The organism is Actinoplanes rectilineatus (genome assembly GCF_000962825.1).
Taxonomy (GTDB): domain Bacteria; phylum Actinomycetota; class Actinomycetes; order Mycobacteriales; family Micromonosporaceae; genus Actinoplanes; species Actinoplanes rectilineatus.
In genome coordinates, this window is record NZ_JZKF01000023.1 from 57,672 (window position 1) to 115,342 (window position 57,671).

General features: G+C 68.0%; 45 protein-coding genes, 1 other RNA gene and 4 pseudogenes (2 of these 50 cut by a window edge). 15 read left to right on the forward strand and 35 right to left on the reverse strand.

The features are described 5' to 3' along the window. From WH85_RS48815 to WH85_RS48820, 3 genes and pseudogenes are all read left to right on the forward strand, one after another. Positions 1–797, forward strand: partial view of a type IV toxin-antitoxin system AbiEi family antitoxin gene (locus WH85_RS48815; protein ID WP_245674001.1) — the 3' portion only. 253 nt of this gene lie to the left of the window's left edge; the window shows 797 of its 1,050 coding nt (coding positions 254–1,050); the start codon falls outside the window, past its left edge; its stop codon occupies positions 795–797. Beyond that, positions 785–1,618, forward strand: coding sequence for a hypothetical protein (locus WH85_RS50505; RefSeq protein ID WP_157411085.1), 834 nt, complete (start codon positions 785–787; stop codon positions 1,616–1,618). The genes WH85_RS48815 and WH85_RS50505 overlap by 13 nt, the downstream gene beginning before the upstream one ends. 363 nt (positions 1,619–1,981) lie before the next feature. Next, positions 1,982–2,136: pseudogene (locus WH85_RS48820) on the forward strand (type II toxin-antitoxin system Phd/YefM family antitoxin); the annotation flags it as partial. A gap of 180 nt (positions 2,137–2,316) precedes the next feature. On the opposite strand, the gene WH85_RS47075 reads toward WH85_RS48820, so the two are convergent. From WH85_RS47075 to WH85_RS54130, 5 genes and pseudogenes are all read right to left on the reverse strand, one after another. Further along, positions 2,317–7,458 carry an FtsK/SpoIIIE domain-containing protein gene (locus tag WH85_RS47075; RefSeq protein ID WP_083449096.1) on the reverse strand — a complete coding sequence of 1,714 codons (5,142 nt, stop codon included), beginning with the start codon at positions 7,456–7,458 and terminating at the stop codon, positions 2,317–2,319. 7 nt (positions 7,459–7,465) lie between these two features. Then, the gene (dptG, locus tag WH85_RS50510) at positions 7,466–9,163 is read right to left on the reverse strand and encodes a DNA phosphorothioation-dependent restriction protein DptG (protein WP_157411086.1); all 1,698 of its coding nucleotides are present in this window, start codon (positions 9,161–9,163) and stop codon (positions 7,466–7,468) included. Next, positions 9,160–11,022, reverse strand: a complete 1,863-nt coding sequence (locus tag WH85_RS50515) for a hypothetical protein (protein ID WP_157411087.1) — start codon at positions 11,020–11,022, stop codon at positions 9,160–9,162. Before WH85_RS50515 ends, dptG begins: the two co-directional genes overlap by 4 nt. Beyond that, on the reverse strand, positions 11,019–11,399 hold the full coding sequence (locus WH85_RS52995; protein ID WP_245674002.1) for a hypothetical protein: 381 nt from the start codon (positions 11,397–11,399) through the stop codon (positions 11,019–11,021). Before WH85_RS52995 ends, WH85_RS50515 begins: the two co-directional genes overlap by 4 nt. A 318-nt stretch (positions 11,400–11,717) precedes the next feature. Further along, positions 11,718–11,885, reverse strand: a pseudogene (locus WH85_RS54130) (helix-turn-helix domain-containing protein); the annotation flags it as partial. A 411-nt stretch (positions 11,886–12,296) separates the two neighbouring features. Between WH85_RS54130 and WH85_RS53000 the strand changes: the two are divergent. Continuing rightward, positions 12,297–12,948, forward strand: a pseudogene (locus WH85_RS53000) (IS3 family transposase); the annotation flags it as partial. A gap of 506 nt (positions 12,949–13,454) precedes the next feature. Here the strand turns inward: WH85_RS53000 and WH85_RS50525 are convergent. The 10 genes from WH85_RS50525 to WH85_RS19185 form a co-directional block, all read right to left on the reverse strand. Then, positions 13,455–15,272, reverse strand: coding sequence for a coiled-coil domain-containing protein (locus tag WH85_RS50525; protein WP_157411090.1), 1,818 nt, complete (start codon positions 15,270–15,272; stop codon positions 13,455–13,457). 853 nt (positions 15,273–16,125) lie between these two features. Further along, complete coding sequence (locus tag WH85_RS19150) at positions 16,126–16,662, reverse strand: hypothetical protein (protein WP_157411091.1); 537 nt, start codon at positions 16,660–16,662, stop codon at positions 16,126–16,128. A 176-nt stretch (positions 16,663–16,838) separates the two neighbouring features. After that, positions 16,839–17,216: a transfer-messenger RNA gene (ssrA, locus tag WH85_RS48190) on the reverse strand. A 27-nt stretch (positions 17,217–17,243) separates the two neighbouring features. Further along, positions 17,244–17,942 carry a cellulose binding domain-containing protein gene (locus WH85_RS50530; RefSeq protein ID WP_045743272.1) on the reverse strand — a complete coding sequence of 233 codons (699 nt, stop codon included), beginning with the start codon at positions 17,940–17,942 and terminating at the stop codon, positions 17,244–17,246. A 121-nt stretch (positions 17,943–18,063) separates the two neighbouring features. Then, positions 18,064–18,540 carry an SsrA-binding protein SmpB gene (smpB, locus tag WH85_RS19160; RefSeq protein WP_045743273.1) on the reverse strand — a complete coding sequence of 159 codons (477 nt, stop codon included), beginning with the start codon at positions 18,538–18,540 and terminating at the stop codon, positions 18,064–18,066. A gap of 69 nt (positions 18,541–18,609) precedes the next feature. Continuing rightward, entirely contained in the window at positions 18,610–19,806 is a 1,197-nt protein-coding gene (locus tag WH85_RS53735) for a M23 family metallopeptidase (protein WP_281179067.1), read from the reverse strand. A gap of 176 nt (positions 19,807–19,982) precedes the next feature. Continuing rightward, the gene (gene ftsX, locus WH85_RS19170) at positions 19,983–20,858 is read right to left on the reverse strand and encodes a permease-like cell division protein FtsX (protein ID WP_045743274.1); all 876 of its coding nucleotides are present in this window, start codon (positions 20,856–20,858) and stop codon (positions 19,983–19,985) included. Between the two features lie 63 nt (positions 20,859–20,921). Continuing rightward, positions 20,922–21,602: a cell division ATP-binding protein FtsE gene (gene ftsE, locus WH85_RS19175; protein ID WP_045743275.1), complete on the reverse strand. Its 681-nt coding sequence runs from the start codon at positions 21,600–21,602 to the stop codon at positions 20,922–20,924. A 140-nt stretch (positions 21,603–21,742) separates the two neighbouring features. Further along, entirely contained in the window at positions 21,743–22,855 is a 1,113-nt protein-coding gene (prfB, locus tag WH85_RS19180; protein ID WP_045743318.1) for a peptide chain release factor 2, read from the reverse strand. Between the two features lie 63 nt (positions 22,856–22,918). After that, entirely contained in the window at positions 22,919–23,434 is a 516-nt protein-coding gene (locus WH85_RS19185) for a PadR family transcriptional regulator (protein ID WP_045743276.1), read from the reverse strand. Between the two features lie 375 nt (positions 23,435–23,809). Here WH85_RS19185 and WH85_RS19190 point away from each other — a divergent pair, with 375 nt between their 5' ends. Continuing rightward, a complete protein-coding gene (locus WH85_RS19190; protein ID WP_045743277.1) occupies positions 23,810–24,790 on the forward strand; it encodes a hypothetical protein in 981 nt (326 codons plus the stop codon). Here WH85_RS19190 and WH85_RS19195 read toward each other — a convergent pair. Continuing rightward, on the reverse strand, positions 24,742–25,203 hold the full coding sequence (locus WH85_RS19195) for a DUF6912 family protein (protein WP_045743319.1): 462 nt from the start codon (positions 25,201–25,203) through the stop codon (positions 24,742–24,744). The genes WH85_RS19190 and WH85_RS19195 overlap by 49 nt on opposite strands. 222 nt (positions 25,204–25,425) lie before the next feature. On the opposite strand from WH85_RS19195, the gene WH85_RS19200 reads away from it, so the two are divergent. Further along, positions 25,426–25,656 carry a helix-turn-helix transcriptional regulator gene (locus WH85_RS19200; protein ID WP_045743278.1) on the forward strand — a complete coding sequence of 77 codons (231 nt, stop codon included), beginning with the start codon at positions 25,426–25,428 and terminating at the stop codon, positions 25,654–25,656. Positions 25,657–26,367: 711 nt separating this feature from the next. Further along, entirely contained in the window at positions 26,368–26,742 is a 375-nt protein-coding gene (locus tag WH85_RS19205) for an Rv3235 family protein (RefSeq protein ID WP_211275396.1), read from the forward strand. Positions 26,743–27,188: 446 nt separating this feature from the next. On the opposite strand, the gene WH85_RS50535 is transcribed toward WH85_RS19205, so the two are convergent. Then, positions 27,189–27,380 carry a hypothetical protein gene (locus WH85_RS50535; RefSeq protein WP_157411092.1) on the reverse strand — a complete coding sequence of 64 codons (192 nt, stop codon included), beginning with the start codon at positions 27,378–27,380 and terminating at the stop codon, positions 27,189–27,191. Between the two features lie 164 nt (positions 27,381–27,544). Then, entirely contained in the window at positions 27,545–30,541 is a 2,997-nt protein-coding gene (secA, locus tag WH85_RS19210) for a preprotein translocase subunit SecA (RefSeq protein WP_045743279.1), read from the reverse strand. A 184-nt stretch (positions 30,542–30,725) separates the two neighbouring features. Between secA and WH85_RS19215 the strand changes: the two genes are divergently transcribed. Further along, entirely contained in the window at positions 30,726–31,751 is a 1,026-nt protein-coding gene (locus tag WH85_RS19215) for a GNAT family N-acetyltransferase (protein ID WP_052720541.1), read from the forward strand. Positions 31,752–31,754: 3 nt separating this feature from the next. On the opposite strand, the gene hpf is transcribed toward WH85_RS19215, so the two are convergent. The 13 genes from hpf to nfi all read right to left on the reverse strand — a co-directional run bounded on the left by hpf (position 31,755) and on the right by nfi (position 45,233). Further along, entirely contained in the window at positions 31,755–32,369 is a 615-nt protein-coding gene (gene hpf / locus WH85_RS19220; RefSeq protein ID WP_045743280.1) for a ribosome hibernation-promoting factor, HPF/YfiA family, read from the reverse strand. A gap of 289 nt (positions 32,370–32,658) precedes the next feature. Next, positions 32,659–33,378, reverse strand: a complete 720-nt coding sequence (locus tag WH85_RS19225) for a ComF family protein (protein WP_045743281.1) — start codon at positions 33,376–33,378, stop codon at positions 32,659–32,661. A gap of 45 nt (positions 33,379–33,423) precedes the next feature. Then, complete coding sequence (locus WH85_RS19230; protein ID WP_045743282.1) at positions 33,424–35,244, reverse strand: LpqB family beta-propeller domain-containing protein; 1,821 nt, start codon at positions 35,242–35,244, stop codon at positions 33,424–33,426. Continuing rightward, positions 35,244–36,839: an MtrAB system histidine kinase MtrB gene (mtrB, locus tag WH85_RS19235; protein WP_045743322.1), complete on the reverse strand. Its 1,596-nt coding sequence runs from the start codon at positions 36,837–36,839 to the stop codon at positions 35,244–35,246. The genes WH85_RS19230 and mtrB overlap by 1 nt, the downstream gene beginning before the upstream one ends. Positions 36,840–36,935: 96 nt before the next feature. Then, a complete protein-coding gene (mtrA, locus tag WH85_RS19240) occupies positions 36,936–37,625 on the reverse strand; it encodes an MtrAB system response regulator MtrA (RefSeq protein WP_045743283.1) in 690 nt (229 codons plus the stop codon). Positions 37,626–37,818: 193 nt separating this feature from the next. Continuing rightward, positions 37,819–38,022: a DUF397 domain-containing protein gene (locus WH85_RS19245; protein ID WP_045743284.1), complete on the reverse strand. Its 204-nt coding sequence runs from the start codon at positions 38,020–38,022 to the stop codon at positions 37,819–37,821. 50 nt (positions 38,023–38,072) lie between these two features. Continuing rightward, positions 38,073–38,921 (reverse strand): helix-turn-helix domain-containing protein, encoded by an 849-nt coding sequence (locus WH85_RS19250; protein WP_045743285.1) that lies wholly within the window; start codon positions 38,919–38,921, stop codon positions 38,073–38,075. A 632-nt stretch (positions 38,922–39,553) separates the two neighbouring features. Beyond that, positions 39,554–40,723, reverse strand: a complete 1,170-nt coding sequence (manA, locus tag WH85_RS19255; RefSeq protein ID WP_045743286.1) for a mannose-6-phosphate isomerase, class I — start codon at positions 40,721–40,723, stop codon at positions 39,554–39,556. A 20-nt stretch (positions 40,724–40,743) separates the two neighbouring features. After that, positions 40,744–41,682 (reverse strand): cation diffusion facilitator family transporter, encoded by a 939-nt coding sequence (locus WH85_RS19260; protein ID WP_045743287.1) that lies wholly within the window; start codon positions 41,680–41,682, stop codon positions 40,744–40,746. Next, positions 41,679–42,905, reverse strand: a complete 1,227-nt coding sequence (locus tag WH85_RS19265) for an SIS domain-containing protein (protein ID WP_045743288.1) — start codon at positions 42,903–42,905, stop codon at positions 41,679–41,681. Before WH85_RS19265 ends, WH85_RS19260 begins: the two co-directional genes overlap by 4 nt. Next, complete coding sequence (locus WH85_RS19270) at positions 42,905–43,090, reverse strand: Trm112 family protein (RefSeq protein WP_045743289.1); 186 nt, start codon at positions 43,088–43,090, stop codon at positions 42,905–42,907. The genes WH85_RS19265 and WH85_RS19270 overlap by 1 nt, the downstream gene beginning before the upstream one ends. Before the next feature lie 42 nt (positions 43,091–43,132). Further along, positions 43,133–44,512: a phosphomannomutase/phosphoglucomutase gene (locus tag WH85_RS19275; protein WP_045743290.1), complete on the reverse strand. Its 1,380-nt coding sequence runs from the start codon at positions 44,510–44,512 to the stop codon at positions 43,133–43,135. Between the two features lie 73 nt (positions 44,513–44,585). Then, positions 44,586–45,233: a deoxyribonuclease V gene (nfi, locus tag WH85_RS50540; RefSeq protein ID WP_045743323.1), complete on the reverse strand. Its 648-nt coding sequence runs from the start codon at positions 45,231–45,233 to the stop codon at positions 44,586–44,588. Between the two features lie 54 nt (positions 45,234–45,287). Here nfi and WH85_RS50545 point away from each other — a divergent pair, with 54 nt between their 5' ends. The 4 genes from WH85_RS50545 to WH85_RS53740 all read left to right on the forward strand — a co-directional run bounded on the left by WH85_RS50545 (position 45,288) and on the right by WH85_RS53740 (position 49,807). Continuing rightward, positions 45,288–46,535, forward strand: a complete 1,248-nt coding sequence (locus WH85_RS50545; protein ID WP_045743291.1) for a helix-turn-helix domain-containing protein — start codon at positions 45,288–45,290, stop codon at positions 46,533–46,535. Positions 46,536–46,571: 36 nt separating this feature from the next. Then, positions 46,572–48,074: an acetaldehyde dehydrogenase ExaC gene (gene exaC / locus WH85_RS19290; RefSeq protein WP_045743292.1), complete on the forward strand. Its 1,503-nt coding sequence runs from the start codon at positions 46,572–46,574 to the stop codon at positions 48,072–48,074. Between the two features lie 3 nt (positions 48,075–48,077). Next, the gene (locus WH85_RS19295; protein WP_045743293.1) at positions 48,078–48,464 is read left to right on the forward strand and encodes a DUF779 domain-containing protein; all 387 of its coding nucleotides are present in this window, start codon (positions 48,078–48,080) and stop codon (positions 48,462–48,464) included. Positions 48,465–48,832: 368 nt separating this feature from the next. Continuing rightward, entirely contained in the window at positions 48,833–49,807 is a 975-nt protein-coding gene (locus WH85_RS53740; RefSeq protein ID WP_281179069.1) for a polysaccharide deacetylase family protein, read from the forward strand. A gap of 995 nt (positions 49,808–50,802) precedes the next feature. Here WH85_RS53740 and WH85_RS48855 read toward each other — a convergent pair. Further along, complete coding sequence (locus WH85_RS48855) at positions 50,803–51,162, reverse strand: DUF3499 domain-containing protein (protein ID WP_083449103.1); 360 nt, start codon at positions 51,160–51,162, stop codon at positions 50,803–50,805. Positions 51,163–51,348: 186 nt separating this feature from the next. Here WH85_RS48855 and WH85_RS19305 point away from each other — a divergent pair, with 186 nt between their 5' ends. Beyond that, a complete protein-coding gene (locus WH85_RS19305) occupies positions 51,349–51,828 on the forward strand; it encodes a metallopeptidase family protein (protein WP_063775526.1) in 480 nt (159 codons plus the stop codon). An 83-nt stretch (positions 51,829–51,911) separates the two neighbouring features. Here the strand turns inward: WH85_RS19305 and WH85_RS19310 are convergent, their stop codons facing one another. From WH85_RS19310 to WH85_RS47080, 3 genes and pseudogenes are all read right to left on the reverse strand, one after another. Further along, a complete protein-coding gene (locus WH85_RS19310; protein ID WP_045743295.1) occupies positions 51,912–52,169 on the reverse strand; it encodes a WhiB family transcriptional regulator in 258 nt (85 codons plus the stop codon). A gap of 561 nt (positions 52,170–52,730) precedes the next feature. Next, positions 52,731–53,975 (reverse strand): annotated as a pseudogene (gene cofG, locus WH85_RS19315) (7,8-didemethyl-8-hydroxy-5-deazariboflavin synthase CofG); the annotation flags it as partial. Positions 53,976–54,387: 412 nt separating this feature from the next. After that, positions 54,388–55,653, reverse strand: a complete 1,266-nt coding sequence (locus tag WH85_RS47080) for a hypothetical protein (protein WP_052720543.1) — start codon at positions 55,651–55,653, stop codon at positions 54,388–54,390. A gap of 89 nt (positions 55,654–55,742) precedes the next feature. Between WH85_RS47080 and cofD the strand changes: the two genes are divergently transcribed. Both cofD and WH85_RS19330 read left to right on the forward strand, forming a co-directional pair. Then, positions 55,743–56,699, forward strand: coding sequence for a 2-phospho-L-lactate transferase (cofD, locus tag WH85_RS19325; RefSeq protein ID WP_045743296.1), 957 nt, complete (start codon positions 55,743–55,745; stop codon positions 56,697–56,699). Next, positions 56,696–57,671, forward strand: partial view of a coenzyme F420-0:L-glutamate ligase gene (locus tag WH85_RS19330; RefSeq protein WP_045743297.1) — the 5' portion only. 50 nt of this gene lie beyond the right edge of the window; the window shows 976 of its 1,026 coding nt (coding positions 1–976); it begins with the start codon at positions 56,696–56,698; the stop codon falls past the right edge of the window. Before cofD ends, WH85_RS19330 begins: the two co-directional genes overlap by 4 nt.

The window sequence follows — 57,671 nt, forward strand, 5'->3', positions numbered from 1 at the left end:
GGCTGATCGTCGGCGATCACATCAGCCGACGGAGTGCCGCAGCTTATCGAGGTGCAGGCATCCAGTTCGTTGATGCTCGAGGCAACGCGTTCATAACGTTCGGCAGCGTGCTCGTCGACGTGCAAGGCCGAACGGAATCGGTCGATTCGAGCGCAAAGGCCATTGCTCGCGACAGGACCTCGCCCCAGCCGACCAATCTCTTCAGCCCTGGCCGGGCGCAGGTCATACTCGCGCTCCTCGCCTGGCCGGAACTCGCCGGCGGGAGGATCCGAGAGATCGCCCACGCTGCCGGGCTGTCCGTCGGACAGACACACGATGCCTTGGGACGACTGGAACAGGCCGGGTTTCTCATTCCGACGTCAAGGACGTTGACGCGGAAGGGAGAGCTGCTGGATTACTGGACGGCGGCCTATCCGGCCGGGCTCGGCCGACGACTTGAGATCGCCCAATATCACGGAGACCTCGCCAGGGAAGTGCAGAGCGGCAGTCCCATCTATTTGAGCGGCGAGTCCGCCGAGGGAGTCGACATAGCGCGCCCAGCGACCTTGACGGTGTACCTCGACGGGGCGGATTCGGGGTTACCGATCCGGAACAGATGGAGCAGAAGCCCCGACCGCAAGCCGAACATCTTCGTACGCCGCAAGTTCTGGACCTCACCACATCCTCATGACGAAGATTCCTCCACAAAGGTACATAACGCCCCCTGGCCACTCGTCTACGCCGACCTCTCCGCCACGGGTGATGCCCGCCTGGGCGAAGTAGCCAGAACCTGGAGAAACACGCAGTGCTCGACCTGACTGGAACCGACCCGGCGCTCCAATACCTCGTGGATGACGTCGTGGCCGAACTCCTCGCGAAGTCAACGTTGTTGAGCGCCGACGATGTGATGGTCGTCGGGGCACGTTGCCGTGACATCTTTCAAAGCGCTCTGGGTCATGACTTCGCTCTGCGAACCACAACAGACGTCGACCTCGGGCTGGCGGTCAGAAATTGGGCCGCCTACGACGAACTGACAGATGCCCTCCCACGAGTAGGCGACACCGGCATCCGGTACCGGGTAGCGAACACGTCTGCCGATCTCATGCCGTTCGGCCCCGTCGAACATCCGCCAGGCACAGTAACTCCTACGGCACGCAGAGAACCTATGAGCGTCTGGGGCTTCGCCGAGGCTTTCGAATCCGCTCTCCCTCTACGGCTACGAAAGGCCGGCACCGTCCGCATCCCCACTCTTGCCGGCTACACCGTGCTGAAGCTGGTTGCATGGCTTGACCGCAGCGTCAACGGTGAGTACAAGGATGCATCCGACATTGCCACGGTCCTCTACTGGTACACACGATCACCGCAGATCGAGATGTTCGCCTACGAAACCGACCATGGCCAGAACCTCCTGGTCCTGGAGGAAATGGACTTCGCCGCAGTGGCCTCCCGCTTGCTCGGCGAAGAGCTCGGCAACATCATGGGCCGAAAACGCGTGCTCGAATTCGCCGAACGTTGGTCACAAACATCAAAGGACCTGCTTTACCACCACATGACCGTCACTAACGCACCTGATTGGACCGACTCAGAGGAACGCCGGCGCGGGCTAGTCCAGGCCATGGAACGAGGTCTCGGAATCTGAGCCATCGAGGCTTCGCTGTGGTAGATCCGCGAGGACATAGCAACCGCGCTAAGCCACCGCTGGGTCGGGCCGAGCACGCCCGGTTCTCCGAGATCCTCGGGCCGCGTTCGGCTCGGCCAAATATGCGGCACGCAACGCTCGTCGCGATGGCATCACCACTGGTCACACAGCCAAACAACTGCGGCACCGCCAACGAGGACGGTGCCGCAGTGGGTTCGAGGTACGAACCCTTCGGTGGAGGTGCTGACCGCTTACTTGAACCTCGGCGAGCGGGCTCAACCGCTGCGGACGACGCTCGGCTAGTAACCGACTGCATCTCGCCCAGCACTCCCGCCGAGCTAACCTCTTAGCTAAGAGGTCGCCATGTCGGAAGCAGCCGTGCCGTTCAACATCCACGATGCGAAACGAGCCTTTCGCGGATCATCGACCGCGTCGAGCACGGCGAAGAGATCATCATCAGCCGGGTCGGCACGCCCGTAGCCAAGGTGATCCCACTCAACCGTAGGTGTCATCGCAGTCCCGACTGAATCAACTGGACCAGCCAAAGATCGTGTGTAAGTCCGCTGTCGTTGGCCGGAGCGCTCGAGGCAGCCTCGTAGCAGTTACTATCGCTTCCGCTGGTGGGAGCTGTACTTGATGAAGTCTTAGCCGGAGCGGCGTGCAAGTGCACGCCGCTCCGGCGGTGTGGTGAGCGCGATCTATGACAGGAGAGTTCGCACATCGGCTCCGGTAGTGTTCGGGGCCTGGAGCCGTTCGACGCGGCCGTTGCGGTAGAAGAGCATGTCTCCGTCTCCTAGGAGATCTTCGGCTCCGCCGCGATCCAGGACCGTTCTGGAGTCGGTAGCGCTGGGCAGAGAGAAAGCGATTCGTGCGCTGAGGTTGGCTTTGATGCTGCCGGTAATGACGTCAACGCTCGGCCGTTGAGTGGCCAGCACGAGGAAGATGCCGTAGGCGCGTGTGAGCTGAGCGTAGCGCTGGATCAGCTTGCTGAAGGCCTTGGGGTCTGTTCCGGCTAGGACGAGGTCGGCGAACTCGTCCATGAGGATGACCAGCTGTGGGAGGTCTTCGAGTCGGCCGCCGCCTTCATAGTATTCGGCGGCTGAGCTGACTCCGGCTTCTTCGAGGATGGGCTGGCGGCGTGCTAGTTCCCGGTCCAGGACGTAGGTGAGTGCCTCGAGTGCGTCGTCGGGGTCGCTGATGATTGGCTGGCCGTGCAGGTGCGGGATCCGGGCGAAGGCGGCAAAGTCCAGTCTTTTGGGGTCGACGATCAGCAGGTGTAGCTGCTCGGGAGTCCGGGCTCGTAGCAGCTCGGTGAGTAGGCCGCGGAGGAATACGCTCTTGCCGGATCCTGTAGCGCCTGCGACAAGCAGGTGTGGCAGCCGGGATAGGTCTGCGACTTCGACGGTTCCGCTGGGTGCGACGCCGGCCACAAAGTTCAGGGCGCCGGGTTTTGCAGGTGCGGCGTCCAAACTGGGGAGCACAGCGCCGATGGGCACGGTGTCGCGGTGGGTCCGGGGGACGTCGATGGTGATGAAGCCTGGTTCGTCGGCGATGCCGATTTCCCCGGGGGCGGCGATTTCGCGGCCGAGGTCGCGGGCGCGGCGTTCGACGTCGGTGATAGATAGTTTGCCGAGAATTCTTGTCCGAAAGCGGATGAGGCTGGGCCCGACCTGGGCGAGTTCTTGCCGGAAGGGTTCGACCGCGAGGCCGTATTTGGTGAAGGCCTGGTCTAACCGTTGTGAATAAAGGCTGATCTCTGCCGCGGGTACAGCGGCAGCGTTGACGGTGTGTGGTTGCGGTGCTTCTGGCCGAGGCTTGTCCGCGGGGCTAACTTCTGCGTGGACCTCAGTCACTGGTGTAGCCGGCACGGGAGTACCGCTGGAGGGCGAGTCGCTGAAGGTGACTGTTGCCAGGCTGGCTGGGCGCGTGATCGTGGTCCCCGCGGCGAGTGCTTCTAGGAAGGGTCTGCCGAGGCGAAGGTGTCCCAGCATGGTGCCGGTGCCTGCCAGTAGCTGGCGGTGAACGGCGACGTTGCTGTCGGCCTCGATGCTGACGAAGTCGCCGTGGATTTTTTCGGTGCCAGCCTGGTAGTCAAGCCGGAGTGTGAAATTGCTGCGGGAGATGGATTCCAGTGCAGGCTCGAGCTGGGCGCGCTGTTGCTGGTCCATCAGCCCGAAGGCAGCCAGGCGCGTGGCGGCAGCGCGAATTAGTTCGGATAAGTCTCGTGCGCGGAAGGTGTGTGAGGGCGCGGCGGTGTCGCCGAAGGTCGACGCAAGCCAGGAGTTGGCGCGCTGTAGCTGAGCCCGAGCGGTTTCAGGGGCCCGTGCGTCGGTCGCGCCGCGGTATTTGACTTCCAGCAGGCGCCCGCGGAGCACCACGTGTCCGGAGGTGCCGGTGGGGACGCGGATGTAGAGAAGGTCGTCGCAGAGCCGGTCTTTAGTGGGCCGGGCTTGTGGCGGTAGAGCGTGCAGCATTTCGTCGAGCGGGATGATCACACCGGCTGCGTCGTCGCTGTGCAGGCCGCCGTCGAGGTCGTTGATGGCGGCGACTGCGCCGGCGAGGCCGATACGCTCTCTCAGTTCATTGGGGTTTGCGCCGACGAGGTCAAGTGCCCATTGGCCGCTGACGCCGTTGAAGATTTGCAGGAGTCTGTCGAGGCCGGGTTCGGCGGGCGTCCCGAAATTGGTCAGTGCTTGCCGTAGGGCCTTGCGGTAGGGCTCGATGCGGGAGGTGGCTGTGATGGCGTCTAGGCCGGGCTGGGTGACGTCGAGGCGGTCTTCGTAGTCAATAAGGTAGCGGGCGTGGCGGCCGCTCGCATCGGGGGCGAATGCTTCGAGCCCGAGCAGTTTGTCGAGGTGCACCACCCAGGCGCTGTCGGCGTAGAGGTTGTCGAGGAATGTCCGGCCGACGCGGGTTGAGGGCATTCGGGTGTGGCCGCGGGTAATGGGGTCGCCGGGCATGCCGCTGACGAGTTCGAGGTATTTACGAACAAGCCCGGTGAGCTGGTTGCTCCCGGTTTCGCCGGTGAAGGTGCCCCACATGAAGGTGGTTTCGTTCCGGCCAGGTTCGATGTGCCGACCTGGGGCGGCGGCTAGGCCGCCGACGAACAGTGTTCCGGCCCGTGCTGTCAGGTCGACAATGGCGGGCTGTCGCCGTAGTGACGATTCGAAGACGAAGGAGAGGTGGGCGAAGGGTGGTGCATCGCTGGGCTCGACGCGTGACACTTCTACGCGATCTCTGAGCAGGTCATCTGTCGCGGCCTGAGTTTCGGAACTGATGATCTGCCCGGTAACAAGTTCTTCGACGGCGCTTGGGGCGGTACTAGTGCTGACGATGGTGACAGCTAGGCGCGGCAACGGCTGCTTTGCGTTCGCCGTTGCGTATGGGGCAGCGAGGGTACGCAGGGCGCTCAAGACTGCGGCGCCGTCACCAGGCTCGTGAAAAGCAAGGCCGAGAGTCTGGCGTTCGTCGTAATACTCCGGATGGACCTTGGCGAAGTGCTCTATCCGGCGGGCGATGTAGGCCGGCCTGTGGTCACTGGTCACACCTACTGCAGAGGGGCGGTATCGGCGCCAGAGCAGCGGGGCGGCTGCCCCTGTCTCGTACCACTCACCTTGCAGAACGAAGTAGGGAACGAGGTGGCGCATGGAGCACGAACGGATGTCCTGATCGATCACGTGCTTAGCCCGAGGCTGCCATGCTGCGAATTGCTCGCTGAGTGCTAGCAGGTAAGCCACGCTGAGCGGGCTTGTCGGTGCGATGAGGAGTTCGCCCGATACCGCGTCAGCGACAACGTCGCAGAGGAAGAGCCGTTCGTACTCGGCGGTGAATCGGCCGCTGTCGCTCAGTGTCTGAAGCAGCGTGCTGTACGTCTCGATGTATGCCTTCGCCTCGGCGATGCCAGTTCCGGCCGCGATGGCATGCACGGAACCCTGCGGGCGCAGGGCCGCGAACAGCTCCTGCCGGGCATGGTGGAAGGCGTCTACGCCGCTGATGCCGGATACGGCTAGCTGCTCCAGGAAGGGATGAGGCTGCAGGGTGATGGTGCCGGAATGGCGGGCCATGGTGAAGGCGGTGGTATGCGGGTGGTCAAGGATGTGCTGTTCCAGCTCTAGCCCATCGATACCGTCTCCGAGGTCTTGGCTGGACAGGTCAAACAAGCGCGGCAGGGCTATGACGCCCTTCCTTGCCGGGATGCCGCCCGTGCTCACGCGGAACTGCGCGGGGCCTGGTGTCTCGCCGGACTTCCAGGCTGTGAGCTTGGCATGCGCAACGCTGGGCTCGACGCCAGCAGTTTGGAACGTGTCGATCCACGGTGCGGGATCAAATCCGGGGCCGGGCTCGTAGCCGGGGCCTTCCCCGTCATCGGTCTCAGGGTCTTCTTGTTCCCTCGGGTTTTCGCCGTCGGTGTCAGTCTCTGGTTCATATTCTGGTGCTGGGCCGAACGGGTCGTGGTCGGGGCGGCCAGGCATCGGTGCGTTATCAAGGATGAGCGGGATCATGTGTTCTTCGCCGGCCAGCGCCGCCCGACATAGCTCAGTCTGGCCGGCCTCGGCCACCGTGCCGGGCCGGGTGATCGCAGGGTCGCCCCGCAATTCACCGGCGCGGCCGAGGGCGAGGACCCGTGGTTCGGTTCCGCATCGGAACGCACCGGCATTCAAGTCCAGGTCTAAGCCTGCATCAAAGGGTGCCCACATGCCGGCATCCAGGTAGATCGCTAGCTCTGCCGCCTGCCCTACCTCGGCTTCGACTCGCGCGAAACGCCAACCGTGGCCGGTGACTTCAACGCGGACTTCTCGCTCGTTCTTGCGCACCACGATGTCGCGGATAGTCGCGTCGTCGCTCCACTTGCAGGTCACTGCCGTGTCGGCCCCGGCAGGACTGGCCAGGGCGAGGGTGATCACGCCACCGCCGGGTTTCCAGATCATGGCGCGGCTGCCCAGGACGACCTGGGCTGGTTCACCCGGTGACAGGGGGTGAGCTAGGCGCAGCGACCGGACTGGGCGCCGGCCATCAGGCAGGTCGTCCAGGGTGAATGCGCGATAGTCCAGGCCGAAGGGCGTGACAGCGTTGAGTACCTGATGGAGCCCGGGAGAGGCGGAGCTGGTATACAGGGCGGTAACCTTGCCGGTGAAGTCCTGCCCTGGGGTGAACCAGTCGTCAAGCTTTTTGCGCCATGCCGCCGACTTGCGCAGGCGTTTCCCGTCAGCGCGCGCCTGCGGGTCGCTGAGGTAGCACTCAAGTGAGCTCAGCTCTTGGCCAGCCTCACTGGTACTGGACAGTCCGGCGATACGCCGCAGGCTCCCCAGCACTTCCGCCGTACGCGGCAGGCAACTGAACTTGCGGTCATCGTCAATAACGATGCGTACTAGCTCTGCTACACCGCTGGCAGCGCCGTGAACGGCTGCCTCAACGAGGGCAGACCAGCGCAACGCGGGGAGAACCGCAGCGTCCTGCGCGGCGGTCCGCACGGTTTCCACCGGGCTGCGGTCAAGGATCAGCAGCACCTTCTGCCCGGCGCCGGTGGGAACCTCGTCACGCAGCAGCGCGGCAAAACCCGCGCTGCCAGCATTCCGGCCGGGGCGGCCTACCAGGTAAGGAATCAGGAGTCGGCGTTCGGCGGGACTGTCACCAGGCAGGGCAATCCCATGCAGGCCGATCGGTGCGCTGCCGCCCCCCACGGTGACGTCTGGCGCTGGGCTCAGTTCGGCTGAGAGGGCGTAGAAAACGTCCTCGGGAGAAACATCCAGATGGGTACGCAGTAGTAACCGCCGGTGTCCGCTGGACACAGACGCTTCCTTCATGATCGCGGCAGCAACGAGGCCCGCAGCGAATTGCATATCGGTGCTATGCGTAGTGGACAAAGCTTGCCTCCCCGGCGTCGGAGTACCGCTCCAGCAATCCAAGTCGCTCAAGGGTGCTGATGAGCGATTCCCGTTCGGCTTCGTCCTGTGGGCGTAGCCCGTATGTTCGCAGATGGTCGAAGAATCCTTCGACGGGGACTTCGCGTTCCCGGCATATCAGGCGTACGAGCAGTAGGAGAAGCTCTTCATCAACTTCGAAGAATGTGAAGCTGGGCCCATTGCGGGTGATGAGGGAGCCGGCTCCTACGTTGCCTGCCAGCATGAGCTGGTTTACGACGTCGGTGCTTTGCCGACGCAGGTCCCGGCGGCGCATCTGCCTGACGTCCTCGCGCAGGGCATGGAGGCCCGGCCGCGCCGCGTCGGTGTGCCCTGCCGCGTGCAGCTCGGCAAGCGTAGCCTTGCCTTTCCGAGCCGCATCGTGGTGCAGCACTGCTATACCGGCACAGGCCGCACCATGAACGCGGCGCAGCTGATCGTCTGCTTCCAGCGCTTCTGTGAGTGCAGAAAGGTTCAGCTGTTCGGCGTCCAGGCCACCGCCAAGTGCCGCCCAGACACGGCAGGCAAGCGTTCTGGTTACCAGGGTTGCCGGCATGTCAAGCAGCCGCCTGCGATCGATATCTTTATATGAGGCATGGCATCCGTCGGCGACCCGTGCGGGCCGGAAACGCCCGCTGCTGGTTCGGAACCGGATCGCTCCGGCAAAGGGACAACTGGCGAGCTGGGCTAGATCCCGGCCGTGACACTCACACGTGGTGGCACCAGCCGGGGCAGCAACTTGTCCTGCTGCGGCCACAGCAAGGTCAAGTGCCGCACCCAGGCCGACGGAGATCCGATAAAGCCGCAGACTCAGGTGCAGGCTGATGACTAGGGTCAGCCACCGGGCCCGCTCAGGCCGGGGCAGCTCGGTATCCAAGACCGTCTGCAGATCCCGCTCGAACAGCGCCATGCTGGGTTCGCAGAACGGTTTCCCTGCGGCACGGAATGACTTGGTGAAGCTGTCCTGGTAGCGGCGGGAAAGTTCGGAGGCATCCGGGCGCGCTGACGGGCGTGGCGCATCCTTCATCGCAACAGTAAGGAAACGCCGGTCTAGAGCTGTCAGTTCCTCATCTTGGGCGACCGTCTCGAGCAGGCGCTCGATTAGGCCCACATTGGGTGCCTCTATTCCTGAGTGCCAGAGCATGAAGGGCAAGATTCCGCCGTTGAACATCGTGTACCCGGCCGGTTCATACCTTTGCTTCTTCTTGTTGAATGCGCTGTGTGCGTAGTTCAGTGGCAGCGACGCGTGCACCGGCAGCAGTCTCTTGCTGTTGAAGAACCGCGCCTCGAGGGCCAAGGCCGCCGCACTTGAGGCTTCCGGTCCTAGAGCGAGAAGGGCAGGCAGTTCATCGAGCAGCATGGCATCTAGTTGCAGCGAGTTGTCCGGGACCGGCGGTGCTGCCTCGGCCACCATGCGCCATAGCAGCTTGTCGCGGTCATCACCGTGCGGCACCGTCGGCAGCAGTCCCTGAATGCCCAGCAGTTCGGCGCGTTCGCCAACAAGGCGCGGCTCGGTGCTGCCTTGGTCGGCGACCGGCAGGATAACGGCCTTTCCGTCCACAAGCAGACTGGCGCCGCTCACCGATAGGTGCACTCCTGTCTCGCCGGACACAGCGCTGAGCGCGTCGACAACGTTCGGGTTCATCGCACCTCCGTGGCACGCAACAGGCCAGAGGCCTGGCTCTTGACAACGATCCGGAACCGCCGGTTCACGGGGCCGCGCTCACGGACCAGTAACGGGCTGTGCAGGTCGGCGGCTGCTTTCACGCCAACAGCGCGGATGGCCTGGCGCAGTGCAAGCGCGCGTTCCAGCTCTTTCATCGACGGAGCGGCCCCGCGGGTCGCGTTGCGCAGAAGCCGCCACAGCGGATAGTCAACGGCGACATGCTTATCAGCGACGTTTAGCGACAGCGTCAGCGGCCGGTACCGGACAATCGCTGCACCATCCTTATTGGAGACCAAAATGGGGTCCGGGCGGGTACGCAGGAGTTCATCTTGAACCAGGTTGACTCGAACCATTAAGTCGGCTTCCGCACCCGGCCCCGGTGACGATGTCGGGAAGTAGTGCTCCGATCCGCTCGTGAGCCCGAAGCTTGCTGCGAGGCCCCATTCAATGTCGTTGAGGGCTTGTTCCAGCACTTGTCCTTCGGCGCTATCGTCCAGCTCGGTACTTCCGTTAGACTGAGCGGCTAGCGCGTCAGTGAACCCGCTATCGACGTCGCTGCCTCCACGCAGTTCTCCTGCAAGCCAAGCAGCCCTGGCCAGCACCCGTCCCCAGAGGCGGTCGCCGCCAGTAGAGGACGCGGCGCCCGCTTCCAGTGCCCGGGCGGCATGCCGGACGGCCGGATGGGCGTATTGCCCGCCGAGTGCCCGGGTCAGCAATGCTGCATCCGCCTGAGGGTCCAGCCCGGCGTCAGCGATGAGTTTGTGTCCCGCCAGAGACGCGTCGTAGCTGGGATCGCGCGATGCTATCTCGGCGAGCAGGCTGCCGTCGGCGGCTGGCGTCAGTGCAGTGCCCTCCAGCAACACAGGGCCCAGGGCGCCATTGCATGCCATGGCGTGCACCAGCGCCCCTTCGTTGCCCGCCGCCGCCGCATCGGCGATCGCAAAACAGGGATCGCGGCCGGCGAGCTGGCGCGCGCTCAAACCGCCTAGGGCAAGCTCGGCGGCAGCGTCCCAGAGTGAACGAGGTGCGATCTGCCGCCCACGGGCAAGGGCAACATCGCCTGCTGCTGCATCTACCGCTTGCCGTCCAGGCTCGGAGGAAAGAACTGCCGCATTCGCCATCGGCCAGCACCAGTCGCTGACCTGGCATGTGTGGCAGCGCGGCGCACCTTCGAGTACACCGGTCTCATCGTGAGGATTCAGCCGCTGCAGGATCGTCTCGAACAGTGAGCCCGGCATGCCGGCTGTCGTTCGCTGGTCCAGGTTGACCACCAGGACCGCATCCCACATCCAGCCGGGAGGGTCCAGGGCTTCCGAGAGCCGGGGCAGGCCTAGCCGTGACCGCAAAACTGTCTCCAGTGCGCGCAGGGCAGGCGCGCCGGGTACCGATGGTAGATCTGTAAAGAAGCGTAGCGCCATTCCAGTGTTCATGGCGATAGCGCGGCAGGGTTCGAGGGGCTCAGGTGCCCCGTCCCGGAACGGGCCGAAAAAGTCCGCGAGGCGCTCGGCCTGGCCCCTATCCGGAGCATCTGAGTGAGTGGCGTCGGCAAGATGCTCGCCAATTCGCTGCTCGCCAGTCTGCTGTACCCGCTTCAGCAAATGGTTCATGGTCGCGGACTTGCCGCTACCGGCACTGCCTGTTAGCACAAGAAGACGCAGCGGTTTCTCGCCGAGCTCGTCCCACAGTGAGGCTTCGAGGAGGCCTGGCCGTGCCATCAGCGTTTGCACATCACTGAGCTCGCCGTCGCGGACGACGGCCTCACTCGCCCCTGCCCGAAGCTGGAAGAGGCGTGCCAACGGACTAGGCAGACGGGTATCGAAGGGAGCCGGGTCGCTCACGGCTGGTCTCCTAGTGTGTAGTAGATGGCCTCGTCGTCGAGCAGGGACTCATCGGCAAGCCGTCGCAACGCAACCCAGCCGGGAACGGCTAAACGGTGTGCCACCGCAGGAACCATGTTCGCCGAAAGCGATGACCACGGGTTTCGGGCATCTTCGTCAAGATCTAGAAGGACGGCGGCGACAGCGCGCCGTAGCAACGGCAGTGGGCATAACAAACTTGCAGCCATATCGAGTGCAGGTATCTCCTCCGGCCCGACGAACGGAAAGGTGCACACATTTTCGCCCCGGAAGGCATGCGCAGCCGTATGCGCTAGTAGAAACCGCACCCTCGGCAGCCCACCAGCGTCGCCGGGTTCGCCCGGGTCTCGGATCGTCACGACGCCATCATCTTCGAAAGAGGCCGCCGGGCCGGGCGTTCCGGACCGGATGACAGGTCGCAGGCCTTGGGCCCGGCAGAGCACCTCTGGATCTACCCGGTTACCGGTCACCACCCGGCCCCCCAAGCGTTCCAGAAGGGCGTCTGCAGCCGCACCAGCCTCCATACGGCGCAGTGCTGGTAGCGTTCGCCGGGACAGGATCGGCTCGCTTACCGCGCGAGGCAGGGAGCTAAGCTGCGCTTCCACTCCTGGTGTAAGTCGACCTGCGGCGGCCGCCACTCGCGCGGCAGCGCCAGGATCACTGATGGCCGCGAGAATTCGGTCCAGCAGTCCGCGGCTCGGCACTCGCTGGTCGTCCCGCTCCAAGCGGGATAGATGTGTGAAATTCGTACCGCAACGAGCTGCCATGTCGCGAAGGGTCAAACCAGATTCCTGCCGCGCTCCACGTAATGCGGGCCCGAAAGCTGCCTTCGTCTCGGTTGCCATGGACACACCATCCCTCAGCTACGGACCCCGATCCACTCCCTGGTTTGTGTGTTGCCACAAAACGCAACTACGAGACAGATAGCTGGAGAGGGGGAGGTTTGATCCGTTTCGACGGACAGGGTCGATGAGTTGATCTCGAGGCCCGTCGATGACGGTGGCCAAGTAAAGCCAGCCTTCCCACGTGCTGATGTAGGTGATGTCGCCGCACCAGCGGGTGTCGGCCGCGGCCGCGGCCACGCCGAAACCGCGGTCGACCAGATCCGGGCGGGTGTCGGCGTGCGGATGGGGGATTGTGGTGGTCTTCCAGCGGCGCGGGCTCCTGCCGCGGATCCTGGCCTCGCGCATCCGGGCGGCGATGCGTTTACGGCCGTGCCGCAGGCCGGCTGCGGCCAGTCCGGCGTGGATGCGTGGCGCGCGGCCCGGCAGGCCGCGGATGACGTGCTGGCCCGGCAGATCCGCACGATCCACGCGACCGACAACACCTACCAGGCGCCGCGGATCATCGCCGAGCTGCGCGACGACGATCCCGAACCCGGCCGCAGCCAAGGCCCGGACCTGATCGGCCGAGACTTCACCGCGCCCGCGGTCAACCAGCGCTACGTCGGTGACATCACCTACCTGCCGGTCGGTGAACGCGGGTTCCTCTACATGGCCACCGTCATCGACCTGCATTCACGCCGCCTCGCGGGCTGGGCGATCGCGGATCACATGCGCACCGACCTGATCATCGACGCGCTCACCGCCGCCCGGCGCACCCCGGGGCAGCCTGGCCGGGGCGATCTTTCATTCCGATCACGGAGCTCAGCAGTACACGTCGAAGGCCTTCGCCGCCACCTGCACGGCGGCCGGCGTCCAGCAGTTGGTGAGCAAAGTCGGCAGCTCTGCCAACAACGCCCTCGCCGAGTCGTTCAACGCCACCTTCAAACGCGCGACCCTGCAAGGCCGCCGCGCGTTCACCGACGAACACGACGCCCGGCTCACCAGCTTCCGCAGGCTACACCGCTACAACACCGTCCGCCGCCACTCCCGACTCGGACAACGGTCCCCGATCACCTACGAGTAAATCCAAGAAAGATCAGCTACCATCACACAAGCCGCGTAAACCCCGGGTCCAAGTGCCGGGGGTGAGGCCCCTTGGGCGTCCGTCAAAACGGGCTAGGCCCACTCAGTCTGTTCCCGCGACCGTGGTGAATTCGGCCGCTTTCATGTCCCTGAGACGACATGTGCACGTCGTCAGTCGCCTCCCGGCTCGAGGCTGCCTTAAGTTTCCGTCCGGCGAGCATACGCGCTGGCGCCCTGGCTAACGCACCCGTCGATTGGTTAGCCCGCTAGGGCGCTCTGCGGCGCCGTACGGGTCGCCTCCGCTACATATGCCACAGCGAACACGGTGGCCGTTGGGGCGGTCGAAATGTTCGCCGAGGCGCAGCACCACCACCAGCTCGGGGAGTCTTGGTCTGGCAGTGCCGACAGGCACAATGGGTCGACGACGACACGCAGTCCCCTGGATAGCCCACTCCAACATCCAGCGTGGCATAGAGCTGGCCCAGTAGTCGCAGGGCCAGGCAAGCACTAAAGCGAATCTAAATGGCCGACCAGGGGGTCCCAGCCGAGCAACCTGTCAGCCCCCAGTTCGATGAAAGAAACGTCGGAGCCTTCGAGCGTGCTTCTCAGGTGCGCCATCTCAGTCGTGCTAGTTACAATTACCTGGCTTTGCTCACCATTCCCATCCGCCAGATAGCGCAGAATTATCTCGTAGTGGGCAAGCTCCATGTCTTGCTGCCGCGGCTCGTCGAGAACCAATAGGCCGGGATGCCGTCCTCGGTCTACGCCAACACGGCGTAAGGAGTCAAGGTATGCGAGCTTGATGCGTACAACGTCGCTCGCACTGGCGTCAGTGTCGACGTCGAATCCTTGGCGCACTGGCTGCAGGGAGTCCATGTCGACCTGCACCAGTTCGGGGTCATAACTCCCGAAGCCCGAGGCGCGAAGCCTCTTTCGCATAAGTGAACCGACGGACCGCAGAACAGTTATATCTGCGTCGGAAAGCCCATCCGGAAGGGCGTTAAATTCATTTCGGGCAGAGGAAATATCGTCGGCTACCTGCATCAAATATTCAAGCCTAGTATCGAACGAGTCGATGGCTCTGCGAATTTCGTCACGACGAATTTCTACAGAGACTCTCCTAGCAATGTCTCCACTCTTGGGGACCTGATCAGCCGTGATGGCATCGGTCTCCAGGGATCGCAGTCGCACCCTGAGATGATCAATCTCACGCTGCATTGCCGTATACGCATAGGACGACTGCTCCGCAATGACACGCGCTCGCTCACGCATGGCCGCAGCTGTGCTGATCTGAGCATTAATTAGACCGATGGTTTCACTCACGTCCAATGTCGGGCCAAGTTCGGCGGCCTCAACACCGTCTAATGACTGGCTGCATGTCGGACAATTATGGTCCGCGATATGCTGCGCTGAAGCTTCACTACCAAGCCGAACAAGCGTTGCTATATCCCTGTTACGGTTCCGCTCTTCAGTAAGGTTTTCAATTCGCCTATCCAGGGCCGCAAGTTGGCCTTCATTCATCGTTAAATCTTGCTCAAGAAGACGGGTAGCGGCGAGAACATCGTTGAGTTCTTCACGCACCTCATCGATCTGCTCACGCAATCTTGCATCAATGTCTTCATTGTGCTGAGAGGTCGTGACAGTAGAAGATTCCAGTGCGGTTAGTTCCGCTTGAAGGGAACGCAAGACATCCTCAGCTGGCAGCCATTCACCTTCCCTAGAGACTTGAAGCATGGCATCACTCAAGTCTGTAGGCTGCGCTACGGTTGCCCTTGCCGCAGATCCAGATGGACGCTCGGGCACGCCCACGACTCGACCACCGATTGCCCCCGCTTGACCTCTCAATACGGATCGAGCGGAGGTCCAGTCAATTTGCAGATCGGAAATACGGCGGTCAAGTTCCTCCCTGCGTTTACGTGCTGCCGGGCCTTCAAGGCTGAGTAGGAATTCTGCGGCGCGCCGGACCGGCTCCCTAATTTGATAACGCTCTACCTTTCGAGGCCCTGACGACACCCAAGCTTGCTGGTCAACAATCAGAAAGGGAAAAATAACGTCCGGGTATAACAGCACAGGGTTGCCGGCGTAGTTCACTACACTCGGCAGGTCCCAGCCGATAAACTTCATTAGGAGAGCATGGAAGCCTCGTTGGCCCTGGACGCTACCAGGATCATGAAGAAAGAAGTCGGTAGGCCGGGACCTCACTACCGGTTCGGTGACCGCGGCTTCCCCCCAAACGCGCACCAGATTGGGCCGGAACGTTGGATGCTTGATATAGCGCTGCGCCGTGACGATCTCTCCGGCGGCATTCTCCAGCTCGATTGCCACCCAGCTCGAAGAGACCAGACGGGCAACTTCCTGCCCATCCCGTGAGTCGATTATTTCGCTCGTCATAGCGCTGCCAAGCGGCGCGTGGGCTCGAGCGCTTAGCATGCGCTCCATTCCAAGCGCATAGATGATGCCTTGAACGACCTGCGTTTTGCCGCGGTTGTTCCCTGCCTGGATGAGGTTAAATCCCGGCGCGAACCTGACGGTTCGCCCGAAAGTTCCACCATCTTCGGTGTGGACTCGGAGCTTTACAGCGCGGACGCTCATCCTCATTCGACGTTCACTCCTAGATGACGCATCACTGCCGCGTCGCTTAACTTGGCGAAGTCTGCGAGGAACCGCTTCTCAATTGCCAGCAGTTCGGGCTCTCGGTCGATAGACGCGGCGAGATCAACGCCCTTTTCCGTCAAATGTATTCGCCTATTACCCTGTCCGCGAACCCCTACCAGACCGTCTGCAATAGCTAACCTGACGGTGAGTTGAAGGTCGGGATCAATTCGATTCAATTGCGTGCTTGCGAATCGCCGCCCGGCCCACCACGCTGCAAGCATATTGCGAGTTCTACCGGTCCGCATACCCCACATGAATACATGGACATTATCTAGCTTAGCGGCCTTACCGTTGAACCGCGAAAGAACCAACACTAATAGGGAGGTTCTGAATGCGATTCGCTTCCGAGCATCCATCGCGCGCGGTCGCCTATGGAAGCCGGCAGGTATCTGCACGCCCTCCGCTTCGACTACCGAGGCGGCGGCTGCGAGCGCCCATAGCACCGCCTGACTCTCGTCCCGTCGCGGTCCCGTTGGGTCATCCGGATGGCGATCTTGGCCGCGCATTTGTGTAGGGTCAGCGCTCATGGAAAGTCCAACGGGCAGTCCATCAGCCACTGGGCTACTTGGCCCTCGGCGACCACCCGAGCCTGGGACTTACGGACGTTGAGGACGTTCACAACAACTTCCTCGGTGTCCTTTAAAATCGAAGCCAGCAATTGATCTGGATTCGGCTGGTCGAGCGGGTAGTGCACCTCAAGCCGGGCCTCGAGGTCTGATAGCTGATCCTCAAGCTCCTCGCCAAGCTCCGCGTAATGGTCCCGAATCCAATCTCGCTGCTCACGCCCAATGACCGAGTTCGGCAGCAGACGGTTGATGAACTTATCGCGCTTCGCAGTCTCGCTGAAGCCTGCGGTACGGGATAGCTTTCCGTTCATCCGTTGGATCAGCGGATCCGCTATATGCCCATAATCAGGATCCACAACGGAAGGCAGCTTCAGCCGATCAAGCTGTCGCGCAATTACAGCATTCTTCGCGCGTTCATACGACCGAAGCGTACGCGGCATCACAACGATTTCGTCGTCGGCGTACTGAGCCCGCAAGCACAGCGGGAACGCCATGGCGCCCACCAACGGCGCGCCGGTCGACGAGGCAGGGCCGTACGTCGCGGCCGACGAACTGTCGGACCTCGTGTTGCCGCTGGTCAACGAGGCGAGAAACGAAAGCGGCGGCACCGATGGTGCCGCCGCTTCGAGCGAACTCTCTCCCGCTGTCGCGGGTTCAAGTAAGCCCTCTCTCGTGGAGGTGCCGGGAATCGAACCCGGGTCCTTCGTTGCTTTGTCAGGGCTTCTCCGAGCGCAGCTCACTATGCCTCTACTCGGCCCTGCCAATCACGTGAGCGAGTTGGCATGACGGGCCCAGTCGTGTTTGATCTCGCCGCACGGTCCTCACGACTAGAACCGGTTGGCCAGCCTTCTAGCTGATGCCGACAGACCGGGTCGAAGGCGACCCCGGGTCGACAGACTTGCTACTTACCTCAGGCGGCAAGAGCGAAGTCAGCGCGGGAGTTATCCTTGGCGCTTATAAGTTTCCGACGACCGATTCTCGAGACGACGTCGGCTTCCTCGGCTCGCTTCCCCTGTCTCCACCTACGAAGTCGAAACCAGTCACCCCCGTGTCAAAGTGATCCAACCCGTCAAGCTTAGCTCACCGAGCAAGTGCCTCCGCCAACGGAGCATGCCGACGGCTTCACGGTGTTCCGGGAGTCCTTCGACGCCTGGAAACCGACGTTGACGGTGGCGCCGGCGTTGACGCTGCCGGTGAGGGTGACCCGGCCGTCGTCGCCGCTGACGCTGACGTTCCAGCCGCCGCCACGGACGCGCACACCGGCGTCCGAGGGGTAGCTCAGGTTGATGGTGAAGTCCTTGGCCGCGCCGGTGTTCGTCACCTTGATCGAGGCGATGAAGCCGTCCCGCCAGCTCGCCGAGTTGCTGTAGGAGACGCTCAGGTCGTCGGCCGGCGCCACGGTGGTCTTCGACGGGGTCGGCGAGGCTGCCGCCGTGGTCTTCGACGGCTTCGCCGAGGCCGAGGTCGCCGACGGGGTCGCGGATCCGGACGGTGAGGCCGAGGTCTTCGACGGCGTGGCGGAGGCGGACACCGACGGGGACACGGATACCGATGCGGACACCGTCGGAGACGCCGGGACCGGCGCGGGCGGGGTCAGGGCCGCGGCCTGCGCCTCGGCCACCACGCTGGGCTGGACCAGCAGCGGCTCGTCATCGGCCTTGGCCGGCCCGCCGGCCCGGATGGCCACCCAGCCGACCAGGGCGAGCAGGACCGCGGCGCCGGAGCCGAACACGATGCGGGCCAGGATGAAACGACGGGTGGCGTGCTTGGACAACGGCCGGGTCTCCTCGCGACAGCACAAAGAACGAGCATGGCAAGTACGAGCGGGGCAAAACGAAGATCAAGCTATGCGACGGCTGAGAGATCGACAAGCCGCGGCGCAGCAGAATACCCCGTCAGCCCATGCCCTTCGCACGGCGGCCCACAGCCTTGTTGATCTCGCGCTGAGCATCCCGCTTGGCCAGGTCGTTGCGCTTGTCGTAGCTCTTCTTACCCTTGGCGACACCGATTTCGATCTTGGCGTAGCCGTTGTTGAAGTAGACCGAGAGCGGCACGATCGTGACGCCGTCGTCCCGCAGCTTGCCGCTGATCTTGCGAATCTCTTCGCGGTTCAGCAGGAGCTTGCGCACCCGGCGGGGCTCATGGTTGGTCCAGGTGCCCTGCGTGTACTCCGGGATGTGCATCCCGTGCAGGAACATCTCGCCGTTGTTCTCATGACCGAACGCGTCGACCAGCGAGGCCCGGCCGGCCCGCAACGACTTGACCTCGGTGCCGGTCAGCATCATCCCGGCCTCGTAGGTGTCCAGGATCGCGTAGTCGTGGTAGGCCTTGCGGTTGGAGGCGACGAGCTTGCGCCCCTGTTCGCGTGGCATGACCGCGTTTCCCCCTCGACGACCGATGGTGCAATCCGTCGATCCTACCCGGACCGCCCGGCGTCCCCGTCAGCAGAGGCAGCCGGGCAGGTACCGCAGCGGATTGCGGGGCACACCGCGGAACCGGGTCTCGAAGTGCAGATGCGCCCCGGTGGACGCGCCGGTGCTGCCCACCCGGCCGATCACCTGGCCGCGGCGGACGTACTCGCCGACGTGCACGAAGATCCTGGACTGATGGCCGTAACAGGTACTGAAGCCCATCCCGTTGACCTTGCCGTGGTCGATGCAGGTGTACTGGCCGTACCCGCCGCTCCAGCCGGCCCGGATCACCCGGCCGGGCGCGGCGGCCCGGATCGCGGTCCCGGAGCCCGCCGCGAAGTCGGTGCCGGCGTGCAACTGCCACACCCGGTAGTAGGGGTCGTAGCGGTGGCCGTAGTCGCTGCTCTTCCAGCCGTGCACCGGCATGAGCAGGCGGCCGCCGGAGTACCGGCCGGGGCCGGACCGTCTCTCCCAGCCGAGCAGGGTCCGCTGCACCTTGCGTTCGGTGGCCAGCGCCGCGCGGTACTGGGCGAGGACCGTGGCGCGCTGGGCCTGTGCCGCGCTGAACGCGGCCCGCCGGGCCAGGACCAGGGTGTAGAGCGCGCGGCGTGCCCGGACGGCGGCGTCCTGAGCGACCTGCGCGGCTCGGAGCTTGGCGACCACGTCCGCCTCGGCGGACTCCGCGGCACGCTTCGCGGCCGCCGCGTGGTCATGCGCGACCCGGGCGGCCCTGCGGGCGATGACGAGGGTACGCACCTGAGTGTGTTCGTTGTCGACGATCTGTTCGACCAGTCCCAGCCGGTCGATCAGGTCCTGCGGGCCGGATGCCGAGGTCAGCACGTTCAGCCGGGAGAATCCGCTGCCCATGTAGCTGGCCTGGGCGATCTCCTCGACCCGTTCGCGGGCGCTGGTGACGTGCCCGGCGGCGGCCTCGTACCGGACGGCGACCTTGCGGTACGCCCGGCGGGCCACGTCGGCGCGGCGCCGGGCGGTGTTGGCCTCGACCCGGGCGGCGACCACGATGCCCCGGGCGGCGGCCGCCTTACGTTGGGCGATCGGCAGGGCGGCGCTCGCGCGGGCGAGGCTGCGGGCGGCGGCCCGGGCGGTGGTGCCGGCGCTCTCCAGGAGCGCCTCGGCGTGGCGGACCGCACGGGAGGCCTCGCCCTCCGGGTCGGCCACGGGCGGCGCCGGAGCCGCCGCGGCCGGCGCGGGAACGGTCAGACTCAACCCCGCGGCGCCGAGAATACCGAGGCAAGCGGTGAATAACTGGTCAGAACGGCGATACCCCACGGGGAGTCACCGTACCCTGACCAATCGCCAGGAAAGCCCCAAATCGCCCGACGGCCGCGACCCTGTGCGGGTCGCGGCCGTCGGTTCGTCGTGCCGTATTCGGTTCTGCGCCACTAAACCTTGAGGTAGAAGCGCAGGGTGACCCACGCCGTCACCGCGCTGACCACCGAACCGACGCCCGCGAGCAGCGGCAGCATCAGCCAGAGGTTCCCGTCCGGGATCGGGGTGATGATGGTGGTGAGTGCCTGGAGCTTGCCGTCAAGCAACACCACCTTCCCGATGAACAGGAACACGAAGCCGAGGAGCGCGCCGACGATGCCGGCGACAACCGCCTCGAGCACGAACGGCGCCTGGATGAACCAGTTCGACGCGCCGACCAGCTTCATGACCGCGACCTCACGGCGCTTGCTGTACGCCGCCACCTGGATCGTGTTACCGACCAGCAGCAGCGCGGCGAACGCCATGACACCGGCGACCACCAGCGACATCACCTGGATGGAGTTGAAGATGTTGAAGACCTTGTCGAGCAGCGAGCGCTGGTCGATGATCTGCCGGATACCCGGCAGGCCCTCGATCTGCGCCGAGAACTCGGCGTACTGCTCCGGGTTCTTCAGCTTCACCCGATACGACTCGGGCAGGCTGTCCGCGTTGATCGAGTTGACGAAGTCCGGCGAGTCGGCCCACAGCTCCTGGAACCGCTTGAGGGCGGCTGCCTTGTCCTCGTAGGTCTTGGTGTCGACCAGCGCGCTCGATTCGATCGCCGCGTTGATCGCTTCGCGCTCACCGTCGGTGACCTCGTCAGTCAGGAAGACCGAGACCTCGATCTCGCCGTAGTAGGCGGTCTTCATTTGGTCGACCTGCATGTACATCAGCACGCTGGCGCCCAGCATGGTCAACGAGACCGACATGGTGATGATCATGGCGACCGTCATCGTGACGTTGCGCCACAGGCCCACCAGGACCTCGTTGAGGACGTACTTCACGCGCATCGGGGGGATCCTTCCAGGACTCCGCGTGTCAATTCAGCTTGAGTTTCGGGTGCGGAGCCGGGCTCAGCCGTAGACACCGCGGGCCTGGTCACGGACGATTCGTCCGCTCTCGATCTCGATGACCCGCCGGCGCATCTGGTTAACGATGTTGGAGTCGTGCGTGACCATGACGACCGTCGTGCCGGTCCGGTTGATCCGGTCCAGCAGTCGCATGATCTCGATCGAGGTGTCCGGGTCGAGGTTACCCGTCGGCTCGTCGGCGAGCAGGATCAGCGGCCGGTTGACGAAGGCACGGGCCACCGCGACACGCTGCTGCTCTCCACCGGAGAGCTCGTGCGGGTACCGGTGCTCCTTGCCACCCAGGCCGACAAGCTCGAGAACCTCCGGCACGACACGCCGGGCCACGGCCTTCGTCTTGCCGATGACCTCGAGTGCGAAAGCCACGTTCTCATACGCCGTGCGGTTCGGGAGCAGGCGGAAGTCCTGGAACACACAGCCGATCGAACGGCGGAAGTGCGGGACCTTCCACGAGCGCAGGGTGGTCACGTCCTTGGCGTTGACGACGACCTTGCCGCTGGTCGGAGCGACCTCGTGCAGCAGCAGCTTGATGATCGTCGACTTGCCGGAACCGGAGGGGCCGATGAAGAAGACGAACTCACCCTTCTCGATACCGACGCTGACATTGTCCAGCGACGGCCGAGACCCCTTCGGATACGTCTTCGTCACGTTCTCGAGCTGAATCACGGGATGGGAGTCTACGCGGTGTAACGAATCCGCCAAGCCCGCCGGGGTCGGGAATATTCGTCACCTGCGGTAACAGCACAACCGGGCAACCTCGCCTGACCGACCGTCCAGGTGAGGTTGCCCAACGTGACGGATCTTCGTCAGGCGGCCGTCTGATTCTGCTTGCGCCAACGGATGCCCGCCTCGATGAAGGCATCCACATCGCCGTCGAACACCGACGACGGGTTGCCGGTCTCGAATTCCGTCCGGAGGTCCTTGACCATCTGGTAGGGGTGCAGCACGTACGAACGCATCTGGTCACCCCACGAACCGGTGGTGTCGGTCTTGAGGCCGGCCATCTTGGCCTCCTCCTCCTGGCGCCGGCGCTCCAGCAGTCGGGCCTGGAGGACCCGCATCGCGGACGCCTTGTTCTGCAGCTGGGACTTCTCGTTCTGGCACGTGACGACGATGCCGGTCGGCACGTGCGTCAGCCGGACGGCCGAGTCGGTGGTGTTGACGCTCTGCCCACCGGGGCCCGACGAGCGGTAGACGTCGGTGCGGAGCTCGTTGTCCGGGATCTCGATGTAGTCGATCTGGTCGACCACCGGCATCACCTCGACACCGGCGAAGCTGGTCTGCCGCCGGCCCTGGTTGTCGAACGGGCTGATCCGCACCAGGCGGTGGGTGCCCGACTCCACGGAGAGGGTGCCGTAGGCATAAGGAACCTTCACCGCGAACGTGGCGGACTTGAGGCCGGCCTCCTCCGCATACGAGGTGTCGTAGACCTCGGTCGGGTAGCCGTGCCGCTCGGCCCACCGCAGGTACATCCGCATCAGCATCTCGGCGAAGTCGGCGGCGTCCACGCCACCGGCACCGGCCCGGATCGCGACCACGGCCTCCCGTGCGTCGTACTCACCGGAGAGGAGAGTGCGGACCTCCAGCTCCTCGATCTGCTTGGCCAGCGTCTCGATCTCGGTGCCGACCTCGGCGACGGAGTCCTCATCGCTCTCGGCCTCGGCCATCTCGAGCAGCAGACCGGCGTCGTCGAGACGGGACCGGAGGCGCTCCAGCCTGGAGATCTCACCCGACACGTACGACAGACGGCTGTTGACCTCCTGCGCGCGGGCCTGGTCGTCCCAGAGGTCGGGGGCGGAGGCCTGCTCCTCGAGGTCCGCCTTGTCACGGCGCAGCTTGTCGACGTCGAGAACGGCCTCGATGTTGCGCAGGGTGGAGTCGAGTGCTTTCAGTTGCTCGGGGAAGTCGGCAGCGGTCACGACACTCAAGACTACGCCGCCCGGCCAGAATGCTGGCCGGGGCGGTCACAAAACACCGGTCGGTCAGCTGGTGGGCGCGGCTTTGAGCCACGTCAGCGCCGCCTTGTGATAGGCGACGGCGAACTCCAGCGCGGCGGCGCCGAACGGATCACCGTTCTTCTTCGCCTCCTTGGCCTGCTCCTTCGCCATGGCCATGGCCTCGGAGTGGTACTGGTTGGCGTTCGCGTAGAGCACCTGGAGCTGATCCCCGGAGTGCTGCTGACCGAACGCGACCCGGAGAGCGACCGGGTTGCGCAGCGCGTCCCGGCCGGGAGACTCGGCGAGCCAGCGGCTGAAGGCTCGCTTGCCCGACGCCGTGATGGCGTAGGGCTGACTGGAGCGGGGGCCCGGCTTACCAAGTCGGACATACCCCATTTCGGCCAATACGGGAAGTTCGCGGTAGACCTGGCTCCGCGTCATCGACCAGTAGGGCCCGAGACGGCGTTCGGCAGCCGCCATCAGCTGGCCACCGGTCATCGGTCCTTCATGCAGAAGGCCGAGCAGGGCAGCCGCCGTCGGATTGATTTGGAAGTCGGGCATGCCTTCTAAGCTGCCACTTTGTCGTTCTGACGTCCAGGATTTCGCCTGATCCGTCCAGTTTGCGTCTCCACAAACGACTGTCCCGCACAGACAGTCCGACAACGAGGGTGCGGACGGCGCGTTTCGCCCTCAAGAGCGACTCTGAGCAGGTAAAATGGAGCAGCTAAACGGTCAGACGACACGTCCCGGGCAGGATTTTCGCGAATCGGCCTAAACTGACACGCCAATCAGGACATCGAACCCATCCAAGGTGATAAGCGCAATATCGGCGAGGTCGGCGCGGCGCGGACGAAGCACGCACGACGCCTGTGACGGGCCCGGATGGCACGTATGGCCGGTCCGATAGCCGCAGGTCCTCCGGCTACCCTGAGCCCCATGACCGACCGCCAGTCCGCCCCGGAGACCACCGAGGAGTCCCCGCTCGTCGTGGCCCTGTTCGCGGCCGCCGCGCTCGCCTGGACCGCCGCCATGATCTGGTCGGCCCGGCAGGACATCACCGCGCGCGCCGACGCCATGTCCGAGGTGACCGCCGCGGCCTACGCGCTGCCCGGCATCGTCGCGGCCGAACTGGTGGCCGGAGCGGCCGCGGCACTACTGGTGCTCACCCTGATCGCCCGCCGCCGCCCGCTCGGCGCGACCGCCCGGTTCGCCGTCGCCACCGGCACGGGACTCCTGATCGGCGCGGCCAGCGCCGTCCCGATGTTCACCATCAACACGGCCGGCACCATCTACGCCGCCATCGGCGGCACCCTCGCCGCGGCCGGGACCATCGGCGGCGCGCTCGCCGGCTTCCGGGTCCCGTCCGTCGTCGTCGCCGCCGGCTCCGCGGCCGTCGCGGTGTTCGTGATCGGCACGGTGCTCAACTACTCGCCCGTCCAGAGTCCGCTGCTGTCCCTGCTGGGCGCCGACGACACCGCGTCCACGGTCGCCGCGTCGCAGTGGTTCTCCTACGGCCAGGCCACCATCAGCGGACTCGCCGCCGGGATCATCACGTTCCTGCTGCTGCGCCGGAGCGGCCGGCGCACCGGCACCACCCTGCGCTGGACGATGCACGCGGCGGCCGGCGCCGGCCCCGGCGTGATCCTGGTGGCCGGCGAGATCCTGTCCCGCACCGCCGGGTCGAAGGTGCTGGACCTGGCCGGCAAGGTCAGCATCCTCGAACAGACGACCCAGCAGATCCTGAGCGCCGCCCGGCTCAACAGCGGGCTCGTGGTGCTCTTCATCGGCGCCATCTCAGCGATCATCCTGGTCGGCCGGACACTGGAACCCGCCGACGACTCCGACTCCTCTGAGGATGAGGACGAGGATCAGGTGAGCGAGTCCAGCTCGGAGACGGCGTACCACTCCAACTCGTGATCCTCGGCGCCGTCGACGACGAACTGGGCGTCCTCGTCGCCGGCCAGAGCCGCGTCGACCACCTCGACGGCGGCCGTCACCGCCTCCACCGCGTCGGCGCTGTCGACGTGGATGCTGGCGATCGACGTCAGGAGCACCGGCCCCGGCAGCCGCACCGCGCTCGACCCGAGCTCCATGTCCTGACGGACGAACGCCGACGGCGGCACGTCAGCGGAGATCACGACCCGGCGCCGCGGCGCATCGGCGTCCTGCCGGATCAGGCTCAGGGCGTCCTGCGCGGCACGGGTGAAGGCGACGTACTCCAGCTCCTCCTCGTCGCCCTCGGCATACCACTCGCGGAGGCCGGGAGTCACCGCGTGCGCGTTCGTCGGGCTCCCGCCCAGTCGGGCGGCGGACCGTAGCGCCGCGAGCATCGGCACGGTCGCCGGCACGTAGACCCGGACCAGCTCGGTGATCGGCACGTCTTTCCTCCCGTGGATTCGCTGCCCGGTCAGTACACCGTCACAGCGGACCGGGAGGCCCCAATTCCACCAGGCGTCTCCGGATCGTGGCGAGCCACCCCTCCTTCGGGTTGCCCCACCGGAGGCTTCCGGAGGCGAACAGTGGCAAACTCAGGCTGCCGATCGAAGGAGGACATGGTGGAATCCCGCTTCCTGCTCCTCTCCGAGGTCGCCACCGAGCTGAACGTCTCGGACTCGCAGGTCTACCACATGGTCCGCAGCGGCGAACTCCCCGCGATCAAGATCGGTGGGCGCGGTCAGTGGCGCGTCGAACGCGCCAAATTAGAGGAATACATCCTACAAAAGTACGCCGAAACGGCCGCTTGGGTCCGGGACAACCCGTTGACCGAGCGCGAGGCGGAGTAGGCGTTCCGTTCTTTTTGTATGTCTTCCCGGATCGATGGTGGGCCGTTGACCGGGCTTCCGGCGTGGAGAAAGCTCACAGCTGTCGAAGGCAAACGGAGGCAAACGTAAGGATTGGCGGTGGAGATGCGATCAACGGGTGCCGCATCGATCCGGTCCCGGCCGGCTGTTCGGTTGTGGCCGGTCCCCCGGTCCGATCCACCGTTCGACGACGAGCTGGAACCACAGGTGTGGGCTTCGGGACGGCAGCTCGCTCTGGACTGGTCCGGCAATCGCCGGCTGGCCGATGGGGCTGGGCCGGGTGAGCGGAAGGGGCCGGGCGACCGGGTCGGGGCAAGCGGATCGGGTGGGCCGGGCGGGTCGGGTGCCGATCGGTCTGCGGACGAGCGTGGGTGGCCCGGTGCACGTGGTCATGGTGGAGCAGTCGTCGACGGGCAGGTCGCGGGCGGATCCGGGGCCGGCGGACCGGCGGGCGGGTGTGCCTGTGACTCAACAGCGGGATGCGTCGGTGGCACGGCAGGCTGCCCGAGTGGAGATCCGGCGCTCGGGGCCGTGGGTGGACCTGGACCGGGCGGATCCGGACAGAGCGGATCCGGACAGGGCGGACCGGGGATGGGCAGACCCCCTCTGGGGACCGGATGGCATGTCGGGGAGGGCGGTTCGGCTACGCCCACGGGCAGGACCGGGCCTGTTCCTGCCGCGGACCGTGCGGTGGTGGCCGGCGCGTCCGGGGATGCGCGGCTGGCGGTCCGGCGATTCGTTCACCTCTGCGTCGAGGTGTTGAACGGTTATCGGCCGGCGGCGCACCTTCGCCGCCTCTCGCTGCCGTCGCAGGCCGCCGACGTGGTGGCCCAGGGCGTCGCCGGAGCACGCCGGGTGGCCGCCGTCCGCACCAGCAGGCGGTCAGGGGCGCGGAGGGCGCTACGCCCGGCGCCGGTGGCCGTCCTGAAGCTGCGCCTCTGCGAGCCGCGGCCGGGCGTGGTGGAGGCCGCCGTCGCCCTGGTGACCGGCGACCGCACCTGGGCCATGGCCCTCCGGCTGGAGCTGCACCAGCAGACCTGGTGCGCAACGGTCCTGCGCCTGATCTGACCGCCGTTGCCACAGACCGACACCACTCAGATCCCGCATCCAGGTCCCGCGGCCGGATGCCCCGGTCAGATGGCCCGGCCGGTTGCCCTGGTCAGATGCCCCGCTCAGATGGCCCGGCCGGGCGCCCTGGTCAGATGCCCCGCTCAGATGGCCCGGCCGGATGCCCCGGTCAGATCCCACGTTGAGGTTCGGCGTGGATTGGGCTCGCTGTTGGTGATGGTCGACGTCGGTGGGATCTGACGGTCGGGATACCGGACGGTCGGGGAACGACGCGCTCAGACCGGCTTCTGCCCAAGTCGGTGGCGGCAGGTCCCGCGCCACTGCTCCAGGTCCCCCGAGGCGCCTGTCGTGCAGCGCAGGCGGCGGGCGTCACGGGCTGAACGAAATCCGGACCCGCCAGGGGAGCCATCGGGTCCGCTGCCAACTCACCGAGGAGACGACACACCTCACTCACCGACGAGACGACACGCCTGAGGACACCCGCCCGACAGCAACGGACGACACACCCACAGACCAACCCGCCGCCGAGTGACAGCCCACAGCGACAGCGACAGCGACAGCGACAGCGACAGCGACAGCGACAGCGACAGCGACAGCGACAGCGACAGCGACAGCGACAGCGACAGCGACCCTGTCATGTCAGGGTGAGGTGAGGCCATCGGCCTGTGGCGGACGGAGCGGGCGAGAACCGCCGGGGCGGCCCCGGACCGGCGGGAACGGCGAACGGCCCGCAGACCGGCGGAGAGCCGGGCCTACGGGCCGTTCAGACGCGCGTGGTGGCCCGTGCGGGCCGGTCAACGGGTCAGTTGGCGCCGGGAGCGCCGTGGCAACGCTTGTACTTCTTGCCGGAGCCGCAGTAGCACGGGGCGTTACGGGACGGCCCGCTCGACTCCGTCTGGCCCGCCGAACGGGCGGCGTGCCGCGCGCTCGTGTGGGCCGGGCTGGGCGGCACCGGCGAGTCGCCGATGGTCCCGGCCGGGCGGGCGGCGGGACGGGCCGGGGCGGCCGGCGGCTCGGGCTGCGCGTGCCGGCCCGACTGTTCCGACGTCGCGGGCTGGGCGTGCCGCCCGGGCTCCTCGGCCGGCTGTGTCTGGATCTGCGGGGCGCCCGCGCCGGCCTCACCGTCGATGGTGGGGGCGGTGTACTGCAGGTTCTGCGGGCGGCTCGGCCCGCCGAGACCCTTCGCGTGCACCTCGACGTGCTCGGGCTCGGCCGGGGCGTCGTCCTCGTCGCCGACCTTGGGCAGTTCGAACGCCTGGGAGGGGTCGACCGTGATGGTGGGCTGTTCCTCGACCTGAACCTCCAGGTTGAAGACGAAGCCGACGGCCTCCTCCTTGATGCCCTCCATCATCTGGTTGAACATGTCGAAGCCCTCGCGCTGGTATTCCACCACCGGGTCGCGCTGGGCGTACGCCCGCAGGCTGATGCCCTCCTGGAGGTAGTCCATCTCGTAGAGGTGTTCGCGCCACTTGCGGTCGATGACCGCCAGCAGCACCTGGCGCTCCAGTTCGCGCAGCGCCTCCTCGCCGATCTCCTCCTCGCGGGCGCGGTACGTGTTGAGCGCGTCCTGCTTGAGCTGCTCGATGAGGAATTCCTGGTCGACGGCGTTGCGCTCGCCGCCGGACTCGGCCACCACGTCGTCGACGGTGAGGGTCACCGGCCAGAGACGGCGGAGGCTGGTCCAGAGCTGTTCGAGGTCCCAGTCCTCGGCGAAGCCCTCCGAGGTGGCGACCGTGACGTACTCCTCGACCACGTCGTCGATCATGTGGACGACCTGGTCGTGCATGTCCTCGCCGTCGAGCACCCGCTTGCGCTCGGCGTAGATGACCTGGCGCTGCTTGTTGAGCACCTCGTCGTACTTGAGGACGTTCTTGCGGATCTCGGCGTTCTGGCCCTCGATCTGGGTCTGCGCGCTGCGGATCTGCCGGGTCACCATCTTCGACTCGATGGGGACGTCCTCGGGGATGTTGAAGCGCTCCATGACGGCTTCGACGGCGCCGGCCCGGAACCGCTTCATCAGGTCGTCCTGCAGCGACAGGTAGAACCGGGACTCGCCCGGGTCGCCCTGCCGGCCGGAGCGGCCGCGGAGCTGGTTGTCGATGCGGCGGGAGTCGTGCCGTTCGGTGCCGAGGACGTAGAGGCCGCCGGCGGCCTGGACCTCGGCTGCCTCTTTCTCGCAGGCCTGCTTGACCTGCGGCATGACCTCTTCGAGGGCCTTCGCGTACTCCTCGGCGTTCTCCACCGGGTCGAGGCCGCGCTGGGCCAGTTCGGCGGCGGCGAGGAACTCGGGGTTGCCGCCGAGCAGGATGTCGGTGCCGCGGCCGGCCATGTTGGTGGCCACCGTGACGCCGCCCTTGCGCCCGGCCTGGGCGATGATCGTCGCCTCCTGGGCGTGGAACTTCGCGTTCAGCACGCTGTGCGGGATGCCGCGCTTGCGCAGGAGGGTGGAGAGGATCTCGGAGTTCTCCACCGAGACCGTGCCGACGAGGACCGGCTGGCCGGTGGCGTGCCGCTCGGCGATGTCCTCGATGACCGCGTTGAACTTGGCCCGTTCGGTCTTGTAGATGACGTCCGGGTGGTCGATGCGGACCATCGGCCGGTGCGTCGGGATGCTCACGACGCCGACCTTGTAGACGCTGTTGAACTCGCCGGCCTCGGTCTGCGCCGTGCCGGTCATGCCGCCGAGCTTCTCGTAGAGGCGGAAGTAGTTCTGCAGGGTGACGGTCGCCAGGGTCTGGTTCTCCTGCTTGACCTCCACCCCCTCCTTCGCCTCGATGGCCTGGTGCATGCCCTCGTTGTAGCGGCGGCCGTGCAGGATGCGGCCGGTGAACTCGTCGACGATCAGGACCTCGCCCTCGGGGCTGACGATGTAGTCCTTGTCGCGCTTGTAGAGCTCCTTGGCCTTGATCGCGTTGTTGAGGTAACCGACGAGCGGCGTGTTGACCGACTCGTACAGGTTGTCGATGCCGATGCGGTCCTCGACCTTGGCGACGCCGCGCTCGGTGATCGCGACGGTCCGCTTGGCCACGTCGACGTCGTAGTCGCCCTCGCCGTCCTTGCCGGGCTGGAGCCGGGCGACGATCTGGGAGAACTCGCCGTACCACCGGGCGGAGTGCTCGGCCGGGCCGGAGATGATCAGCGGGGTGCGGGCCTCGTCGATGAGGATCGAGTCCACCTCGTCGACGATCGCGAAGTTGTGGCCCCGCTGGACCAGCTCGGTCTTCGACCACGCCATGTTGTCGCGCAGGTAGTCGAAGCCGAACTCGTTGTTCGTCCCGTACGTGATGTCGCACTGGTAGGCCGCGCGGTGCTCGGCGGCCGGCCGGTTCGGCAGGATCACGCCGACGGTGAGGCCGAGGAAGCCGTGGACCCGGCCCACCCACTCGGCGTCACGCTGGGCGAGGTAGTCGTTGACGGTGATGATGTGTACGCCCTTGCCGCTCAACGCGTTGAGGTAGGCCGGGAACACACCGGTCAGGGTCTTGCCCTCACCGGTCTTCATCTCCGGGATGTTGCCGAAGTGCAGGGCCGCGCCACCCATCAGCTGGACGTCGTAGGCCCGCTGGCCGAGTGCCCGCTTGGCGCCCTCACGGGCGACCGCGAAGGCCTCCGGGAGCAGCGAGTCGAGCGACTCGCCCTCCTCGTAACGTTCCTTGAACTGTTGGGTGCACTCCCGCAACTCGTCGTCGGTCAGATCGACGTAGTCTTCCTCGATCGAGTTGACCGCGTCCGCGATCGCCTTGAGCCGGCGCACCATGCGGCCTTCGCCGGCACGGAGGATCTTTTCCAATATCGACACGGGTCAGCGCTCCCCTAGACAGTCTGCCGACCCATCGTAGGCACTCCCGCCGCGGACCTGTGACCCGAGCCTCCGGCGAATCTCGTAAAACAGGTGAAACCTCCCAGCAAGTTCGCTGAAAGCGCAGTGCTGAGCTCTTCGGAACCCGTTTGGCGCCCGGGCGCGTCCCGGAGAGGATGACCGGGTGGATCAGGGACCCGAACACAGGAACACCGGCCGCGCGGTACGACTCCGCGCCCCCGGTCCGGCCGACTCAGGAATCCGGCCGGACGCCGGGAACGTGCTGGTCGTCACCGACGAGCAAACCGGTGAGGCGCTCGGTGAGGTCACCCTCGACCGCGGGGCGCACGACCCGCAGACCGCCGCCGCGACCTTCTCGGTCCGACCCGCCGCCCGCCGCCGCGGGGTGGCGACCGCCGCCCTGCGTGCCCTCGGCCGGCACGCCGCCGCGAGCGGCGTCCACCGGCTGGAGTTGGTGATCCCGTGGGAGAACACGGCGGCGCAGCGGGCCGCGCTGGCCGCGGGGTTCGCCCGGGAGGGTGCGCGCCGCGGCGCGTTGCCGGCCGCGGACGGCCGCCAGGACGCCCTCGTCTTCGCACGGCTGATCGGCGACCCGGAGGTCGCGCCCGTCCGCCTGCTGCCGGATCTGCCCGGCGGCGAGCTCTCCGACGGCGTGGTGACGCTGCGGCCGCTCGGGCCGGGTGATCTGGATTTCTACACCGAACTGCACCATCTGCCGGACGTGGTGGCGACCAGCGTCCCGCCGGTGCCGATGCCGGACGCCACGATCCGGGAGCGCTGCCACCGGGCCGAGGCGCACTGGCTCTCCGGGAGCCGGGCCGATCTGGTCATCCTGGACGCCGCGACCGGAGCCCCGGCCGGCGAGATCGGGCTCTATTACCAGGAGCCGGCGACCGCCCAGGCGATGATCGGGTACAGCATGCTCACCGCGTACCGTGGCAAGGGTTTCACGACCCGCGCGGCACAGCTCGTCGCGCTCTGGGCCTTCGCCGAGACGGGCATCGCGCGCCTGATCGCCGGGGCCGTCCCGGAGAACATCGGCTCACAACGGGTGCTGGAGAAGGCCGGTTTCCAGCGCGAGGCCTACCAGCGCTCGCGGCTGCCCGGACCGGGCGGGAGCCGGGTGGACGACATCCAATTCGTCCTCCTGGCCGGAGACCTGCTCGCGCAGGCCTCCGGCAGGGCGTGAGACTCAGACGGCGAGGCTGAGGATGCCGTAGTCGTAGCCGCGACGGCGGTAGACCACGCTCGGGCGCCCGCTCTCCTTGTCGTGGAACAGATAGAAGTCGTGCCCGACGAGTTCCATCTGGAAGAGAGCGTCGTCCACGGTCATCGGCTCGCCCGAGTGTTCCTTCTCCCGGACGATGCGCCACGGCTGGTTCTCGTCGTGCTCGGCCAGCTCGTCGAGGGCCGGTTCGGCGGTCAGGGTGGCGACTCCACCGGTCAGATCGGTGGGGAGGTTGGCGGTGGCTGCCGCCACGGACACCGGCGCATGCCGGCCCCGATGGACGCGGCGCCGGTCGGCGGAACGGCGCAACCGGGCGTCCAGCTTGTTGATGGCGCAGTCCAGGGCTGCATAGAAGTCTTGTGCCTGTGCCTCAGCGCGGATCACCGGGCCCTTGGTACGGACCGTGATCTCGACACGCTGGCAGGTGTCGGCCTGTCGCGGGTTTCGTTCGTGGAAGAGCTCCACGTCCGCCCTCATCAGCTTCTGGTCGTAACGCTCGACCTTGCTCAGCTTGTCGGCGACATGCTCTCGATAGTGGTCGGGAACCTCTACGTTGCGGCCCTTGACGACAATGTCCACTCGTGACCTCCCCCAACGTTGTTCTTTGGTGCGCCGTTTCGCGGCGCATCGTGCAGCTCAGGGAAAACGCCGCGTGACTAGCCACCAGAACGCGGCCTGTGCCAGGGGTGAGACGACTCCTTTCCGGTGCGGCGACAAGACCCGACCTCGGCGCTCCGGTGGCGGGTAAGTCCGTGGGCTTACCCTCGTCACCTAGACGCTAACCTGCCCTTGCCCGCCCGTCACCCCTCGTTGGGGATACCGGAAGGCTGACGTTCGCCTCTATCGGCAGCTCCGGGCGGCTCGGGAGTCAAATCGCACGACGGTTGGCGCGCAGTCGTGTCGCGGCCACCACCGCAGCACCCGTGACCTGCATGTCCGCCTCCTTCAGACGTCGAGCCACCGCGGCCAGAGTGGCCCCGGTGGTGACGATGTCGTCCGTCACCACCAGCGTGCCCCTCGCCCGCACGACGCGTCGCAGAACGCCGATTCGGGAACCGATTCGCAGCGAATTGACAGCTACCGCGAGCCGTTCGTCAGCGCTCAGTGACGTTGAGTCGGGACGCGGCAACGCCCGCAACGGCTGGGCCGTCCCGGCCTGGTAACCGGCCGCCCGCAGTCGTCGCACGGCGTGGTCCGTCAGCCGCGCCATGTGGTCACCGTGCCGTTCCCGCCGGGCCGCCGCGGTGGACGGGACCGGGATCAGCAGCACCGGACGGTCCCGCGGCACCGTCGCCGCCACCGCTGCGGCCAGCAGCGATCCCAAGGGCCGGGCGAGCCGGTGCCGGTTCTTCTCCTTGTACGCCAGAAGCACGCCCCGTAACGCCCCGGCATAGGGCCCCGCCGCCGTGCACGACGGAAAGCCCGGCGGTGACGGGGTCGGCGCCGTCCGGTGCGGCCGCAGCCCCTCCAGACGGGTCACGCAGTCCGGGCAGGCGCCGGCCACCAACCGGACGCGTTCGGCGCCGCAGCCGGCGCAGGAGGCGGGCAGAACCAGGTCCGCCAGGTCACCGAGCAGCGCGGAGAGCACAGTCGTCCCCTCGGGGAGTCGATCCGGGTGGCGCGGAGGCAGGGATCAGTTCAGGAAGAACGGCGCGGTCGGCACCGTCCCGGCGGGCTGCTCGCCGGTCTCGCCCGCCAGATCCGCCGCCGTGATCTTGACGGAGGTGGAGAGCGCGTCCCAGGCGGCGTCCGCGGTGGTGTACGAGATCGAGTCGGACACTGGTCGGCCGGTCCGGGTGGTCACCGGGTTGGCCGGGTACGCCGTCAGGTAGTTCACCGTGTCCTTGCCGATGTCCGGCAGGCGTGGCTCCTCGAGCGCACCGTCGATCGACACGTGCTTGATCGCGACCCGGTCGTTGTCCTCGCGGGTGCCGGCCACGGTCAGCCAGCCCTCACCGCTGAAGTCCACCGCGGTCACCCCGGACAGCGGCGGCTGGATCTCCTGCGGTGTGCTCAGCGCCAGTCCCTGCCCGCTCGGGGTGAGGACCGCACGGTAGAGCCGCCCGCCGGACACCAGTGCCACCCGGTGTCCGTCCGGCGCCACCGAGATCGCGCTGATCGTGCCGGCGCCACCGGCGGCCACCACCTGCTGGGCCACGCCGCCCTCGGAGCGGAAGCTGTAGAGCTTGCCGCCGGCGATGATCAGGCCGACCCCGCCCTCGGTGGTCGCGTCCGGGATGGTGGCCCACACCGGGTGCTGCAGGCCCTCGGCGGGCAGCCCGGTGACCGCCCGCAGGGTGGCGTTCTCCCCGGGCAGGGCCGCGCCGACCTTGAGCGTCTCCTTCTGCGCCGCCCCGGTGACCAGGGCCGCGAACGTGTGCGTCGTGGAACTGCTCAGCGCCGCCAGCCGGACGTTCTTGTTCTCGTCCGGGCCGACCGCGGGGACCGGATCGAACGCGTTGGGCGACTCGGACAGCCGGCGGATCTGCCCGCCGAAGACCACGAAGCGTTCCGGGTCGGGGGCCAGGCGGTAGGCCACGTTGCTGCTCAGGTAGTCGGAGCCGCTGTAGTGCCGGGTCTCCTCGTGACCGATCTTCAGGTCCAGGCTCTCCGGCAGCAGCGGCCGCAGCGACCACTGGAGCTGTTTACGCAGCCGTTCCAGCGCCTGATCGGTGTTCTCGGTCGGCAGCGCCTGCGCGGTCAGGTTGATCTGCAGCTTGTCGTCGTCGGTCTGGAACACCTTGCCGACCGTGGCGGTGCCCTCCGGCAGCGGCTCGGCGACGTCGCGCAGCCAGGCGGCCGGGCCGTCGATGAGCCAGCCCAGCACCGTGGTCGGCTCCTGCTCGACCGGCACGCTGCGCAGCATGTAGCGCACGTCCGGGACCAGTCCGGTGTGCTCGGTGTTCCAGAAGTAGATCGTCCGTTCCTCGTAGAACGAGTCCAGAGCGTCGTCGCTGAGCAGCAGGAACGCCGGGGCCTTCAGCACGTAGAGGCCGTTGCCGGGCACCTCGCCGAGGGTGATCTCGTATTTGCCCTCGGTCGGCTCGGTGGCCGGGTCGAGCAGGCCGTTCTTGCCCAGGGTCCCGATCATCTCGTACGAGATGACGACCCGGTCCTGCCCCGGCGTGACCAGTGGTTTCTCGGTGAGCCGGATGACCCGTGGGGTGGGCGGCGCGGTGAACTCGGCGGCCTCGTCGGCCGGCATGAAGTCCTTGACCCGGTCCAGCGCGGTGTCGTAGTCGCCGGCTGCGGCCTGCAGGTAGTTGTCGATGAACTGGGTGCGGTCGGTGGTCTCGTCGCGGGTCACCCGGGCGACCGTGTCGTCGTCGCCGGACGAGATGCCGGTGGACGGCCCGGGGCCGGCGTCGGTCACCCCGGTCTCGTCCGGTATCCCGCAGCCGCCGAGCAGCAGCACCACGGCCGTCGCCGCGCCGGCCAGCTTCCGATGACGCATCAGAGGACCTCCGCCGGTTCGCCGGTGGCCGCGGGACGGTCCCGGGGGATCAGCGGGATCGGCGCGGCCACCAGACGGTCGCCGGCCCGGACCGGCAGGGTGAGACGGAACTGGGCGCCCTCCCCGGGCGCGCCCCACGCCTCCAGCCAGCCGCCGTGCAGGCGGGCGTCCTCGGCGCTGATCGACAGGCCGAGGCCGGTGCCGCCGGTCTGCCGGGCCCGGGACGGGTCGGCGCGCCAGAACCGGTTGAAGACCAGGCGCTCCTCCCCCGGCTTGAGCCCGATGCCGTGGTCGCGGACGGTCACCGCCACCGCGGCGTCGTCGGTCGCCATGGTGATCACCACGGGTTTGGCCTCGGCGTGCTCGACCGCGTTGCCGATCAGGTTGCGCAGCACCCGTTCGACCCGGCGGGAATCCACCTCGGCGATCACCGGGGTGTCCGGCAGGTCGAGCTCGAAGGTCACGCCGGCCCGCTCGGCCAGGCTGCCCAGCCGCTCGGTGACCCGCTGCACGATCGGCACCAGGTCGCTGTGCTCGGAGTCCAGCGCGGCGAACCCGGCGTCGAACCGGCTGATCTCCAGCAGGTCGGTGAGCAGGTCCTCGAACCGGTCCAGTTCGGCCTGCAGCAGTTCGGCGCTGCGGGCCACCGCCGGATCGAACTCCTCGCGCTCGGCGAAGATCAGGTCGGCGGCCATCCGGACGGTGGTCAGCGGGGTGCGCAGCTCGTGCGAGACGTCCGAGGTGAACCGGCGCTGCAGGCGCGACATCTCCTCGAGCCGGACGATCTGCCGCTGCAGGTTGGCCGCCATCTGGTTGAACGCGGCGGCGAGCAGGGCCAGGTCGTCCTCGCCCTCCACCTTCATCCGCTGGTCGAGCAGGCCGGCCGAGAGCCGCTGGGCGGTGCGCGCGGCGATCCGGACCGGCGTCACCACCAGCCGGGTGACCAGGCCGGCCACCACACCGAGCAGGATCACCAGGGCCAGGCCGGTGGCCAGCACGGTGGTGCCGATCTCGCTGGCGGCGCGGTCCTCGGTGGTCAGCGGGACCAGGTAGTAGAGCTCGACCTGACCGAACTTGGTGGGCACCGGCGAGCCGTACACCAGGTATTTCGTCGTCCGGCCGTCGATCTCGGCGGTGCGCACCTGGTGGGCGACCCGGCCCAGCTGGGACACCCGGCGGATCATGTCGGGCGTGATCAGCTCGCTGGTGTCCACGCTCGGCAGGGTCACCGCCTTGAGGTCCGGGTAGTGCTCGGCCCGGATCGAGACCACCGCGGCCCCGTCCTCCGCCTGGTCCCGGTCGATCAGCTCGTTGACCGTGTCGTTGATGGTGCTCGGCAGCTCCGGGTCACGTGCCTGCGGGTGGACGGTGAGCTGGTTGTAGGCGTACTCCACCTTGCCGCGCATGGACGCGGCCACCTCGTCGGTGGTGCGGTTCAGCAGGATCGTGGCGCTGCGGTCGGCGATGAACCAGCCGAACGTGCCCACCAGCAGGCTGGAGGCGATCAGGGTCAGCGCCACGACCCGCAGCTGCAGCGAACGCCGCCACTGCTTGCGGGCCGGGGCGGACCAGAGGGTCAGCCGTCCGGCGGCCATGCGCCAGTAGCGCCGCACCACCCGCAGGGCGCGGCGCACGGGCATGGGGAGCCAGGCCGGAGCACGCATCGCGGCCAGATTAGCCGCTCGCCCTGATCAGCCGGTGCCCGCCTTGTAGCCGACACCACGAACCGTCAGGATGATCTCCGGTCGTTCGGGATCCGGTTCGATCTTGGCGCGCAGCCGCTGCACGTGCACGTTGACCAGCCGGGTGTCCGCGGCGTGCCGGTAACCCCAGACCTGTTCGAGCAGGACCTCGCGGGTGAAGACCTGGCGGGGCTTGCGGGCCAGGGCCACCAGCAGGTCGAACTCCAGCGGGGTCAGCTTGACCTCGTCACCGTCGCGCGACACGGTGTGCGCCGGCACGTCGATGGTGATCTGGTTGCCGGACGGCCCGATGGTGAGCATCTCCGGCGCGGCGTCCTCACCGCGACGCAGCCGGGCCCGCATCCGGGCCACCAGCTCCTTGGGCTTGAACGGCTTGACCACGTAGTCGTCGGCGCCGGACTCCAGGCCCAGCACCACGTCCACGGTGTCGCTCTTGGCGGTCAGCATGACGATCGGGATGCCCGACTCGGCGCGGATCGCGCGGGCCACGTCGATGCCGCTCATGCCGGGCAGCATCAGGTCCAGCAGGACGATGTCCGGGCGGTTCTCCCGGAAAGCGGCGAGCGCGCGTTCCCCGTCCGCCACGAACGAGGGCAGGAAACCCTCACTGCGCAGGACGATGCCGAGCATCTCGGCCAACGCGGGATCGTCGTCGACGACCAGTACCCGGGCTCTCATGCGGTCCAATATTGCACTGTCCTCCCGGTCCCCGCGCCACCTGGGGGGCGATCTTGCCCCGGGAGCCCGCGGAACGGCGCGTCCTGACTCGAGAAGAACGACGTCGGCGAAAGGCCGGAACGTCGTGATGGAACCCGTCGAGAAGAAACGGGCGGTCCCGGTCCGGGACCGCCCGTGGCGGGCGATCCGAGGATCACACGCCGGGCCGGTCGAACTCCCCTGCGCGTACACCGGCGATGAAGCCGGACCAATCACCGTCGCCGAAGGTCAGCACGGGGCCGGCAACGTCCTTGGAGTCGCGGACGTGCACCTGAGCCGGCACGTTCGCGACCTCGACGCAGTGTCCGGCAGCGCCGCTGCGGCTACTCTTACGCCAGGTGAGCATGGCGTCCTGCATGGTTGTCTCCTTTCTGGGAAAGCATCTCCATTGGACCCCACACCGGCCTCTCACCGGGCGAGACGATCCCTCGTCTCAGCGATGGCCGTTCGGCTCTCTTCTGGCGACAATGTGCGTTCCGCCAGGTCATCGAATGCGTCCTGGTAAACGTCTATTTCCTCGGGCTTCACCCGGAAGAGGCCGCCGGTCAGCCCTTCGATGTGCACGACCGGATTACGCGTGTCGTCGGGGAACTCCATGATCAGGAACGACTCGATCAGCCCGGCGTGCGCGCCCGCCTGGAACGGCAGGACCAGCAACTCGACCCCGGGGGCGTTGCTCGACTCGTGGAGTTTGGCCAGCTGACGGCGCTGGACCTCGCGCCCGCCTATCTCGCGCAGCAACACACCCTGGTCGATGACGATGCGCAGGTTCGGCGGGGGATCGCGGCGCAGCACCTCCTGCCGGGCCATCCGGACCGCGAGCCGGCGCTGGATCGTCGCGGTGTCGTCGATGTCCGCGCCGGTCTCGATCACCGCGAGGGCGTACTCGTCGGTCTGCAGCAGGCCCGGCACCACCTGGGCCTCCCACTCCGAGATCCGCACCGCCTCGGCCTCCAGGGCCAGATATTCGTCGTACGGGTCCGGGACCGACGACCGGTACGGCGTCCACCACGCCCGGGTCCGGCCACGGCGGGCCAGGTCGCGCAGCCGGGTGCGCGACTCCACCGCCAGTCCGTAGAGGGTGAGGAGCCGATCGAGGTCGTCCTCGGTGATCCCGGTGTGCGCGGTCTCGATCCGGCTCAGTTTCGACTCCGACCAGCCCAGGGCGGTGGCCACGTCCACCGCCCGGCGCTCGCCACGGAGTCGCCGCAATTCGCCGCCGAGCTCCCGGCGCGCTGTCGATGTCGGCCTCGCCACGATGCCACCATATCGGCGCTTCAATGGACCGCTGCAATGTGCAGAGCAGGCACAGGCCCTCTCCTCGGCGCGACCGGTGTACACGCGACCACGTGCCGCCCCAGTGTGGCCGTCCGTGGCCCCGCATGGCCCCCGTCAGCCCGCAGAACGCCGTTTTTCCACCGTCCTGGTGACACCGGACCGTCCCGCGAACGAGGTCGCCGATTCGGCTCGATCCGGAGAAAGAGGAGGCCGGGACAGCGAACGGGGCGACGAGCCTAAGCTCGCCGCCCCGTTCATCCCCCCGGTTTGGTACCGCGCGCGTCTGTGGGACCCCCCGATCACCAGTGACGCTGCGTACTTCTAGATTCACACTCCGCACATGCCATGTCAAGGTATTTCAAGAAATTTCGGACTCTTCGAGCGCGATTCGCCGGAGCGCGCCGAGAGCCGCCGACCGGCTGCACACCGCCGTTCGCCCGGCTTGCGCGCTCCGGAGGAGCCGGATCAGGGCAGCGGCGTGTTCCCGCTGGCCACAGGAGTCGCCAAAAGTACCACCGACCCCATCAGCACCAATAGAAACAACAATCGCACTAACCGCTGAAAAGCCGTTTTCGTCTCGACAAGCGACAATCCACTGCGAACCGGCAGGGTCAGGCCGGGACCGACGCCACGAACACCACGCCGACACCGGCCACCGTGATCGGTCCGGCGTTCGCCGGCGCGTACGCCGCATCCCCGGCACCGACCGTGACCGGCACGCCGTGGTCCTCACCCACCTGGATCTCGCCCGCCGCGCCCAGCACGATCCGTGGGCCCGCACCGGTCAGCCGGACCGGCGGACGGTCCCCGGTCAGCTCCACCCGGCGCATCGCGAAGTCCGGCACCGGCACCTGCCACGCCGTCACCCCCGGCGCCTCGGTCACCCCGTGCAGCAACGGGTCGTCGAGCACCTCGAATCGCAGCACCTTCAGCAGCTCGTCCACGTCCACCCGCTTCGGGGTGAGACCGCCGCGCAGCACGTTGTCGCTGGCCGCCATCAACTCCACGCCCAGACCGTTCAGATAGGCGTGCAGGTTGCCCGCGGGCATCCAGATCGCCTCGCCGGGCGCCAGCCGGACCAGATTGAGCAGCAGGGCCACCAGCACCCCGGGATCGCCCGGGTAGTGGGCGGCCAGGTCGATCGCCAGCCGGTACGAGTCACCCGACTGCCGCCGGGCCGCCGCCACCACGTCCTCGATCAGCGCGTCGCGGTCACCGGCCGGCCAGGAGAGCAGCAGGCGTACCGCCCCGGCCAGATCACCGGTCTCCAGGGCACTCACCACAGGCGCGAGCCGGGGCAGCCCGAGCCCGCCGATCACGGCGGCCGACGCCGACGGCGGACGGAACCCGCAGAGCGCCTCGAACGGCGTGAGCGCCACCAGCATCTCGGGCTTGTGGTTGGCGTCGGTGTAGTTGCGCGGCAGGGCGGGGTCGGCCTCCTGACGGGCGTAGGCCTCGCGCGCGTAGTCCAGGGCCGGGTGTGCCTGCAACGACAGCGGGGCCCCGGCCGCCAGCACCTTCATCAGGTACGGCAGACGGGGCCCGAAACGCTCCTCGACATCGGCGCCGAGCTGGCCGTGCGGGTCGTCGGCGATGAGCTTGGTCAGCTCGACCGGCGTGTCACCGACGGGCACGGTGGAGGGATCGGCGGGGTGGGCGCCGAGCCACAGCTCCGCCTCCGGTCCCTCGGTGGGCGTCGGGCGGCCCTGCAACTCGGCGATCGCGGTCCGGGATCCCCAGGCGTAGTCCCGGATCACTCCGGTCAGCGGGTAGACGGTCATAATCGGCAAACTAACAGCCGTCAGACGGCGCTGGGCGTCACCGCCGAAGTCCGGTCGATGTCCGGCTCGATGTAGATCACCCGGGCGATCGGCACCGCCTCGCGGATGCGTGCCTCGGTCTCGTCGATGTGCGTGGCGACCTCGGCCGCGGTCTCACTGCGCGGCACCGCGATCTTCAGAGCCACCAGCAGTTCCTCCGGACCCAGGTGCAGCGTCTTCATGTGGATGATCCGCTCCACGCCGTCCCCGGCGAGCACGGCCGTCTCGATCCGTTTCACCGCCTCCGGGTTGGCGCCCTCGCCCAGCAGCAGGCTCTTGGTCTCGATCGCCAGCAGGGCGGCGACCGCCACCAGGAGCAGACCGATCGCGGCGGTGCCGACGGCGTCCCAGATCCCGTCGCCGGTGACCAGGGTCATACCCACCCCGAACAGCGCGAAGACCAGGCCGATCAGGGCCGCGGTGTCCTCCAGGAGCACCACCGGCAGCTCCGGCGCCTTGGCCCGGCGGATGAAGTCCACCCAGGAGGTGCGCCCGCGGACCTGGTTGGACTCCCTCATCGCGGTGGTGAAGGAGTACGACTCGAGCCCGATGGCGATCACCAGGACGACGACCGGCACCCACTGCCAGGAGTGGATGCCCTCCCGCTCGTGGAACTTGTGCCACGCCTCGTAGAGCGCGAACAGCCCGCCCACGGTGAACAGCACGATCGACACGATGAACGCGTAGATGTAACGCTCCCGCCCATACCCGAAAGGGTGTTCCGGGGTGGCGGCCCGCCGCGAGCGCTTGCCGCCGATCAGCAGCAGGAGCTGGTTGCCGGAGTCGGCGACCGAGTGGATCGCCTCCGCCAGCATCGACGACGAACCGGTCAGGAACCAGGCGGCGAACTTGGTCGCGGCGATGCCGAGGTTCGCGCTGAGCGCCGCGACGATGGCCTTGCTGCCACCCTCGGCGCTCACTGCATGCCGTCCACAATCAGGTTCGAGAGCTCTTTCATCTCGCTGATGGCCGGCACCGCCATCGGGTCCAGGCCGTGTGCCAGGGCCAGGTAGAGCGAGGCGAAGTCGGGCACGGCGACCAGCGACGCCAGGCGCTCCAGCGTCGAGCCGCCCTCGGCGGTCAGCACGTCGCAGCGCACCCCCCGGCGGTCGGCCAGGGTCTGGATCGCGTCGGCACGGCGCTCCTCCACGGCCACCGGCTCGTCGGCGTCGTCCTCCGGGTTGAGACCACCGTCGCGGAGCACCACCAGGCGCAGCCGGGTCAGCGCCTCGTCGGCGTCGTCGTCCGGGTCGGCGAAGATGTCCCGCGACGTCTCGGCGAGACCGCCGAAGACGCCGTCGAGCAGGCCCACCCGTCCGCGGCCGGCCTCGCCGAGCGCGCCGGCCATCACCGGGTAGCGGGCGTTGGCGGCGAGCGTGTCGGCGAACCTGCGGGCGGCCACGGTGGCCAGCGGCGAGGAGCCCCAGATGACCGGGACCGAGCCGGCCAGGCCGAGGGCGAGGGCCTTGGCCGGATTGACGAACGAGTCGGCGGCCGGACGGCAGCGCTCGGCGTCGGCGTCCAGCCGGGTCGCGGTCTCGGCGATGTCCGCCTCGGTGACCTTGACCAGGCCGAGAGCCCGGCCGGCGAGCAGCACCGGGACCGCGAGGCCCCAGAGCGTGGCCCGGGCCGGGGCGCGGCGCGGCACGCCGATGAACGGCGCGCGGGCCCGCTCGGCCATCGCCTCCAGCTCGGAGCCGGGGTTGCCGATGGCGACCAGTCGGGCACCGCGGCGGGCGGCGGCCTCGGCGGCGGCCAGCGCCTCCGGGCTGCGGCCGGACGCGGAGACCGCGATCACCACGTCGGCGGCGCCGACCCAGCCGGGCACGCCGGCACTGCGGTGACCGATGATCGGAACCGGACAGCGCGGGCCTGCCACGGTGGACAGGATGCTGCCGGTCAGGCCGGCGGTGCCGATGCCCGCGACGACGACCGCGCGGGGGCGGCCCTCGTCGGCGAGCATGCTCAGGTCGACCTCGGCGGCCAGTGCGGCGGACTCCCGCACCTGGGCGCCGGCCGAGGCGGTGGCCCGGAGCATGCCGCCCGGGTCGTTGCCGAGCATCGACTTCTCGTCGTCGAGCAGGGACTCGTCGGCGACGCGGTGGCCGTTGACCCCGGCCGATCCGTCCAGCGGGTTGACCATCAGGAAGCCTCACCCTTCGCCGTCGACGCCTCGTCCAGGAGCAGGATCGGGATGTCGTCCCGGACCTCGAAGACCCGGGCGCACTCGGTGCAGGTCAACGTCTGCGCGCCGGCATCGTAGTCGAGGGGCGCGTGATGCGTGTCCGGGCACGCCAGGATCTCCAGCAACTGCTCATCGAGCGCCACCGTGCCAACTCCTCATGCTGCGAAGGACAGGTCGCCTGGATCCTATCCGCGAACGATGGTCAGCACGCGGTCACGCAGCTCCGCCATCCGCGCGGCGTCCGGCGCCTCCACGTTCAGGCGCAGCAGCGGCTCGGTGTTGGAGGACCGCAGGTTGAACCACGTCCCCGCGCCGACCTGGAACGTCAGGCCGTCGAGATCGTCCACGGTGGCGTCCGGGAAGGCGGCGCGCACTTCGGCGATCTTGGCAGTGGCGTCGGCCACCGTGGAGTTGATCTCACCGGAGGCGGCGTACCGCTCGTACTCCGCGGCGAACTCGGACAGCGGCTGATCCTGGCCGCCGAGCGCGGCGAGCACGTGCATGGCGGCCAGCATGCCGGTGTCGGCGAACCAGAAGTCGCGGAAGTAGTAGTGCGCCGAGTGCTCGCCGCCGAACACCGCGTTCGTCTGGGCCATCTCGGCCTTGATGAAGGAGTGGCCGACCCGGCTGCGCACCGGCTTGCCGCCCCGCTCCGTGATGATCTCCGGAACCGCGGCCGAGGTGATCACGTTGTGGATGATCGTGCTGCCCGGGAACTTCGCCAGCTCCCGGGAGGCGACCAGGCCGGTGATCGCGGACGGCGAGACCGGGTCGCCCTTCTCGTCGATGACGAAGCAGCGGTCGGCGTCGCCGTCGAAGGCCAGGCCGATGTCCGCGCCCTGCTCCCGGACCGCCTTCTGCAGGTCGACCAGGTTCGCCGGGTCCAGCGGGTTGGCCTCGTGGTTGGGGAACGATCCGTCCAGCTCGAAGAAGAGCGGCACGATCTCCAACGGCAGGGCGGCCAGCTCCTGGTCGCCGAGCACGGCCGGGACGGTGTAGCCGCCCATGCCGTTGCCCGCGTCCACGATCACCTTGAGTGGGCGGATGCCGCTGAGGTCGACCAGCGAGCGCAGGTGCGCCGCGTAGTCGGCGAGCAGATTGCGCTCCTGGACCCGGGACGGGCCGTCGGCCTCCGCGTTCAGGTCGGCGAGCAGTTGCTGGGCGCGCTGCCGGACGATCGCGAGACCGCTGTCCTGGCCGACCGGCCGGGCGCCGCGGCGGCACATCTTGATCCCGTTGTACTGCGCCGGGTTGTGGCTGGCGGTGAACATCGCGCCGGGCAGGTCCAGCACGCCGGAGGCGTAGTAGAGCTGGTCGGTCGAGGCCAGACCGATGTTGATCACCGCGGCGCCGGCCGCGTTGGCACCGGCGGCGAACGCGGCGGCCAGAGCCGGACCGGAGTCGCGCATGTCGTGGCCGATCACGATCTGGTCGGGCTCGTCGCCCGACTCACGCAGCATCTCGACGAACGCCGTGCCGATCGCCCGGGCCACCGGCTCGTTGAACTGGTCCGGGACGATGCCCCGGACGTCGTACGCCTTGATGATCTGCGACAGATCGGTCACTACCCGCTCCTCAGCCGATTCCCCTTTGGCCCGAGGGTATCGGAGCGGATTGTGTCGAATGGTTCAACCGCGGTTAACGCAGGAAGTCGCGACAGGCACGATCAGCCGCACGGGTCGTCTCCGGGAGACGGTACCGAGGGGTGAGCGCCAGGGTCAGCGCGCACGCGTTGTCCAGGTCGATCCGGTGCCCCACCGAGACGAAGAGCGGTTTCACGCCGTCGCGCGTCCGCAGCACCGCGCCGACCTCCTCCCCCGCGTCGATCAGCGCCGATCGGTCGCCGCGGCGCTCACCGACCGGCGCGAATTCACCCACCAGGCGGGTCTTGCCGACCCCGAACGAGGGCAGATCGGTGAGCACACCGAGATGGGCGGCCAGTCCGAAGCGCCGCGGATGGGCCAGGCCCTGTCCGTCGCAGACCAGCACGTCCGGCCGGACGGTGAGCCGGTCCAGGGCGTCGAGCAGCGACGGCACCTCCCGGAAGGCGAACAGTCCGGGGATGTAGGGGAAGGTCGTCGTGCCGCGGACCACCGCGGTATCCTGCACCGAAAGGTCCGGATATCTCAGGACAACGACAGCTGCGGCGAGCCGGTCGCCGTCGTAGGCCACATCCAGCCCGGCGACCGTGGCGGGAGACGCCGGCCCAGGGGCGGAGACCACCCGCGAGCGCAAGGCCCGCTGTTCGGCGAGGGCTTCTTCTTCGGTACGCGGCCCGCTGTGCACCGCAGGAGCATAGAGAGTGTTGTCTACCAGCGTGACCGGCGTCACGATGGACGGGTGAATCCGTGGCTCGCCCTGGTCCCCGGTGACGACCCCGCCGAGCGGAGTCGCCTGGTCGGCCGCGCCCACGAACGTTTCCTGGCCGGCGAGGGGCAGCCCGACCGGATGCGCCCGGTGGTCGCCGACTCCTGGGCCCGCTCGGCCACCTGGATCGGGGCGGACAGCACTCCCCCGATCGACCTGACCGACACCGACCTGGCCGCCTACCGGGAGGCCCACCCCCTGGCCCGGGTCATGCCGATCTTCCGGGACCTGCTCGGCGGGCTGGCCGAGGACGGCGACCACATCCTGGCCGTCTGCGACGCGACCGGCCGCCTGCTCTGGGTCGAGGGGCACCCGGCCACCCTGCGCGGCGCGGCGTCGATGAACTTCGTGCCCGGCGCCCGCTGGGACGAGGCGCACGCCGGCACCAACGCGCCCGGCACGGCGCTCGCCGTCGACCACGCGCTGCAGATCTTCGCCACCGAGCATTTCAGCCACCCGATGCAACGCTGGACCTGCGCGGCCGCCCCGATCCACGACCCCGGCACCGGCCGGCTGCTCGGGGCGATCGACGTGACCGGCGGGGACCATCTGGCCAACCCGCACAGCCTCGCCCTGCTGCGGGCCACGGCGCACGCCGCGGAGGCGTACCTCCGAGGTCTCGAGGAAGGCACCGACCGCCCGGCGGTCGCCGCACTCGGCCGGGACGAGGCCCTGATCGCGGTCGGTGGCAAACGGCTGCGGCTCGGCCGGCGGCACTCGGAGCTGTTGGTGCTGCTCACCGAACACCCCGAGGGACGCACCGGCGACCAGCTCGGCGTCGACCTCTACGGCGACGACGTCAACCCGGTGACCGTCCGCGCCGAACTGTCCCGGCTGCGCCGCGTCCTCGGCCCGGAACTCCTCGACTCGCGCCCCTACCGGCTGCGCGCCGCCCCGGAGGTGGACCTCGGCGTGGTGACCCGGCTGCTGGACCGGGGACGGGTGCCGGAGGCGGTGGCCGCCTATCCGGGGCCGCTGCTGCCGGCCTCGGACGCGCCCGGCATCGTCCGGCTGCGGCTGCGCCTGGAGACCCGGCTGCGCACCGCCCTGCTCGCCACCGCCGACCGCCGCCTGCTGCAGACCTGGCTGACCAGTCCGTGGGGCGGCGACGACCTGGAGGTCTGGGAGGCCTACGCGGTCCTGGCGCCGGCCGACCCGGCCGCCGCCCGCCGGGTCGCGCAGCTGACCCGTGACTACGCGTGCAACGTTGCTGCAACGTAACGGAAACTACCGTCCGCCTTCGAAGAGGAGGCGACGATGACCGTCTACGACCCGCCCACCTATCAGTCCCGCTACGACCACTACATCGGTGGCGAATACGTCCCACCGGCCCGAGGTCGGTACTTCGAGAACCCCAGCCCGGTCAACGGCCGCGTCTTCACCGAGGTCGCCCGGGGCACCGCCGAGGACGTGGAACGCGCCCTGGACGCCGCGCACGCCGCCGCACCCGCCTGGGGACGCACCTCCCCCACCGAACGGTCGATCATCCTCAACAAGATCGCCGACCGGATGGAGCAGAACCTCGAGCGGCTGGCCCTCGCCGAGTCGTGGGAGAACGGCAAGCCGATCCGGGAGACCCTGGCCGCCGACATCCCGCTGGCGATCGACCACTTCCGCTACTTCGCCGGCGTGATCCGCGCCCAGGAGGGCACCGCCGGCGAGATCGACGAGGACACCGTCGCGTACCACTTCCGCGAGCCCCTCGGCGTGGTCGCGCAGATCATCCCGTGGAACTTCCCGATCCTGATGGCCGTCTGGAAACTCGCGCCCGCCCTGGCCGCCGGCAACGCCGTCGTGCTCAAGCCGGCCGAGCAGACCCCCGCCTCGATCCACTACCTGTTCTCGCTGATCGGCGACCTGATCCCGCCGGGCGTGGTGAACATCGTCAACGGGTTCGGTGTGGAGGCCGGCAAGCCGCTCGCCTCGTCCAGCCGAATCGCCAAGGTCGCCTTCACCGGCGAGACCACCACCGGTCGCCTGATCATGCAGTACGCGTCGGAGAACCTGATCCCGGTCACCCTGGAGCTCGGCGGCAAGAGCCCGAACCTCTTCTTCGACGACGTCAGCAGCGCCGACGACGACTTCCTCGACAAGGCGCTCGAGGGCTTCGCGATGTTCGCCCTCAACCAGGGCGAGGTGTGCACCTGCCCGTCCCGCGCGCTGATCCAGCAGGGTCACTACACCGACTTCCTGTCCGCCGGGGTCAAGCGGGTGGAGAACCTGGTGCAGGGCAACCCGCTGGACACCGACACCCAGGTCGGCGCGCAGGCCTCCAACGACCAGCTGGAGAAGATCCTGTCGTACCTGGACATCGGCCGGCAGGAGGGCGCCCGGGTGCTGACCGGCGGTGCGCGGGCCGAGCTGCCCGGCGATCTCTCCGGCGGCTACTACGTCCAGCCGACGATCTTCGAGGGCCGCAACTCGATGCGGATCTTCCAGGAGGAGATCTTCGGACCGGTGGTGGCGGTGGCGCCGTTCGCCGACTTCGACGACGGCATCACGATCGCCAACGACACGCTCTACGGCCTGGGCGCCGGCGTCTGGACGCGGGAGGGCACCCAGGCGTACCGGGCCGGGCGCGCGATCAAGGCCGGCCGGGTGTGGACGAACTGCTACCACCTCTATCCCGCGCACGCGGCGTTCGGCGGCTACAAGCAGTCGGGCATCGGCCGGGAGAACCACGCGATGATGCTCGACCACTACCAGCAGACGAAGAACCTGCTGGTCAGCTACTCCCCCAAGGCCATGGGTCTCTTCTAGGCCATGGTCAGCCGCGTCGATGTCACTCCCGCGGCCGCCGACCTGATGCGGCGGCTGCGGGAGCAGCACGGACCACTGATGTTCCACCAGTCCGGCGGATGCTGCGACGGCAGCGCGCCGATGTGCTACCTCGAGGGCGAGTTCCGGACCGGCGGTTCCGACGTGCTGCTCGAGTCTCTGGCAATCGAGGGGGTGCCGGAGCCCATCACGTTCTGGATGTCGTCCGCGCAGTTCGCACTCTGGAAGCACACGCACCTGACGGTGGACGTGGTCCCCGGCCGCGGCTCCGGCTTCTCGCTGGAGGCGCCCGAGGGCGTCCGTTTCCTGATCCGGTCGCGGTTGTTCACCGAGGCCGAGATCGCCACGCTGGAAGCGGAGAAGACCCGGTAGCGGGGCGGGGATCTGCCGGTTGCGCTCCATTCCGGGGTACGCGTAACCGGCAGTCCCGGCATTTTCATCCGGTAACGGTGACCGATCTCCCAAGATCGTGCCATGTTCGCCGCGGGCACCCGGGGACGCGCGGCGCTGAGGACGGCACGGTAACGACCTGTCGGACCCTCTTCGCGGGGCTCTCCGCGCGCCGCGTTTTCCCTGAGAGTGACCCGTTTCGGTTACCTCTTGAGCCTGACCGGGGCACACTCCCGATGGTCCGTCGACTCGGTAGACAAATTGGGGCATTTACCTCCATGCCGCCAGGTCGACGTGATGCGCGATGATACGCCGGGAAAACTGAAAGCAGTCCCGTTTTCCGTCGAATCATGCGCATAGGACTGGCGGCCGGCCGCATTCCGGGGCATCGTCGTCAGTTCGCCGACGACCTGGGGAGGATATCGATGCGGCTGTCGCACACCAGAAAGGCACTAGTGATCAGCGGACTGCTGATCATGACTGCCCTTCTCGGCCAGGCGGCCGCGGCCACGACGATCGGACCGCAGACCGCGGCGTCGTCCCAGGCCGCATCCAGCACGCCGCCGGAGGGCACCCCCTCCACCGCACCCAGCGCCCGCGCCGCCCCGTCCGCGCTGCCCGGCGACTCCGCCGGAACACCGGGCGACCCGTCCACGGCCCCCGGCGCCGATCGGACCGAGAGCACCACCGCCCCCGGCGGCAAACACGTGAAGACCGGCCCGGCCGGCAGCCGCCTCGTCACCGGCACCAAGGGCGTGGCCCTGACCTTCGACGACGGCCCCGACCCGGACTACACCCCGGCCCTGCTGAAGATCCTGAAGAAGGAGAACGTCAAAGCCACGTTCTGCCTGGTCGGCTCCAACGCGAAACAGTTCCCGGACCTGGTGCGGGCGATCGTCGCCGACGGCCACGCCCTCTGCAACCACACCTGGAACCACGATCTGAGAATCGGCAAGAAGTCCGCCGCGAAGATCAAAGCCGACCTGGAACGCACCAACGCCGCCATCCGCGCCGCGGTCCCCGGCGTGGCGATCCCGACCTTCCGCGCCCCCGGCGGCAACTTCACGCCGAAACTGGTCAAGGGCGCCAAACAGCTGGGAATGTCCAGCATCTACTGGAAAGTCGACCCGCGCGACTGGGACCACTCCCACGGCGAGTCCCACGGCGCCCACACCGCCAAAATCATCTCGTACGTGAAGAAGCGAACCCGCGACGGCGCGATCGTGCTGTCCCACGACTACGCCCAGCCCGACACGATCAAGGCCTACCGGACCCTGATCCCGTGGCTGCACGACCGCTTCGAACTGGTCCCCCTGACCTCCTGACCTCTCGCCCTCTGAGCTCCCGCTCTCTGACCTCCCGCCCTCTGAGCTCCTGACCTCCCGCCCCCTGACCTCCTGACCTCCGGCCCCGGTCTTCGGCCTCTCAGCCTTCGATCTCCTGGCCGCAGACGTAGACGCGCCCACCGCCCACCCGGGGCCGGTGGGCGCTCCCATATCCGCACAACCGCCGCAATCCACAGGGCTGACAGGGCTGGACAGACGAAGGAACCGGCTGGAGGAAGTGCCCGGCAGGCAGAAGGACCGGCAGGCAGAAGGACCGGCAGGCAGAATGACCAGCAGGCAGAAGGACCGGCAGGCGGAACGACCGAACTGGCGAATGAACCCGGCTGGACACCCGGACGAAATCAGCCCGCCCCAGCCGTAGCCCACGGTCGCCCGGGGCGCAGATCTCAGCCCTCAGCGACGGCTCGGGGCATCCGGCCGTCGCTGAGGGCTGTCCCCGGCCCACAAACCGACCCTCACTGACGGCCGAATCAGCCGAGCCGTCGCCAACGGCTCCCCAGCAAGAGAAACTCAGCCCCCAACGACGGCTCGGAGCACCCAGCCGTCACCTACGGTCGGGATTCGGCCAGCGGGCGAACCATGAGCGACGGCCGGCCGACCTTGCCGAGTAGCACGGCCGGCCTCACCGGGCCACCGGGCCACCGGGCCACCGAGCCACCGAGCCACCGAGCCACCGAGCCACCGAGCCACCGAGCCACCGAGCCACCGAGCCACCGAGCCACCGGCGGATGATCAACCCACGGACAGACTGCCTGCAAAGACTGCACCGCCGACGACGGCTGCACTGGCGAACCGGCTGCGTCGCCATGACGGCTGAACACGTGATGTGAAAGGCCGTGTGCCACGACTCGGACCGCGGGAGTACCTCGAAAACGGACCCGCACGAAAGCTCCCGAAGACGGCACAGGCGCGCCGAAGCTACGCGGAACCAGCCGCCCGGAAAAACGGGCGCCGGGCAAAACGACCAACCACCCCTAATGCGACGGCGGGATGACTCGCAGATGGCCGCGGCGACCGGTCTGGTGCCCCGGCTGGGGCGGGTCCTCGGGACGGGGCGGCGCCGGCCTCGCGGCCTCGCGAACCGCCTCGGCCAGGGCGACCAGGTCGTCGGTGGTGGGGGGTGGGGGTGCGAAGTCACCGTCGTGGCGGACCAGTTCCCAGCCTCGGGGGGCGGTGAGACTGCGGGCATGTGGCTCGCACAGGTCGTACGTGTGCGGCTCGGCGAAGGCGGCGAGGGGGCCGACGACCGCTGTCGAGTCGCTGTAAACATAGGTCAGCGTGGCGACCGCCTGTCGGGGACAGCCGTTCCGGGAGCAGCGCCGTGGTGACCTCACGGCGGGACAGTATCTCCCCATCGGCCGATCCGGGGCGTGTTGCCTCGCGACACGCCGACTGAGCACTTATCACGATTCGGCCATGGTCGTTCGACACGCCGTCTCGTTGGGGCGAATTAACGGCTCGGACACACGAGGCGATCGGGCTGACCACGTATATCGGCCGCGTGGAGATACGCTGGCCGCGTGACCACCAGCCCCGAACGCCGCCGGACGGATCCGCCGCGGGCGGCCCGCACCTCCGGCCCGGGTCATCCGGCACGTCGCGACCGGCATGGGCGCGGCTTGCGGGGTCGCCTGGTGCCGGCGACCGTCCCGCTGGCCCGGACCAAGGCGGAGATCTTCGACGACCTGGTGCTCGACACGGTCGAGGGCCTGGAGCGCCGCTATGCGAAAGAGCTGGCCGGTGTCGAGTTCGCCGTCGAGGACGTGCCGCCGGAGCTGAACGTCTACGACTCGGACGTGCTCGAGGACGGCGAGGTGCCCCTGGCCCGGCTGCTGCCGGGCCGTCCCGGGCGGCACGAGTTGCCGCCACGGATCGTCCTGTATCGCCGCCCGCTGGAGTTCCGGGCGATGGACCGGGAGGACCTCGCCGACCTCGTCCACGACGTGATCATCGAGCAGGTCGCCAACCTGCTAGGTGTGGATCCGGACGAGCTGACCTAGAGCCTGTCCGCAGGCGCCGCCGGGGGCCACGCCCGGACAGCGCCGCATGTCCCCCGGTGATCGGCGGGACAGGCCCTGGCTGTTCAGGCCACGCGGCGCTTCAGCTTGCGACGTTCACGTTCGGACAGTCCACCCCAGATTCCGAACCGTTCGTCGTGACCGAGCGCGTACTCGAGGCATTCGGCCTTGACCTCACAGCGACCGCAGATGCGCTTGGCCTCGCGCGTAGATCCACCCTTCTCCGGGAAGAAAGCTTCTGGATCGGTCTGCGAACACAGCGCCCGTTCCTGCCACTCGGGCGCGTCCCCGAGCAGGTCTACCCCTTCAACCTGCTGTTCCATCGGCGTGCCTCCAAATTTCCGCGCCGGCTGCGAAGCCGGCGCTGACCCCCCACGCACGCGGCGTGTTTCTGTGGGTTCGACGCAAAAGTGCCACATCGTCCCCACAACCCCACCAAAATTACACGCGTGTAAGACGTGCGTCGTCAAGCCGAACCTGCTAAATGGGCCCTTTTCCCGGAGCGCTTGAGGACGCTTCGGGGGCCCGTTCCTGCCCTATCTCTCGGGGCAGGAGGAAGGTAACGCCAGGCCGGGCCACCGAGTCCAATTTAACCCGATTTGTGACCTCTGAGCGATCGGGTCCCCCAACCCGGTCACTGACGGCCCTCCGGCGCCCGCCCACACTGCGGGACACCGTCGATCCCCTCCAGCAGCAGAACGCCGATCGCGGCGGCCGCGACCCGCGCCTCCCGCCACATGGGACCGGGCGGGATACCCCCTCACCGAGCAGATGAATCGTCTTCGTGACCGGCGTCATGCGACGAACGGTCACGCATCGGCGGAACGCCCGGCGACATCACCGGGAGAACCACCAGCAGCGGCACCCTCGGCCGAGCAGCCGACCGGCGAACGCCACGGCCGGCCGGTCGGCGCCAGGTCCAGGGCGAGACCGTCCGGACCGGACAGGGCGGCCACGTGACCGGCCACCCCCGGGTCGAGCCAGCCCTCAGCACCGCGCAGGACGTACTCGGGATAGATCGTGAGCCGCTCCCGCAGCTTGAATCCCGATTTCTCTGACATTTCGGCCAAAAGGTCGATCTGGGGCCACGGCCGCTCCGGGTTCACGTGGTCCGGCGTCACCGGCGACACACCGCCCCAGTCGTCGATCCCGGCCCGCATCAGCAGCGGGAACTCGGCATCGATCAGGTTCGGCGGGGCCTGGATCCGGGCCCGGGGACCCATCACGATCCGCCCGACCGCCACCGTCGCCGCCAGCTCGCGCAGCTCGGCGTCCGGCATGCCGCGCATCGCCGTGTCCGGCTTGGCGCGGAAGTTCTGGATGATCACCTCTTGGATGTGCCCGTACTCGCGGGACGTCGCGCGGATCGCGAACAGCGACTCGGCCCGCTCGGTCACCGTCTCGCCGATCCCGATCAGGATGCCGGTGGTGAACGGCACGCCCGCCCGGCCGGCGTCGTCGAGCGCCCGCAGGCGGACCGCCGGCTCCTTGTCCGGTGAGCCGTAGTGCGGCGCGCCCTTCTCCGACCACAGCCGGGTCGCGGTGGTCTCCAGCATCATCCCCATGCTCGGCGCCACCGGCTTGAGGCGCTCGAGCTCGGCGAGGCTCATCACGCCCGGGTTGAGGTGCGGCAGCAGGCCGGTCTCCTCGAGCACCAGGATCGCGCAGGCCCGGACGTAGTCGAGCGTCGACGCGTAGCCCCGCTCGTCCAGCCACGTGCGGGCCGCCGCCCAGCGCGCCTCCGGCCGGTCCCCCAGCGTGAACAACGCCTCCTTGCACCCCTGCGCGGCGCCCTGGCGGGCGATCTCCAGAACCTCCTCGGGCTCCAGGAACGCCGCCGGCAGCCGGTGCGGCACCGTCGCGAACGTGCAGTAGTGGCACCGGTCCTGACAGAGCCGGGTGAGCGGGATGAAGACCTTGCGGGAGTAGGTGACGACACCCGGCCGCCCGGCCTCTCGCAACCCGGCGTCCCGCAGGTCACCGGCGATGGCCAGCAGCTCGTCGAACCGGTCGCCGGTGGCCGCGAGCAACGCGACCGCCTCACCGACATCGATGGCTTCTCCGTCGGCGGCGCGCCGCAGGGCACGCCGGACGCTCACGTCAGTGGGTTCGACCTCGACCTCTACCACGCAGAGCAGCCTAGGCCGGAAATCCCGTTGCTGCCGCAGTGGCCCACAAGGACCACCAGTGTCAACAAACACCATCTCGAATGGGTTGCGGCAGGTTCTTCCTCTTGCGCTTCCTCTTCTTGTACGCGTGACGACCGCCCACTTCCCGGCTGAGCGCGATCACCGCGATGGGTCGCGCCCACCGGCGCGACCGCCGGGCTGCGGGCGCGGGGAGACCACCACGGCCCCGTCTCTCCGGCGGCTGCCACCAGCCGAAGGAATCCGGCCCGGCCGCCGTCGGGCGACCGGGCCGGTTCAGGGCACGGGCAGATCTCCACCGCCGGCGGACCGGTGGCACCGATCCATCAGCGCCGACGGCGGATCCTCGTCACGAAGGGATCGGTACCGCGAAGAGATCAGTGACGCGAAGGGATCAGTGACGCGGCGGGTCCTGCACGGCCGGCCCGAACCCGGGGCGGTCGTCCGGCACCACCTGGGTCGGGTCAGCAGTCGAGGGAGCCCCGGTGCCGGACACCACCTGGGTCGGGTCCGCCGCCGCAACGACAGGCGGCGCAGGCAGCGGCACCGCGGCCGGGAACTCCGAGGCCGGCGCCGCAGCGGGAGCGTCCGGAGCGGTGGGCTCAGCCGTCGGCGCCGGCTGGACAGCGGCCGGAGCGCCGGACGTCGGCTCCACCGCGGTCAGAGCACCCGAGACCGGCTCAGCAGGGGCCGCGGCGGGCGGCGCACTGAACGGCGTGGTGCTGAACGGCGGCGCGCTGTACGGCTGGCCCATCGGCGGCGCCGAGACGGGCAGCTGGCCCACCGGCGGCGCGGAGACCGGCGGCTGGTTCCAGATCGGCGCGGCACCGGGCTGCGGCTGCCCGTAGACCCCCGGCACGAATCCCGGCTGCGGCTGCCCGTAGACACCGGGCGGCGGAGCGAACGGCGGCTGCCCGGGCGGCGGGGCGAACGGCGGCTGCCCACCGAAGGCCTGCCCCGGCGTGGGAGGCGCGCCATAAGGCTGTCCCGGCGCGGGCGGAGCGCTGAACGGCTGGCCCGGAGCCGGGGGCGCACTGAACGGCTGACCCGGGGCGGGCGGCGCACTGAACGGCTGACCGGGTACCGGCGGCGCCCCGTACGGCTGCTGGCCGAAGGGCTGCTGGTGGTAGGGCTGCCCGTAGACCCCGGCCGGCGGCTGCCCGTAGACGCCCGGCTGCGGCTGCGGACGCGGCACCATGAACATCCCGCGCCAGATCTGCGTCACCGTGTACGCGGCCAGGCCGAACACCGCCAGCCATGCGACCCGGACCAGCAGTTCGCTGAAGGCCGTGCCCGGGTTGTCGGTGGCGAGCGAGCTCACCCCGAACAGCACGCCGAACAGGACGCCGAAGAAGGCCACCACGCCGTACTCGATCAGCGCGGCGAGCACGATCAGTCGCGCCTTGGGGTGAACCGGCTTGACTCCGAGTGACAACAGGACCGCGGCGAGCGGGAAGAAGATCGTCGCCAGGTTCACAAAACTGGCGAAGCTGTAGCGGGTGCGCCCGACGAAGTCGCTGCCCAGCAGATCGACGACGGAGACGAAGAGCAGCACTGCTGTGGCGCCCGCCAGGACATAGGCGGCGATGTCGCGCAGCGGCCGCAGGAACTGTCCGAGCGGCTTGTCGCCGCCCGGCGTGGGCTGCGATCCAGTGGTCACGATTACTCCCGGTGCGTGATCGAGGTGGGCCCAGCGTAAACCGCGACCCACGAACGGGTGGCGTCACGCAGGTGGGGGAGGATGGGGAGATGCGGATCGTGGTCCTTACCGGGGGCATCGGAGGCGCCCGGTTCCTTCTCGGCGTGCGGGCTCACGCACGCACCATCGGCGCCGATGTGACGGCGGTGGTCAATGTCGGCGACGACGTGCGCATGCACGGCCTCCAGATCTGTCCCGACCTGGACAGCGTCATGTACACCCTGGGCGGCGCCGCCGACCCGGAGCGCGGCTGGGGCCGGGTCGGCGAGTCCTGGGTGGTCAAGGAGGAGCTGACGAAGTACGGCGTCGAGCCCTCCTGGTTCGGTCTGGGTGACAAGGACACCGCCACTCACCTGGTACGCACCACCATGCTGAACGCCGGTTACCCGTTGTCGGCGGTGACCGCGGCCCTGTGCGAGCGCTGGCAGCCGGGCATCACGATGCTGCCCGTCACCGACGACCGGCTGGAGACCCACGTGGTCGTCGACGTCGAGGGTGAGCGCAAGGCCATCCATTTCCAGGAGTGGTGGGTGCGCTATCGCGGGGCGGTCCCGACGCACCGTTTCGTGTTCGTCGGTGCCGAGTCCGCCAAGCCGGCGGCCGGCGTCCGGGACGCGATCGCGGGAGCCGACGTGATTCTCATCGCCCCGAGCAATCCGGTGGTCAGTATCGCGCCGATTCTGGCCGTACCCGGGCTGAAAGAGGCGGTGATGGACGGCCCGGCGCCGGTGGTCGGGGTGTCGCCGATCATCGGGGGCTCACCGGTGCGGGGCATGGCCGACAAGTGTCTGAGCACGCTCGGGGTGGAGGTGAGCGCCGCCGGTGTGGGCCGGATGTACGGTCCTCGCGCCGAGGGCGGGCTGCTCGACGGCTGGCTGGTCGACGAGTCGGACGCGGGCGCCGAGGTGCCCGGGGTGGCCACCCGCGCGGTGCCGCTCTGGATGAAGGACGAGCAGCTCACGGCCCGGATGGTCGCCGACGCGCTGGAGCTCGGGGGTGTCCGGTGAGCGACGGGCTCGAGGTTCTCCCGGTCCGCGGCATCGGTGACGTCACCGCGGGCGACGACCTCGCCGACCTGATCCTGGGCGCCGGCCCGTGGATCGCCGACGGCGACGTCCTGGTGGTGACCAGCAAGATCGTGTCGAAGGCGGAGGGCCGCCTGGTCGAGGTGCCGGCGGACGGGCCGGACCGCGAGGAGGCCCGGCAGCGGGTGCTGGCCGGTGAGACCGCTCGGGTGGTGGCCCGCCGTGGCCCCACCACGATCGTGGCGACCCATCACGGTTTTGTGATGGCCGCGGCCGGCATCGACGCGTCGAACGTCGACAAGACCCATCTGGTGCTGCTGCCGGTCGACCCGGACGCCTCGGCCCGGGCCCTGCGTGCCGAGTTGCTGCGCCGGGGCCGGGACGTCGCCGTGATCATCTCGGACACGTCCGGCCGGGCCTGGCGCAACGGCCTGACCGATGTGGCTCTGGGCGCTGCCGGCATCGGCGCGCTGCTCGATCATCGGGGGCAGATCGACCCGTACGGCAACGAGCTGAGCCTGACCCAGATGGCCGTGGTCGACGAGCTGTCCGCGGCGGCCGAGCTGGTCAAGGGCAAGTGTGACCGGGTGCCGGTGGCGGTGGTCCGGGGTTACACCTGGCCGGCCGACCCGGAGGAGCGCGGTGTCCGCCCGCTGATCCGGGACACGGCGAGCGACATGTTCAGTCTCGGCACCGCGGAGGCTCGTGCGGCGGGTCTCCGCGCCGCGGCCCTGCTCGATGATGCCAGCGTTTCTGACATTTCCGAAATATCGGAAAAGGTGGATCAGGCCCTGGAACTCGTCCATGACGTGATCGCGGCCGGGACCGGCATCGTCCGTGCGGGTGGAACCCTGCGGCTCACCGCTGCCGGAACGGACGGGGTAAGCCTGGTTCGGTTGGGTGCCGACGCCCATCGGGTACGCTCCGCGCTCGCCGCCGAAGGCGTGACCAGCA

Bases quoted from the DNA above. Each gene is read 5' to 3' on its own strand.
- WH85_RS50535 (WP_157411092.1), bottom strand. From the start codon at position 27,380: ATGACAGGGTCGCTGTCGCTGTCGCTGTCGCTGTCGCTGTCGCTGTCG.
- WH85_RS19195 (WP_045743319.1), bottom strand. From the start codon at position 25,203: ATGCTCGCGGCGCTACGGTCCGCCGCCCGACTGGGCGGGAGCCCGACG.
- WH85_RS19295 (WP_045743293.1), top strand. From the start codon at position 48,078: ATGGTCAGCCGCGTCGATGTCACTCCCGCGGCCGCCGACCTGATGCGG.
- WH85_RS19310 (WP_045743295.1), bottom strand. From the start codon at position 52,169: ATGGAACAGCAGGTTGAAGGGGTAGACCTGCTCGGGGACGCGCCCGAG.
- WH85_RS47075 (WP_083449096.1), bottom strand. From the start codon at position 7,458: ATGCAATTCGCTGCGGGCCTCGTTGCTGCCGCGATCATGAAGGAAGCG.
- WH85_RS19190 (WP_045743277.1), top strand. From the start codon at position 23,810: ATGACCGACCGCCAGTCCGCCCCGGAGACCACCGAGGAGTCCCCGCTC.
- manA (WP_045743286.1), bottom strand. From the start codon at position 40,723: ATGACCGTCTACCCGCTGACCGGAGTGATCCGGGACTACGCCTGGGGA.
- ftsX (WP_045743274.1), bottom strand. From the start codon at position 20,858: ATGCGCGTGAAGTACGTCCTCAACGAGGTCCTGGTGGGCCTGTGGCGC.
- dptG (WP_157411086.1), bottom strand. From the start codon at position 9,163: ATGAACCCGAACGTTGTCGACGCGCTCAGCGCTGTGTCCGGCGAGACA.
- WH85_RS19230 (WP_045743282.1), bottom strand. From the start codon at position 35,244: ATGCGTCATCGGAAGCTGGCCGGCGCGGCGACGGCCGTGGTGCTGCTG.
- WH85_RS19265 (WP_045743288.1), bottom strand. From the start codon at position 42,905: ATGGTCAACCCGCTGGACGGATCGGCCGGGGTCAACGGCCACCGCGTC.
- WH85_RS19200 (WP_045743278.1), top strand. From the start codon at position 25,426: ATGGTGGAATCCCGCTTCCTGCTCCTCTCCGAGGTCGCCACCGAGCTG.
- mtrB (WP_045743322.1), bottom strand. From the start codon at position 36,839: ATGGCCGCCGGACGGCTGACCCTCTGGTCCGCCCCGGCCCGCAAGCAG.
- WH85_RS19150 (WP_157411091.1), bottom strand. From the start codon at position 16,662: ATGGCGTTCCCGCTGTGCTTGCGGGCTCAGTACGCCGACGACGAAATC.
- WH85_RS19185 (WP_045743276.1), bottom strand. From the start codon at position 23,434: ATGCCCGACTTCCAAATCAATCCGACGGCGGCTGCCCTGCTCGGCCTT.
- mtrA (WP_045743283.1), bottom strand. From the start codon at position 37,625: ATGAGAGCCCGGGTACTGGTCGTCGACGACGATCCCGCGTTGGCCGAG.
- WH85_RS19245 (WP_045743284.1), bottom strand. From the start codon at position 38,022: ATGCAGGACGCCATGCTCACCTGGCGTAAGAGTAGCCGCAGCGGCGCT.
- exaC (WP_045743292.1), top strand. From the start codon at position 46,572: ATGACCGTCTACGACCCGCCCACCTATCAGTCCCGCTACGACCACTAC.
- WH85_RS53740 (WP_281179069.1), top strand. From the start codon at position 48,833: ATGCGCATAGGACTGGCGGCCGGCCGCATTCCGGGGCATCGTCGTCAG.
- smpB (WP_045743273.1), bottom strand. From the start codon at position 18,540: ATGCCACGCGAACAGGGGCGCAAGCTCGTCGCCTCCAACCGCAAGGCC.
- cofD (WP_045743296.1), top strand. From the start codon at position 55,743: ATGCGGATCGTGGTCCTTACCGGGGGCATCGGAGGCGCCCGGTTCCTT.